The 57,671-nt window shown below is 66.4% G+C and carries 47 protein-coding genes (1 of these 47 running past the window's edge); 28 read left to right on the top strand and 19 right to left on the bottom strand.

All coding sequences use genetic code 11. From position 1 onward, the window contains the following. Together CR157_RS00240 and CR157_RS00235 are read left to right on the top strand one after the other, a co-directional pair. Positions 1–247 carry the 3' end of a hypothetical protein gene (locus CR157_RS00240; RefSeq protein ID WP_110281560.1) on the top strand. Its footprint begins 524 nt before the window's first position, so 247 of the gene's 771 nt are visible here — the last part of the coding sequence; the start codon falls outside the window, past its left edge; it ends in the stop codon at positions 245–247. Then, positions 247–1,170: a LysR family transcriptional regulator gene (locus CR157_RS00235; protein WP_110281559.1), complete on the top strand. Its 924-nt coding sequence runs from the start codon at positions 247–249 to the stop codon at positions 1,168–1,170. Before CR157_RS00240 ends, CR157_RS00235 begins: the two co-directional genes overlap by 1 nt. Before the next feature lies 1 nt (position 1,171). Here the strand turns inward: CR157_RS00235 and CR157_RS00230 are convergent, their stop codons facing one another. Next, positions 1,172–2,062 carry a hypothetical protein gene (locus tag CR157_RS00230; protein WP_110281558.1) on the bottom strand — a complete coding sequence of 297 codons (891 nt, stop codon included), beginning with the start codon at positions 2,060–2,062 and terminating at the stop codon, positions 1,172–1,174. Beyond that, positions 2,055–3,200, bottom strand: a complete 1,146-nt coding sequence (locus CR157_RS00225; RefSeq protein WP_110281557.1) for a phosphorylase family protein — start codon at positions 3,198–3,200, stop codon at positions 2,055–2,057. The genes CR157_RS00230 and CR157_RS00225 overlap by 8 nt, the downstream gene beginning before the upstream one ends. Before the next feature lie 293 nt (positions 3,201–3,493). On the opposite strand from CR157_RS00225, the gene CR157_RS00220 reads away from it, so the two are divergent. The 9 genes from CR157_RS00220 (at position 3,494) to CR157_RS00180 (ending at position 13,684) form a co-directional block, all read left to right on the top strand. Then, complete coding sequence (locus CR157_RS00220) at positions 3,494–4,756, top strand: hypothetical protein (protein WP_146218643.1); 1,263 nt, start codon at positions 3,494–3,496, stop codon at positions 4,754–4,756. 21 nt (positions 4,757–4,777) lie between these two features. Beyond that, a complete protein-coding gene (locus CR157_RS00215; protein WP_110281555.1) occupies positions 4,778–5,152 on the top strand; it encodes a hypothetical protein in 375 nt (124 codons plus the stop codon). A gap of 212 nt (positions 5,153–5,364) precedes the next feature. Beyond that, positions 5,365–5,922: a sugar O-acetyltransferase gene (locus CR157_RS00210; protein ID WP_306766756.1), complete on the top strand. Its 558-nt coding sequence runs from the start codon at positions 5,365–5,367 to the stop codon at positions 5,920–5,922. Positions 5,923–6,045: 123 nt separating this feature from the next. Beyond that, positions 6,046–7,107, top strand: coding sequence for a calcium/sodium antiporter (locus CR157_RS00205; RefSeq protein ID WP_110281554.1), 1,062 nt, complete (start codon positions 6,046–6,048; stop codon positions 7,105–7,107). 107 nt (positions 7,108–7,214) lie between these two features. Beyond that, positions 7,215–7,496: a DUF503 domain-containing protein gene (locus CR157_RS00200; protein ID WP_110281553.1), complete on the top strand. Its 282-nt coding sequence runs from the start codon at positions 7,215–7,217 to the stop codon at positions 7,494–7,496. A gap of 352 nt (positions 7,497–7,848) precedes the next feature. After that, the gene (locus tag CR157_RS00195) at positions 7,849–9,960 is read left to right on the top strand and encodes a putative bifunctional diguanylate cyclase/phosphodiesterase (protein ID WP_110281552.1); all 2,112 of its coding nucleotides are present in this window, start codon (positions 7,849–7,851) and stop codon (positions 9,958–9,960) included. Further along, positions 9,960–10,694 carry an NYN domain-containing protein gene (locus CR157_RS00190; protein ID WP_110281551.1) on the top strand — a complete coding sequence of 245 codons (735 nt, stop codon included), beginning with the start codon at positions 9,960–9,962 and terminating at the stop codon, positions 10,692–10,694. The genes CR157_RS00195 and CR157_RS00190 overlap by 1 nt, the downstream gene beginning before the upstream one ends. Positions 10,695–10,948: 254 nt before the next feature. Then, a complete protein-coding gene (locus tag CR157_RS00185) occupies positions 10,949–11,188 on the top strand; it encodes a CDGSH iron-sulfur domain-containing protein (protein WP_110281550.1) in 240 nt (79 codons plus the stop codon). A gap of 120 nt (positions 11,189–11,308) precedes the next feature. After that, the gene (locus tag CR157_RS00180) at positions 11,309–13,684 is read left to right on the top strand and encodes a DNA polymerase II (protein WP_110282766.1); all 2,376 of its coding nucleotides are present in this window, start codon (positions 11,309–11,311) and stop codon (positions 13,682–13,684) included. A gap of 12 nt (positions 13,685–13,696) precedes the next feature. On the opposite strand, the gene CR157_RS00175 is transcribed toward CR157_RS00180, so the two are convergent. Then, positions 13,697–14,326 (bottom strand): glutathione S-transferase family protein, encoded by a 630-nt coding sequence (locus CR157_RS00175; RefSeq protein WP_110281549.1) that lies wholly within the window; start codon positions 14,324–14,326, stop codon positions 13,697–13,699. A 308-nt stretch (positions 14,327–14,634) separates the two neighbouring features. Between CR157_RS00175 and CR157_RS00170 the strand changes: the two genes are divergently transcribed. Further along, positions 14,635–15,057 (top strand): hypothetical protein, encoded by a 423-nt coding sequence (locus tag CR157_RS00170; protein WP_110281548.1) that lies wholly within the window; start codon positions 14,635–14,637, stop codon positions 15,055–15,057. Between the two features lie 278 nt (positions 15,058–15,335). Here the strand turns inward: CR157_RS00170 and CR157_RS00165 are convergent, their stop codons facing one another. From CR157_RS00165 to CR157_RS00155, 3 genes are all read right to left on the bottom strand, one after another. Continuing rightward, complete coding sequence (locus CR157_RS00165) at positions 15,336–18,452, bottom strand: transglycosylase domain-containing protein (RefSeq protein WP_110281547.1); 3,117 nt, start codon at positions 18,450–18,452, stop codon at positions 15,336–15,338. A 154-nt stretch (positions 18,453–18,606) separates the two neighbouring features. Then, complete coding sequence (gene thiI, locus CR157_RS00160; RefSeq protein WP_110281546.1) at positions 18,607–20,079, bottom strand: tRNA uracil 4-sulfurtransferase ThiI; 1,473 nt, start codon at positions 20,077–20,079, stop codon at positions 18,607–18,609. 311 nt (positions 20,080–20,390) lie between these two features. Continuing rightward, positions 20,391–20,672 carry a hypothetical protein gene (locus tag CR157_RS00155; RefSeq protein ID WP_110281545.1) on the bottom strand — a complete coding sequence of 94 codons (282 nt, stop codon included), beginning with the start codon at positions 20,670–20,672 and terminating at the stop codon, positions 20,391–20,393. A 444-nt stretch (positions 20,673–21,116) separates the two neighbouring features. Here CR157_RS00155 and CR157_RS00150 point away from each other — a divergent pair, with 444 nt between their 5' ends. The 6 genes from CR157_RS00150 to CR157_RS00120 all read left to right on the top strand — a co-directional run bounded on the left by CR157_RS00150 (position 21,117) and on the right by CR157_RS00120 (position 31,117). Beyond that, positions 21,117–23,075 carry a TolC family outer membrane protein gene (locus CR157_RS00150; protein ID WP_258364026.1) on the top strand — a complete coding sequence of 653 codons (1,959 nt, stop codon included), beginning with the start codon at positions 21,117–21,119 and terminating at the stop codon, positions 23,073–23,075. Positions 23,076–23,189: 114 nt separating this feature from the next. Beyond that, positions 23,190–25,361 carry a type I secretion system permease/ATPase gene (locus CR157_RS00145; RefSeq protein WP_110281543.1) on the top strand — a complete coding sequence of 724 codons (2,172 nt, stop codon included), beginning with the start codon at positions 23,190–23,192 and terminating at the stop codon, positions 25,359–25,361. Next, positions 25,361–26,791: an HlyD family type I secretion periplasmic adaptor subunit gene (locus CR157_RS00140; protein ID WP_110281542.1), complete on the top strand. Its 1,431-nt coding sequence runs from the start codon at positions 25,361–25,363 to the stop codon at positions 26,789–26,791. Before CR157_RS00145 ends, CR157_RS00140 begins: the two co-directional genes overlap by 1 nt. Continuing rightward, positions 26,788–27,414, top strand: a complete 627-nt coding sequence (locus CR157_RS00135; RefSeq protein WP_258364025.1) for a response regulator transcription factor — start codon at positions 26,788–26,790, stop codon at positions 27,412–27,414. Before CR157_RS00140 ends, CR157_RS00135 begins: the two co-directional genes overlap by 4 nt. 224 nt (positions 27,415–27,638) lie before the next feature. Further along, on the top strand, positions 27,639–30,659 hold the full coding sequence (locus tag CR157_RS00125; protein WP_146218642.1) for a retention module-containing protein: 3,021 nt from the start codon (positions 27,639–27,641) through the stop codon (positions 30,657–30,659). Between the two features lie 122 nt (positions 30,660–30,781). Beyond that, positions 30,782–31,117: a tryptophan synthase subunit beta like protein gene (locus CR157_RS00120; protein ID WP_110281540.1), complete on the top strand. Its 336-nt coding sequence runs from the start codon at positions 30,782–30,784 to the stop codon at positions 31,115–31,117. A 6-nt stretch (positions 31,118–31,123) separates the two neighbouring features. On the opposite strand, the gene CR157_RS00115 is transcribed toward CR157_RS00120, so the two are convergent. From CR157_RS00115 to CR157_RS00095, 5 genes are all read right to left on the bottom strand, one after another. Continuing rightward, positions 31,124–33,040 carry an EAL domain-containing protein gene (locus CR157_RS00115; RefSeq protein ID WP_110281539.1) on the bottom strand — a complete coding sequence of 639 codons (1,917 nt, stop codon included), beginning with the start codon at positions 33,038–33,040 and terminating at the stop codon, positions 31,124–31,126. A 33-nt stretch (positions 33,041–33,073) separates the two neighbouring features. Beyond that, a complete protein-coding gene (locus tag CR157_RS00110) occupies positions 33,074–33,781 on the bottom strand; it encodes a transglutaminase-like cysteine peptidase (RefSeq protein ID WP_110281538.1) in 708 nt (235 codons plus the stop codon). A 90-nt stretch (positions 33,782–33,871) separates the two neighbouring features. Continuing rightward, a complete protein-coding gene (locus CR157_RS00105) occupies positions 33,872–35,059 on the bottom strand; it encodes a cation diffusion facilitator family transporter (RefSeq protein ID WP_110281537.1) in 1,188 nt (395 codons plus the stop codon). 9 nt (positions 35,060–35,068) lie between these two features. Continuing rightward, positions 35,069–36,247 (bottom strand): 1-acyl-sn-glycerol-3-phosphate acyltransferase, encoded by a 1,179-nt coding sequence (locus tag CR157_RS00100; protein ID WP_110282764.1) that lies wholly within the window; start codon positions 36,245–36,247, stop codon positions 35,069–35,071. A 68-nt stretch (positions 36,248–36,315) separates the two neighbouring features. Beyond that, on the bottom strand, positions 36,316–37,248 hold the full coding sequence (locus tag CR157_RS00095) for a recombination-associated protein RdgC (RefSeq protein WP_110281536.1): 933 nt from the start codon (positions 37,246–37,248) through the stop codon (positions 36,316–36,318). A 187-nt stretch (positions 37,249–37,435) separates the two neighbouring features. Here CR157_RS00095 and gyrA point away from each other — a divergent pair, with 187 nt between their 5' ends. From gyrA to CR157_RS00060, 7 genes are all read left to right on the top strand, one after another. After that, a complete protein-coding gene (gene gyrA, locus CR157_RS00090) occupies positions 37,436–40,090 on the top strand; it encodes a DNA gyrase subunit A (RefSeq protein WP_110281535.1) in 2,655 nt (884 codons plus the stop codon). 67 nt (positions 40,091–40,157) lie between these two features. Further along, positions 40,158–41,261, top strand: a complete 1,104-nt coding sequence (gene serC / locus CR157_RS00085) for a 3-phosphoserine/phosphohydroxythreonine transaminase (protein ID WP_110281534.1) — start codon at positions 40,158–40,160, stop codon at positions 41,259–41,261. A 218-nt stretch (positions 41,262–41,479) separates the two neighbouring features. After that, the gene (pheA, locus tag CR157_RS00080) at positions 41,480–42,571 is read left to right on the top strand and encodes a prephenate dehydratase (protein ID WP_110281533.1); all 1,092 of its coding nucleotides are present in this window, start codon (positions 41,480–41,482) and stop codon (positions 42,569–42,571) included. 20 nt (positions 42,572–42,591) lie between these two features. Continuing rightward, complete coding sequence (locus tag CR157_RS00075) at positions 42,592–44,910, top strand: bifunctional prephenate dehydrogenase/3-phosphoshikimate 1-carboxyvinyltransferase (RefSeq protein WP_110282763.1); 2,319 nt, start codon at positions 42,592–42,594, stop codon at positions 44,908–44,910. After that, positions 44,907–45,599, top strand: coding sequence for a (d)CMP kinase (gene cmk / locus CR157_RS00070; protein WP_110281532.1), 693 nt, complete (start codon positions 44,907–44,909; stop codon positions 45,597–45,599). Before CR157_RS00075 ends, cmk begins: the two co-directional genes overlap by 4 nt. A 182-nt stretch (positions 45,600–45,781) precedes the next feature. Continuing rightward, complete coding sequence (rpsA, locus tag CR157_RS00065) at positions 45,782–47,458, top strand: 30S ribosomal protein S1 (protein WP_110281531.1); 1,677 nt, start codon at positions 45,782–45,784, stop codon at positions 47,456–47,458. 293 nt (positions 47,459–47,751) lie between these two features. Beyond that, positions 47,752–48,126, top strand: a complete 375-nt coding sequence (locus tag CR157_RS00060) for a histone-like nucleoid-structuring protein, MvaT/MvaU family (RefSeq protein ID WP_110281530.1) — start codon at positions 47,752–47,754, stop codon at positions 48,124–48,126. Between the two features lie 72 nt (positions 48,127–48,198). Here CR157_RS00060 and CR157_RS00055 read toward each other — a convergent pair whose 3' ends face one another. Continuing rightward, positions 48,199–49,017 (bottom strand): helix-turn-helix domain-containing protein, encoded by an 819-nt coding sequence (locus CR157_RS00055; RefSeq protein ID WP_110281529.1) that lies wholly within the window; start codon positions 49,015–49,017, stop codon positions 48,199–48,201. A 425-nt stretch (positions 49,018–49,442) separates the two neighbouring features. On the opposite strand from CR157_RS00055, the gene CR157_RS00050 reads away from it, so the two are divergent. After that, positions 49,443–49,709 carry a hypothetical protein gene (locus CR157_RS00050; RefSeq protein WP_240568309.1) on the top strand — a complete coding sequence of 89 codons (267 nt, stop codon included), beginning with the start codon at positions 49,443–49,445 and terminating at the stop codon, positions 49,707–49,709. A gap of 96 nt (positions 49,710–49,805) precedes the next feature. Here the strand turns inward: CR157_RS00050 and CR157_RS00045 are convergent, their stop codons facing one another. The 7 genes from CR157_RS00045 to pilB form a co-directional block, all read right to left on the bottom strand. Then, the gene (locus CR157_RS00045) at positions 49,806–50,714 is read right to left on the bottom strand and encodes a DNA replication terminus site-binding protein (RefSeq protein WP_258364024.1); all 909 of its coding nucleotides are present in this window, start codon (positions 50,712–50,714) and stop codon (positions 49,806–49,808) included. Then, positions 50,711–50,944: a DNA gyrase inhibitor YacG gene (yacG, locus tag CR157_RS00040; protein WP_110281527.1), complete on the bottom strand. Its 234-nt coding sequence runs from the start codon at positions 50,942–50,944 to the stop codon at positions 50,711–50,713. The genes CR157_RS00045 and yacG overlap by 4 nt, the downstream gene beginning before the upstream one ends. Before the next feature lie 40 nt (positions 50,945–50,984). Continuing rightward, on the bottom strand, positions 50,985–51,599 hold the full coding sequence (coaE, locus tag CR157_RS00035) for a dephospho-CoA kinase (protein ID WP_110281526.1): 615 nt from the start codon (positions 51,597–51,599) through the stop codon (positions 50,985–50,987). A gap of 61 nt (positions 51,600–51,660) precedes the next feature. Then, on the bottom strand, positions 51,661–52,509 hold the full coding sequence (locus CR157_RS00030; protein WP_110281525.1) for a prepilin peptidase: 849 nt from the start codon (positions 52,507–52,509) through the stop codon (positions 51,661–51,663). Between the two features lie 43 nt (positions 52,510–52,552). Next, positions 52,553–52,972 (bottom strand): type VII toxin-antitoxin system MntA family adenylyltransferase antitoxin, encoded by a 420-nt coding sequence (mntA, locus tag CR157_RS00025; RefSeq protein WP_110281524.1) that lies wholly within the window; start codon positions 52,970–52,972, stop codon positions 52,553–52,555. 92 nt (positions 52,973–53,064) lie between these two features. Beyond that, positions 53,065–54,297: a type II secretion system F family protein gene (locus tag CR157_RS00020; RefSeq protein ID WP_110281523.1), complete on the bottom strand. Its 1,233-nt coding sequence runs from the start codon at positions 54,295–54,297 to the stop codon at positions 53,065–53,067. 132 nt (positions 54,298–54,429) lie between these two features. Continuing rightward, a complete protein-coding gene (gene pilB / locus CR157_RS00015; RefSeq protein WP_110282761.1) occupies positions 54,430–56,232 on the bottom strand; it encodes a type IV-A pilus assembly ATPase PilB in 1,803 nt (600 codons plus the stop codon). 422 nt (positions 56,233–56,654) lie between these two features. Between pilB and CR157_RS00010 the strand changes: the two genes are divergently transcribed. Both CR157_RS00010 and CR157_RS00005 read left to right on the top strand, forming a co-directional pair. After that, positions 56,655–57,077: a pilin gene (locus CR157_RS00010; protein ID WP_181421988.1), complete on the top strand. Its 423-nt coding sequence runs from the start codon at positions 56,655–56,657 to the stop codon at positions 57,075–57,077. A 285-nt stretch (positions 57,078–57,362) separates the two neighbouring features. After that, on the top strand, positions 57,363–57,671 hold a 309-nt coding region (locus CR157_RS00005; RefSeq protein WP_110281522.1), incomplete at its 3' end, for a phasin family protein.

Raw genomic sequence — 57,671 nt, 5'->3', positions numbered from 1 at the left:
GCAGGGGCTGCTGGGCGTTTATTTCTATCTGGATGACGACCTGTTGGTGGTCTGGTCCCACTGGCAACAGCAGGGCCAGGTGTTACAGGCTGACACCATTGGCGAATTGGTGTGGGCCGACGCCGCCGCAGCGGTGGCGGTGCCGTCGTCTCCCTTTGCCGACTATGCCGGCCTGCCGGTGGGGCCGGGGCAGGCCTTCAATCTGCAATTTTCGCTGTCACCGGCGGCCAGTGAGGGGGGACGCTGATGAGCTTTTCCAACCGGGATTTCATGCTGCTGGATCAGCGCCTGTTCAAGGCCTTCATGGCGGCGGCGCAGACCCAGAGTTTTACCCATGCGGCCACCCGTGCCCACATGACCCAGTCCGGGGTCAGCCAGCATATCGCCAAGCTGGAAGAGCAGATCGGTGTCACCCTGTTCAAGCGTATCGGCAAGAAGGTGGTGCTCACCGATGCCGGTAACGCCTTGATGCATTACGTGCGCCAGCAGATGCATAGCACCCAGCAGTTCATGGATCGGGTGCACGCCATGGAGACGCGGGTGGCGGGGCTGGTGTCCTATGCCATGCCGCCCAGTTGCCTGATGTCGCCGCACTTTCCCATGCTGCTGGAGCGACGCCGGGCACACCCGGATATCGAGCTGAACATCACCCTTACCTCCACCCAGGAGGTGGTGCGCATGCTGCTGGAGAATCAAGCGGATTTCGGCTTCGTCACGGAAAACAACAATCATCCGCTGCTGCGTTACCGGCTGTTCTGTCAGGAAGAGTATGTGCTGGTGTCCAGCGATCCGGCGTCGCTGCAGGACCTGACCGACAGCTCCATTCTGGAGCAGCGCTTCATCTGGTATCCCGGTTCCAGTTATTACTACGATCGCTGGCTAAAGCATGTATTTCCCGAGCGCTGCAATCTCAACACCTATTCGCTGACCTTTGCCGGGGAGATCAATTCCATCAACGGTGCCATCGACATGGTGGCCGGTGGGCTGGGGATGGCGGTGATTCCCTGTCATTGCGTAGCATCCCTGCTGGAGCAGGGGCGGCTGTACCGCCACCAGGCCAGTCAGCCGCTGCTCAATGATATCCATATCATTACCATCAAGGACCACGAGTACCCGCGCCGGGTGGAGCAGGTGATCGACTGGTTCTTCGATATGGTGGCCGATAAATGAATCAGCCGTACAGTGCCAGCAGTGATTTGCCGTCACCGCAGGGAAGGGCGAGCAGATGCGAATGCTCCCGCCCGGCCTGCACCTGGGCTTGCTGTTGCCAGCCCTGGCAATCAGTGTGGAAGCGGTTGATGGTCAGCTGGCCGTTGTCCGCCCGATACCCGGCAAAGCCGGGGCCTTCCTGCAAGGCGAGCGTTGCTGCCGCGCTGGTTTCCTGGGGCAGCGGCAGGCCGGTGCCTACCGGGTGGGAACCCTGGGCAGGGTCATCCATATAGTGGTCGATATTGACCGCCTTGTAGGTGGGGTTGTGCTTGAAGAAGAAATTCTCGCCGCCGAGTTGGAAAAAACAGAAATCCTGCCAGCCCTTTGCCCAGTCACTTTGCCATAGCTGGCTGATGCTCAGCGGGGCCTGGGGGGGCACTTGAATGCCATAGATCCGGCTGGCGCCGGTGTCGGCGTTGTAGCCCATGAACAGGCAGCGATCGCGGTAGCCGAAGGCATGCACGGTGGTGAAGCCCATGGTGGTGTCGCCATAGGTGCGTTGATAGCGGTACAGGTGCTGGAAATCAGTGGCGGTGACCCGGAAGAAATCGAGGATACCCTCGTCCCGGGTGTAGGCCAGCAGGTGTAGCTGCCCACCCAGCAAAAAGGGGCTGAGGGCCTGGTAGGCCAGGCTCGCGTTGATTTCCGCCCCCGGGGTAAAGCTCAGGGTATCCGGATTCAGCACCTGCGCGGCCAGCTGGCCCTGGGGACTGCTGACGAACAGCTCGCAGCCGTGGCTGGCCAGGGCGCTGGCCTGATCGAGAAAGCCGGCCCCGGAGGGGCTGACCGGGGCCAGCCGATACTCGTTGCGGAGTGGCTCGGGGCTGAGCTGGTACCAGCTGGGCTTAGTCATGGCGCGCCTCCTGGCGGTCCGCCTCGGCGGCCAGCAGGGCCCAGGTGGCCAGGGCGCCGTTGTAGCTGGTGTACAGCCCCTGCTCCTGATAGATGTAGCCGGCCCAGCTGTCCTGCAGGGAATCCGGTAGTTGGCCATTGATGACCGGGTCGGACACGTTGCGTACGAAACCGTAGGCCACCCGATGTTTATCGCAGGCCATGCCGACCACGGCGTCGTCCATCTCCACGATGCAGCCGTACTCTTGCAGGCGGTTGGTGGTGGTGCCGAACAGGAAGGTGTCGGTGGTGATGATGGGCTGGCCGGTGACCACCTTGATGCGACTGTTCGGCACATCCGGGCTGATGTGGGCGCCGGCGGGATACTGCGGGCTCACCGGCAGGATTTCCGGGCCAGGGACCTGGATCACGCCTTCCTGGGCCTGGGGCAGGTAATGCTCACCGGGTTGCCAGTGCGATTGCACGGTGCTGCGGTTGAAGGCGGCGTTGGCGAAATTTTTCAGGCAATGGAAGTAGGCCTGGTTGGTAATCAGCGCCGAGCCCAGGGTATCTTCCTCGCGCACGCCGCCGGCGGTGCCGATGGAGAGCACCAGCCGCGGCCGGGCTTCCCGGCAAAGCTGGTCGACCAGCTGGATCAGGGGCAGGTCGGTGCCGTCCTGGGCCAGGTGCATACCGGATTTCACCAGCAACACCTTCAGCTCGCCGATGGTCACCATCCGCACGCTGCCCCACGCCTGGTCATACAGCGAGGGGGCGCCGCCCTGGTAGGTCTTCGACACATCCACCATGTACTGATGAATCTGGCAGTAATCACGCTGGTATTTTTCCCAGCCCTGGCGCCAGTCGTGACCCTTGGCCTGCTCCGGGGTGAGCGGTTCGCGACGATTGGTGAGTACCTGGTTCATGGCCGCCCATTCGGCGCTGGTCCAGGTGATCACCGCCACATCCGCTTCGGGAAAGGGCGAATTGGCCTGCCAGTCGGTGAGGGGAATCACGGTGGGGATACGATTGGCCGCCACGCCCAGTGTCGGCCAGTCCACTGGCGGCAAGGCGTGCTCGCTGGTGGCGGGCAGGGCGGCCAGGCGTTGGGCGTTAAGCAGGGTGTCCGGCGCCGCTGCGGATAACTCCGGCGTGATCATGATGGCATCCTTTTTAATGATTATGGAGATACGACAGTTCCCTCAAGGCGAGGTGGCAATCTGGCTTAGGCCATCTTTCATACTAGTGGGTTTTTTCATGCGGAAAAGGGATTAACCATTATGGATGGTAATGGTGATCATCACAGTAGATGATTCATGTTTCATGATGGCAATCATCAGCAGTGATAATTTCACTGGATCATTTTCTTGCTCAACACTGATATCGCCGATTCACGGATCGGTGACCCACAAGGGCATAACAATGCCCCTTAACCTTTATCAGGAGCAAGACAATGAGCGACTTGACAAAAACGCTTTGGGGCCAGTTCATGACCGCCTTCAACGATCAGATGAAGATCGAAGGCGTTCCGCAAATGCTGACCGGGCCGCAGCCCTGGAATTGGGGCGGCAAGAACCCGCCGATCGGTTCCATTCCCTACCAACAGGTGCAGTTCCTCAATATCGTACCGGCCAGTCCGCTGGTGGATCCCAATACCTATGGCATGAAGCTGAATTTCGGACAGCAGTACAAGGCGTTCCTGAATTCCCTGATGGTGACAGACGGCGGAGATGAAGGACAGAAGCTGCAGCAGAATGTCATCAACGCGATGCAGAGTATGGGGAAGGTGCAGGCCAATGTGAATGTGGCCTACCAGAATTTTCAGGAACAGACCGGTAGCACCGAATCCTTCGCGGACTGGTTGGAAAATGAAGGCATCGCCGTGGCCGCGCAACTTCAACAGGCGAAAACGGCGTACAAGACAGCCCAGTCGACCTATGATGAGTATATGAAGAAGTTGAAGGGGCCCATCACCGATGCCGTGAAGCAATATAATGACAACCTGTCCTCGGTGGTTGGGCAGGCGGGCACCACCCTGAAGGATCAGCCGGTGTTCCAGATCAGCGAAACACCCTGGGACTACATCAAGCGTATCACCAATGACAGCTTCGGCAGCGATGCCAGCGCCGGGTCCGCCCGCACCTTCTCCTTCAGCTCGTCCACCAAGCAGTGGTCCGATAGCACCGTCTATGCCGAAGGCGAAATGGGTGGGTTGTTTGATTTCTTCGGCTTCGAGGCCGGCGGCAAGGTAGAGAAAGTGTCCACCGAGCACTTCTCCAGTGAATACGATATCACCTTCGCCTTCCAGGATGTGTCGGTGGTGAACGTGACCCCGGAAAACTGGTTTGATTCGTCCATGCCGAGCAACTACGTGAATGGGCCGTTCATGCCCAAACATTCCGGCTTCAAGGATGGCAATGATGTGTACTACTTCGGCAAGGGCGGCAACCTGGCGCGCATCGTTTCGCAGATGATCGTCGGCTACCGGCCTACCATCACCATCAATGCCGGCTCGGATTTCGCCGAGGAGGTGAAACAGAAAGCCAGTGGCGAGGGCGGCTTCTTCATCGGACCGTTCGAGTTCGGCGGTGCCGGAGGCTCCGACTCTGACAAGGGCACCATCAAGGTGGACGGGCAGACCATTACCTGCACCTCCAAAAGCAACTGGGGCACCATCGTCGGCCTGGGCACCAACTGGATCGTCAACCCGCGATAACCCCTCGCCGAGGAGAGAGCCATGTTACAGGTGCAACGGCAGGGGCCGATACGCAATGCCTACGGCAATATGAACCAGAGCCAGCACGGTGATGCGGTGGCCGACATCAACAGCCTGGCCGATACCGCGATCTGGCGTGGGGCTGGCACCATCATTAACCAGGGCACCGTACGTATCGACGTGCAGGGCTACACCGGCGCCGGCGATCTGAATCTGCAGGCTCAGATCAACGGGGTCAACGGCAACAGCACGGTGGCCGCCATTCTGGTGGCGCCCAGCGTGGGCCAGGCCAATACCCAGGCACAGCATGTCTATGCCACCCGCAAGCTGAAGAATGCTCTCTTCGAGAGCATGAACGACGGCTATATCTACCGGGTATCCGGCACGCCCGTGTGACCCAGTGCCAGCGGCCCCCGGGAGCCCTTGAATGTCACCTCGACCGCCGACCTTGTGCAGAGGCAAGGCCGGCGGTCGTCAGTGATTCCTGGCCGCCCCTCCTGGCCGACCCCTGTCGATTGTGCGTTTCAGCCCCTACCCGCACTCATGGCGCTCGGCCTCTACGCCATGATGGATGGTATAAATGACGAATCGCAACGCCGGAGAACCCCGTGACCGAACGCGAGAAGATGCTGGCGGGTGAGCTCTACGATGCCCGCGACCCGGAGCTGCAGGCCATGCGCCGCCGCGCCCGGCGGCTGATCCAGGCGCTCAATGCCTGCCGTGACGATGCCGAGGAGGAGCGCGCGGCCTTGCTGCGCGAGTTGCTGCCCGGGGCGGGGCAGGGGCTGTGGATCGAGCCGCCGTTCTATTGCGACTATGGTTGTCATCTCACCCTGGGCGACAACGTCTTCTTCAATTTCAACTGTGTGGTGCTGGACGTGGCACCGGTAACCATCGGCAGCAACGTGCTGTTCGGCCCGGCCGTGCAGCTCTACACCGCCACCCACCCCCTGGCGGCCGAAGCGCGCCGCAGCGGCCTGGAAGCCGGCAAGCCCATCACCATCGGCGATGATTGCTGGATCGGCGGCGGTGTGGTGGTCAACCCTGGCGTCAACATCGGGGCGCGCAGCGTGATCGGTGCCGGCAGCGTGGTGACGAGGGACATTCCCCCGGACGTATTCGCCGCCGGCACTCCGTGCCGGGTGATCCGCCGCCTGGAAACCTGATCGCCTCGCGCCTCGCGCCTCGCGATAGCTTTTCTTGGCTGGACAGCAGCCGCGGCCAGGCCCGACGCTTGCCCATGCCGCGGCCATGGTGGCCGCGGGGCGTCGCTTTCAGGAGTCTCAAGCATGACCATCGTCGCATTCGTGGCCGGACTGGTGCTGCTGATCGTGGGGGCCGAGGCCCTGGTGCGCGGGGCCTCGCGGCTGGCCGCCCGCATGGGCATCTCGCCGCTGATCATCGGGCTGACGGTGGTGGCCTTCGGCACCAGTTCGCCGGAGCTGGCCGTGAGCCTCAAGGCCGCCATCGACGACCAGGCCGGGATCGCCATGGGCAACGTGGTGGGCAGCAACATCTTCAACGTGCTGTTCATTCTGGGGGTCTCGGCGCTGATCGTGCCGCTGGTGGTGGCCCAGCAACTGGTGCGCTTCGACATTCCGCTGATGATCGGGCTCTCCGTGGTGGTGCTGTTGATGGCCCTGGATGGCGGCATCGGGCGCCTCGATGGCCTGCTGCTGGTCACCGGCCTGCTGGTCTACCTGGCGTTGCTGTTCGTCCAGAACCAGCGGTCGACGGTAGACACCCCATCCGACGCCGGCGCGGCCAGCGATCACCGGCACTGGGGGATCCACCTGGGCCTGGTGGCGGGGGGCCTGGTGCTGCTGGTGCTGGGCTCGCGCTGGTTCGTCGAGGGGGCCGTGGCCTTCGCCGCCTACCTGGGAGTGAGCGAGCAGGTCATCGGCCTGACCATCATTGCCGCCGGCACCTCGCTGCCCGAGGTGGTGACCTCGATCATCGCGGCCCTGCGCGGCGAACGCGACATCGCCGTCGGCAACGTGGTGGGCAGCAACGTCTTCAATATCCTGGGCGTGCTGGGCCTGACCGGCCTGCTGGCGCCCTCGGGGATCGCCGCGTCCCCGGCCATGGTCGGCTTCGACATCCCGGTGATGATCGCGGTGGCCGTGGCCTGCCTGCCGATCTGCTTTACCCGCGGGGCGATCAGCCGCTGGGAAGGCGGGGTCCTGCTCGGCTACTACCTGGCCTATACCCTCTACCTGATCCTGGCCGCCGCCCGGCACGACGCCCTGCCGGGCTTCGGCGCGACCATGCTCTACTTCGTGCTGCCGCTCACCGCGCTGACCCTGGTGGTGCTCGCCGTGCAGGAGAAGCGGCGACCGGGCAGGGCATGAGCCAGCCGGTTGGGGCCGCTACAGAGGGCCCGAAGGTCCCCGTGATGGCCCCCGGGGGGCGGCGGCGACATTGGCGAGCCCGAACGAATGCCGAGACGGAGGGGCCCATGCACATCGGCGTACTAACCGTGAGGATTTCCCTGCCGGGATGCCATTCCCTCAAGGAGAAGCGCCAGCGCATGGGCGGCCTGCACGAGCGCTTCGGTCGCAACCCGGCGATCGCGGTCTGCGAGAGCGCCAATCATGACCGGCTAGACACCAGCGAGTGGTCCTTCGTCGTGGCCGCGGCATCGCCCCAGAAGGTGGAGTCGATCTGCAGCCAGATCGAAGACAAGTTGCAGCGCACGGTCGATGGACGGGTGCTCGAGGTATCGCGGGAACTGCTGTGACCCGCGGCAACCTCCCCGTTGCTGGTGGCTCCCGCATCTGCGACCTTTTCCTCGAGTTCCTGCTGGTCATGCCGACACGTTCTTTAGTAGGCTCGATGCAATGGCGGTTGCCGTGGGGCCCGATACGGTCGCCACAGCCACCGCCCAGGCTTCATGACATGGCTGACAGGAGGGCAGGAGGAACACTCGGGTCGGGAATCCAGGACGGGTGCGGTCATCGCATGCTGCCTGGAGCGATGACGGCAGCGGATGGCGGGACAGTTTCGGCTTTCCGTGGGCAGAACCACGGCTGATCGCAAGGGCACAGGTTTGCTGCGCGATCGAAGGGCTCAGATGGCCGACAGGAGTCAAGATGGAATTCTGGCGTTTCGATACCTCCGACCCCTCGCTGGGCCCGTTGCTGGAAGGCGCCTACGATCCCTTGCTCGTCACCCTGTCCATTGCCATCGCCTGCTTTGCGGGGCTCACGGCATTGATGTTGGCTGACCGCATGGTTGCCTCGCCGACGGCCAGGAGCAAGACCTGGTGGCATATCGGCGGTGCGGTGGCCATGGGCTGCGGCATATGGGCGATGCACTTCAGTGCCATGCTTGCCTTCTCCGTGGCAGGGCACGAGCACAGTGAGTACAGCCTGAGCCTGACGGTGTTGTCGTTGGTGCCGGCGATGCTCGGCAGCGGCGCGGCCCTGCACTTCATGGCTCACCCGAACCTCAGGGGGCACCAGCTGCTCGTGGGGGCACTGCTGATGGCCGTCGGCATCGGCAGCATGCACTATACCGGCATGGAAGCCATGCGCATGGAGGGGCTGCGCTATCATTTCCCCTTCTTCGTCCTCTCCATCGTGGTGGCCTTTCTGCTGGCCCTGGCGGCCCTCTACCTCCACTTCCGCGTTCGCAGCCTGCCGGCGTTCTCGGAGAGCGGCATGACGCTGGTGGCAGGGGTCTTCATGGGCTTTGCGGTGGCCGGCATGCACTATACGGCGATGGGGGCGTCCCGCTTTTATGAGACCCCCGTTACCGCCGCGCATGACTCTTTGCTATCCCATGGCGGCATGGCTGCGACCATCGGCGGCTTCTCCGGTCTGGTCCTGGGCCTGAGCCTGTTGGTGACCTGGGTAGACCGCCAGAAGGCGATCCAACGGATGCTGGTGCACCTCGCCAATACCGATACACTGACCGGCCTGCCGAACCGGGTGCATTTCCGGCAACGCCTTGGGTTGGCGCTGTCCCACAGCCAGCGGCATGGTACGCGCCTGGCGGTGTTGTTCATGGACCTGAACGATTTCAAGACGATCAATGACAGTCTCGGCCATGCCACGGGAGACAGGGTGCTCAAGGAGTTCGCGCGGCGGCTCTCCGCTCCCGTTCGCGGAGAAGACACGGTGGCACGCTTCGGTGGCGACGAGTTCATCATTCTCGTCCAGGACCTGAACGTGCCGGAGGACGCGGTCCAGACCGCGGAGCGATTGCTGCGGGCCATGGATGCGCCGATCGAGTTCGATGACTGGAAACTGCATGCCCAGGCCAGCATCGGCATCAGTATCTATCCGGATGACAGTGAGCAGGCCGACGAGCTCATCCAGCAGGCCGATACCGCCATGTACCGGGCGAAGCGCCATGACTGCGGCTATCACTTCTTCGACAAGGCCATGACCGACCGGGCGATGCTGCGGGTACGACTGGGAAACGACCTGCGGGATGCCCTGAAGCAGGATCGGCTGTTCCTCCAGTACCAGCCCCAGGTCAACCTTAGAACCGGGAAGTGGACAGGGGTGGAAGCCCTGGCACGCTGGCAGCATCCCCGGGAAGGCAATATCCCGCCGACCACTTTCGTGCCCCTGGCGGAGCGCACCGGCCTGGCGTTGCCGCTCGGCGAATGGGCCCTGCGGCGGGCCTGCCAACAGGGGCGGGTCTGGCTGGCTGCCGGCCTGGAGTTCGGGCGCATCGCCGTCAATGTCACGGCCCCCCAGCTGGCGCGCCCGGGGTTCGTCATGCAGCTTCGCCGTATCCTGGAGTCAGCCGACTTTCCCGCCAGATACCTGGAGCTGGAGATCACGGAGTCATCCCTGATGCACTCGGACCAGGGAACCATCGAGAGGCTGCACGAGATCCGGCGCATGGGGGTAACGCTGGCGATCGATGATTTCGGGATAGGCTATTCCGCGCTGAGCTATCTCAAGAACCTGCCGATCGACAAGCTGAAGATCGATCGCAGCTTCGTTCATGGCGTCCTCAACGATCCCCGGGATCAGGCCATCATCCGCGCGGTGGCCGATATGGGGGCTAGCCTGGGGTTCACCGTTCTCGCCGAAGGGATCGAGACCGAGGAGCAGGGGGAGTTCGTGCTGCGGCTTGGCTGCCGCCAGGGGCAGGGATTCTTCTTTGCCCTGCCTGCGGATGCCGAGACGATTGCCGTGGTGCTGAATGGGTCCAGGCGGGAAGAAAGTGTCCTGGGGAGGAGATGATGGAGAAGAACAATAACCTGGCCGTGCTGATCGATGCGGACAATGCCCAGCCGGGCATCGTCGATGGCCTGTTGGCGGAAATTGCCAAGTATGGTGTCGCCAACGTGAAGCGAATCTATGGCGACTGGACCGGGCCGCAGCTGAAGGGGTGGAAGGAGACCCTGCTGCGGCACTCCATACAGCCGGTCCAGCAGTTCGGCTACACCACCGGCAAGAATGCCACCGACAGTGCCTTGATCATCGATGCCATGGACTTGCTGTATACGGGGAATTTCACCGGATTCTGCCTGGTGTCGAGCGACAGCGACTTCACGCGCCTGGCGTCCAGGCTCCGGGAGTCGGGGCTCACGGTCTTCGGTTTCGGCGAGAAGAAGACGCCTCTCCCCTTTGTCTCGGCATGCGACAAGTTCATCTATACCGAGGTGCTGCGCGAAGGTGAAGAGGAGGGGCCGGAGACGGTCCGACGCTCCACCAAGGAACTGAAATCGGATGCCAAGCTCGTCAACTCCCTTCGCAATGCGGTCGAGTCGTCTTCGGACGACAGCGGTTGGGCGCCGCTGGCCGCGGTCGGAAGCAATATCGTGAAGCAGTTTCCGGATTTCGATTCGCGGAATTACGGGTACCGGAAGCTCGGAGAGCTGGTGGCGGCAACCGAGCTTTTCGATATCGAGGAAAGGCCCTCGAGGGGGGAGAGCTCGAAGGTCATCTACGTTCATGACAAGCGAAAGAAGTAAGGGGCCAGGGCAATCGCCGTTACCCAAAGCGAGAGGCGCCGGGGACAGGTCGAAGAGGGGGTCCGATTCCAGGGATGGAATCGGTAGCGCCCAGGGAGGGGTTCACAGCGCCCCCTCGCCGACCTGTCGCCGGAACAGCCTCGAGCGTTACCACCATCTGCGATGGTCCTGAGTGGGGGCGCTTGGGGCGTGACGCCTCGCGGCCGCTGCAGTAGGCTGGAAGCAGGCTCATCACCCGACCGGGGGGGAACGCCATGACCGAGCCCCGCATCGCCCAGAAGGCGCCCTATGCCGTCGACGTGGTCGCCGGCAAGACCTATGTGTGGTGCGCCTGCGGGCGCAGCGCCACCCAGCCGTTCTGCGACGGTTCCCACAAGGCCACCGAGCTGCGGCCGGTGGTCTACAAGGCGGAACGGGACGAGACGCTCTACTTCTGCGGCTGCAAGCACACCGGCACGCCCCCGCTGTGTAACGGCACCCACAAGACGCTCTAGACGTACCACCAGGGCACATGGCCGCCGTCGCCTCGCCAGGCATGGATGGCTACCGGCTGGCGACTTTCCATCCGACACCGGGTAACATTTTCCCCAGGATCAGGCAGTCGAGAGGTGTCGGTGGAGCGACAGCAGGGGTTCGTGCTGACCCGGCACTGGCGGGAGTCGCCGGCCGGCACCGAGGTCACGTTCTGGCTGGCCACCGATGACGGCCCCCGGCGTGTCCGCCTGCCGGCCCAGCCCGCGGTGGCCTTCGTTCCCGCCGAACAGCGCGAGCAGGCCGAGGCGCTGCTGCGCGGCGAGCGCGACATCGAGCTGCGCCCGCTGGACCTTCGCGACTTTCACCAGCGCCCCGTGCTCGGCCTCTATTGCCGCCAGTATCGCCAGTTGGTGAACCTCGCCAAGCGGTTGCGCCAGGCGGGCGTCGAGGTCTACGAGGCGGATGTCCGCCCGCCGGAGCGCTACCTGATGGAGCGCTTCATCACCGCGCCGGTGCGGTTCACGGGCAGCGCGGACACCGGCGGCACGCTGGCCGATGCCCAGCTGAAGGCCGCGCCGGACTATCGCCCTCGGCTCAGGCTGGCCTCGCTGGATATCGAGACGAGCGCCCGCGGCGAGCTCTACTCCATCGCCCTGGAGGGCTGCGGCGAGCGCCAGGTCTATATGCTGGGGCAGGGCGGTGAGGCCGCTGTCGCCCTCGACTTCTCGCTCGACTATTGCGACAGCCGCCAGGCACTGCTGGAATGCCTCAACGGCTGGATCGCCCGGCATGACCCGGATGCGATCATCGGCTGGAACCTGGTGCAGTTCGACCTGCGTATCCTGCAGCGGCACGCCGAGCGTCTCGGCGTGCCGCTCTTGCTTGGGCGTGGCGGCGAGCCGATGGAGTGGCGCGCCCATGGCAGCAACCCGAATCATTTCTTCGCCGCGGCCGCCGGGCGCCTGATCATCGACGGCATCGAGTCGTTGCGCCAGGCGACCTGGAGCTTTCCGTCGTTCAGCCTCGAGAACGTCGCCCAGACGCTGCTCGGCGAAGGCAAGGCCATCGACAACCCCTACCAGCGCATGGAGGCCATCGACCGCATGTTCGCCGAGGACAAGCCGGCGCTTGCCCGCTACAACCTCAAGGACTGCGAGCTGGTCACGCGGATCTTCGCGAAGACCGAGCTGATCGACTTCCTGCTCGAGCGCGCCACCGTCACCGGGCTGCCCGCCGACCGCATGGGCGGCTCGGTGGCGGCCTTCTCCCATCTCTACCTGCCGCGCATGCACCGGCTCGGCTTCGTCGCCCCCAACCTGGTGCAACGCCAGGGCGAGCGGCCGGGGGAGGACAGCCCGGGCGGCTTCGTGATGGATTCGCGTCCCGGCCTCTACGACTCGGTGCTGGTGCTCGACTTCAAGAGCCTGTACCCGTCGATCATCCGCACCTTCCTGATCGACCCGGTGGGGCTGGTGGAGGGCCTGCGCCACCCCGACGACGCCGACTCGGTGCCCGGCTTCAAAGGGGCGCGCTTCTCACGGACGCGCCATGCGCTGCCCGAGATCGTGTCCCGGGTGTGGCAGGGCCGCGAGGCCGCCAAGCGCGAGCGGAATGCGCCGCTCGCCCAGGCGCTGAAGATCATCATGAACGCCTTCTACGGCGTGTTGGGCTCCCGGGGCTGTCGCTTCTTCGACCCGCGGCTCGCCTCGTCCATCACCCTGCGCGGCCACGAGATCATGCGCCGTACCCGCGAGCTGATCGAGGCCGAGGGTTATACCGTTATCTACGGTGATACCGACTCCACCTTCGTCTGGCTTGGCCGCGCCCACGGTGAAGCGCAGGCCCACGCCATCGGACGGCGCCTGGCGGCACGGGTCAACGCCTGGTGGACCGAGCACCTGCACGAGACCTTCGGCCTGGAAAGCGCCCTGGAGCTGCAGTTCGAGACCCACTACCGGCGCTTCCTGATGCCCACCATCCGCGGTGCGGAGGAGGGCAGCAAGAAGCGCTACGCCGGGTTGGTGCGCGACGCGAACGGCAGCGAGCGGATGGTCTTCAAGGGGCTGGAGACGGTGCGTGCCGACTGGTCGCCGCTGGCCAAGGTGTTCCAGCAGGAGCTCTACCGGCGCATCTTCACCGGCGAGCCGCACCGCGAGTATGTGCGCGACTATGTGCGCCGTACGCTCGCGGGCGAGTTCGACGACCGGCTGATCTACCGCAAGCGGCTGCGACGACGGCTCGACGACTACCGGCGCAACGTGCCGCCCCATGTGCGTGCGGCGCGCCTCGCCGACGACTACAACGCTCAACTGGGCCGGCCGCGGCAGTACCAGGGCGGCGGCTGGATCAGCTACGTGATCACGGTGGCGGGGCCGGAGCCGCTGGAAACGCGCCGCTCGGCCATCGACTACCATCACTACCTGACCCGCCAGTTGCAGCCGGTGGCCGACGCCATCCTGCCGTTCGTGGACGATGACTTCACGGCATTGATCGACCGCCAGCTGGGCCTGTTCTAGGGGGCGCCGACGTCAGGGCAGCGGAATCTCGTTGACCCGCTTCGGGCAGTGGTAGCCGCGCTGCACGGCGGGGCGGCTGGCGATCTCGAGGTACCAGCGCTTGACGTTGGGGTAGTCGTTCAGGTCGATGCGCTGCCACTCGTAGCGCGAGATCCAGGGCCAGGTGGCCATGTCGGCGATGGTGTAGTCGTCGACCAGGAAGGCGCGATCGGCCAGGCGGGTGTCGAGCACCCGGTAGAGGCGCTGGGCCTCGGCGTGGAAGCGCTGTTCGGCATAGGGCGCCTTGCCGGGGTGGAACTTCAGGAAGTGATGGGCCTGGCCGAGCATCGGGCCCACGCCGCCCATCTGCCACATCAGCCACTCCAGGGCGCGGTAGCGGTCCTCGGCGTCCTCGGGGAGGAAGCGGCCCGTCTTCTCGGCCAGGTAGAGCATGATCGCCCCGGACTCCATCAGCGCCAGGCCGGTGTCGTTGTCGCGAATCGCCGGGATCTTGTTGTTGGGGCTGATGGCGAGGAAGGCGTCGTCGAACTGCTCGCGGTTGGTGATATCCACGGCGTGGGTGCGGTAGGGCAGCCCGAGTTCCTCGAGCATGATGGAGACCTTGCGGCCGTTGGGGGTGGTCCAGGTCCAGAGATCGATCATGTCGGCGAGGTCCTCGTCGGGGAGTCGAGCGGATACCGGCAGGGTCTCACACTGCTGCCGGCGTTTTCATCCATGGCTGGCCGGCCAGTGGTACGGGAATCACCGGGTGGCATGACGGGATGTGGTCGAATACAGCGTAGCTGCTTCATCCTGTGTCGTGGCATGGGGCCTCCCCATCCCGGCCTGGGCGCCGGGAGCTCGGTCTACAGCAAGACAAGATAACGTCGTACCAAAATTGTCTGACCGGCCTGGACCGCTCCCACTACACTCAAGGGCGCACCAATACTACGTTCTTGAGAGGAGTCAATATGTCAACAGCTAAACAAGTGCCCACTGGGCAAGCGACTCCCGAAGTGACCCCCGAGGCGACCCTCGCTACCGTTGTCGCTTTCCCGGAGGGTGTCGCCGAGGCCACGAAGCCGGTGTTCGACTGGTGGCTGCATCACTGGATGGATGCGACCCACCCGGTGGTCAGGATACAGCTGGCCTGGATGGAGTCCATCCTCGAGGCCGTCCAGGTGGAGGCAGAGTTCATGGCCGCCTGCGCCGCCTCGAATCAGAAGGTATCGAAGTGCTTCTCCGACCCCGAAACGTTGCGGAGCCCCGCCTCGCTGAGCCACTGCTACCACGAGGCCGCCAAGGACATGGCCGATGCCCACATGGCTCGGCTCGGCAAGGTAGCCGAGCTTCCCAAGGATTTCCGGCAACGGCTCTGGGAAGAGATCTGCTGAACCCGCACTCATTCCCGCACCACCATGAACGGGAAAGGAGGGGTGGCCCCTGCTTTCCCGTTTTCGTGTGCGCTCGTGGTCTGGCTTTGTCCGAAAACTGCCTGCGCTCGCCCATACGGCGTTAAAAATCAGCTTAAAATGCTCATTCACACCCACGTAAACTCCGCTTTTGCGCTGATTTTTGCCTTGTGACCCACACGGATGTGGGAAATGCGTGGGCCCGTAGGGAACGGGCCTAGCCCTGGCCATCGCTCGCCGACTTTTCGGATAAAGCCTAGTTAGTGCCTGGCCATCAGCATCTCCTGTGTCGCCGGCGGCCGGCACTGGCTGCGGGCACCGGGCTCGAGGTGGGGTGAGAGGATCGGCTCCATGCCCTTGAGCACCTGCACCGGCAGTGCCGAGGTAAAACGGAAGTTGTCGGATTCGCCGCCGGGCACGTAGGCGGTGAGGGTGCCGAAGTGGTCATCGCCGAGATAGAAGACGAAGGTGGCGGTGCGATTGCGTGCCTGCGAATCGATGACGTGGCCCCCGCGGGTCACCGTCTCGATGCGGTTGTTGCCGGTGCCGGTCTTGCCGCCCAGCGTCAGGGCGGTGCCGTCCGCCAGGGTGAAGCTGCCCTGCAGGCGCCGGGCGGTGCCGCCCTCCACCACCTGCGAGAGGGTCTCGCGCAGCACCGCGGCGACCTCGGGGGCCATCACCCGCTGGGCGCGGGCCTCGGCCGGCACGAAGCGGGTCTCGTAGGGCGTGGCGGTGGCGAAGTGCAGGTCGTCGATGCGCAGCGTCGGCAGGCGCACGCCGTCGTTGAGGATGATGCCGACCAGCTCGGCCAGCGCCGCCGGGCGATCGCCCGAGGTGCCCACCGCGGTGGCGAGCGACGGCACCAGGTGCTCGAAGGGATAGCCCAGGCGTTGCCAGCGCTGGTGGATGTCGAGGAAGGCCTCGACCTCGAGCATGGTGCGGATACGCACGTCGCGGGCGCTGCGGTGGCGGGTCTTGAACAGCCAGCCATAGACCTCCTGGCGTTCCTGCTGGCTGGCCGCGGCGGCCTCGAAGAAGGAGGCCTCGGGATAGTCCAGCAGGTAGCCGAGCAGCCACAGCTCCAACGGATGCACCTTGGCGATGTAGCCCTGGTCCGACAGCGAATGGTTGCCGGGCGCATGGACATCATAGAGGTTGTCGATGCGGCGGTCGTCGAGCGGTTCGCCGGGTAGCCACTCGGCCAGGAAGGTGGCGAAGGTGTCGCGGTCGGCCTCGGGGAAGAGGTAGCGATGCACTGCGGCCAGGCGTGAGGCGGTGATGCGCAAGCCGCCGAGGAAGGCATCGAGGCGCTGGTCGCTGTCCAGGTCACGGTACTTGCGCCAGAAGCGCCGCAGGAAGACGCGCCCCTCGCGGTCGGCGAAGCGCTGCAGGTATTCCAGCCGGCGAGGGTCGCCGTCGTCCTCGAGCAGCTGGCTGCGGTGCTCGTTGCGGTGGGTGCTGTAGCGTACCAGGTCGCGCAGCAGGCGCACGAAGGGCAGGTTGAGCGATTCGCGGATGGCCTCGGAGAGGGTCGGGTTGCGGCCGTTGTCCTCACGGCTGAAGTTGCTGAAGGTATGGCGGCCGCCGCCGGTGAAGAAGGCCTCGTGGGGGCTGGCCGAATAGCGTCGCTCCATGGCGGCCGCGAGAATCGCGTCGAGCTCGGTGTCGGGGCGGGCGATCAGGGTGTCGAGCACCCAGCGACTGAGTACGTCCCGGCGATCCACCTCCACCTGACGCAGCGCCTCCACGGGCTGGCCGGCATGGCGCTGATGAAGTTCGGCGATCATCTCCAGGTAGGTCGCCAGGACCCGCAGCTTGGCGGTGGAGCCGAGCTCGAGCTTGCTGCCCTCGTTGATGTCGAAGGGCTGGCCGGTATTGTCGGTCTGCACGCGGACACGAAAACCGTCGTCGCCCCGCTCTAGCAGGGTGAAGCTGTAGCGGACCTCGCGGGTCTTCTCCGGCGACAGCAGCCGCTCGCCGAACAGCCCGATCTCGCTGGCGAAGTCCGGGTCGGCGAGGCGATACAGGTAGTCGGTGACCTGGCGTTGCAGGTCCCCGTGCAGGGTGGTGCGGGCCCTGAGATCGAGGCGGTCGAGGTCGTAGTATGAGAGGCCGACCAGGCCACCGAGACGGCTGCGGGCCACCTGCAGGCCCTTGTCCTGCTCGACCCGCAGGCGCACCGGGTCACGGGAAAAGTCGCGGAAAGGCAAGCGCTGGTCGAGGGCGGCATCGCGCAACTCGGGGCTGACCAGCGCCTCGTCGGCCAGCAGCCGCAGGTGGCTGTCGGTGAGCTGCTCCAGCGCCTGACGGCCGCTGGAGAGGTACCAGGAGGGGCGGCGCTGGGCGATCATCAGTGCCACCACCTGGCGCAGGGCCTGGCCCTGGCGCTCGAGGGTGGCGTTCGAGTTGAAGTCGGGGACCAGCAGGCGATTGATCTCGTCGAAATCGGCGCCGAACCAGACCCAGAGCCCGTCGCCGATCCCATGCACCTCGCCGTAGCCGGGCGCCGCCGACAGGGGCACCGAGTTGAGGTATTCCAGCGCCACCTCCTGGCGTGCAGCGAGCGTTTGCGGCCCTTGCTGGTAGCCGCGCACGCTGGCCGAGATCATCTGGCGCAGTTTCTCCATCGGCGACTCGGTCAACCCGTGCGGGGAGTGACGGTACTTCTCGACCTGGGTGGCCAGGGTGCTCCCCCCGGAGGCCTGGTCGGACATGTCCAGCGCACGGCCCACCTGGGATATGGCCGCCTTGGTAAAGCGTGGCCAGTCCACCGCCGGATTGGCATAGGGCGCACTCTCATCGAGCAACTGGCGGTTCTCGATGAACAACAGCACCTGCAGCATCAGCGGCGGGATGGCATCGAAGTGCGGATAGTGGCGCTGCGGATGGCGGAACTCGTACAGCGTCTCGCCACGGCACTCTTCCAGGGTCAGGCCGGCTCGGGTCTTCTCCGGGTAGGGCGGGAAGAAACCGCGCCGGGTGTACTCCAGCAGCGGCGGCGAGAAGCGTACCTGGCGTTCGATGTCGAAGCCGCGGCCGAGGAGGCGCTCCTCGATCTGCGGCAACTGGGCATAGCCCAGGCGCAGGTCGAAGGGGCCGTGGCTGGGAAAGCGGATGCGGTCGCTCTGGCCCGGGGCGAGGGTGTAGGTCAGGGTGCCGGCATAGCGCGACAGCTCCTGGGCCTGGAAGTGCGAGGTGCGGGCCTCGGCCACCAGCAGGGTGGCCAGGGTGACGGCGAGCAGGGCGATCAGCAGCAGCCCCCAGTTGCGCAGCCGGTGGCGCGGCTCCTCGCGCGGGTGAGCCGGCTCCAGCGACGGTTCCTGGAGGAGGAGCGGCGAGACGCCGGGATGTGCTGTGCCGTTTCCTGGCGATGACATGGAAGAAGAGGACTTCCGGTGTGACGACGACCCGCGTGCGCCCATACGCCACCCCTCGCAACCTACGATAACAAAATTGTTCCTTTTTGTAGCGTAGCTCGGCGAGGGGGAAAATGTAGCCAGCGACAGCAAAAAAAAACGCTGTTCGAGCGAGTCAGGTGGTGCGGTAGACGCCGAAGTGCGTCAGGCCCCGGTCGTGCAGGTGCAGGGCCTGCATCCGGCTCATCACCCCCTGGTCGCAATAGAGCAGGTAGCGGCGGTCGTCCGGCAGGTCCGCCGCCCGGCCCTGGAGCTCGTAGAAGGGGATCTCGAGGCGTGGCACGTCGGGGAGCCACAGCGGCGCGGCCTCGCGTTCGTGGGGGGCGCGGATGTCGATCACGCAGGTATCACCCAGCTGCTCGAGGGCCTGTGGCGAGTCCACGGTCGGCACCTCGCCGGGGGCATACCGGCGCTCCAGCAGGCGGTCGGAGCGGGTCGTCTCGGCGGCCTCGATGGCGGCCTCTAGCACGGCGAAGTCGAAACCGGCCTCCGCCTCCTCGACCTGGCTGGCGCGGGCATGGGTATGGGGGCGACGGGAGATCACCCCGCAGTATTCGGGCATCGTCTCGGCGAAGCGGGCGGTATCGAGGCGGCGTGCCTGGGTGATGATGTCCTGCTTGTCTTCGGTGAGCAGCGGGCGGAGGATCGGCAGCTCGCTTGCTTCGTCGATCAGCGCCAGGTTGGTCAGGGTCTGGCTCGAGACCTGGGCGATGGCATCGCCGGTGACCAGCGCCGGGATCCGGGCGCGCTGGCCGATGCGGCTGGCCGCCCGCACCATCATGCGCTTGAGCACTACCCCCATGACTCCATCGGGCACGCTGCGCAGGATCTCGGCGACCACCCCCTCGAAGGGCACCGCGATGAAGTTGACGCGATGGGAGCTGCCGTAGCGCTGCCAGAGGTGATGAGTCACCTCGCGTACCCCGGCTTCGTGGGCCGGCCCCCCCAGGTTGAAGAAGAGGAAGTGGGTCTTGATGCCGCGACGCATCATGCGCCAGGCCGCCACCGGCGAGTCGAAGCCGCCGGAGATCAGCGACAGGGCCTGTCCCTGGAGGCCGAGCGGATAGCCGCCGAGGCCGGGCCAGCGAGCCTCGATCAGCCTCAGTTGCTGGTGCACGACCTCGACGGAGACGTCCACCTCGGGGCGGGTCAGGTCGACCCTGGCGTCGGGGCAGGCCTCGAGCAGCCGGCGACCGACCAGGCGCTCGATGTCCTCGGAGCTGAAGGCATGCTCGCCGCGGCGCTTGGCGCTGACCCGGAAGCGGCGACCCGCGATGGCCTGCTGCCACGGCGGCACCACCCGGTCGGCGATGTCGGCCAGGTCGGAGAAGGGCACCTCGCGGATGGCCAGCACCTCGTGAATGCCGGGGATCCGTGTCAGGCGCTCGCCCATCTCCCGGGCCAGGGAATCGGGCAGCGCCTCCGGCAGGGTGACGTGGAGGGCATCCCAGGTGTCCTTGACTCTGACCCTCTCGTCGAGCCGACGCAGGATAATGCGCACATTGCCGGCCAGGCAGCGCGTCATGTGTCGACGCACGGAGCGCGACTTGATGGTGATCTCGGGGAACAGCTTGAGAAGATAGTGCATGCGTGAAAAACGATTCAAAAACAGTCTGTTGACATGATATCAGGGCCGGCGCGGCAGCGCACGGCCTCGACCGGCCGGCTCAGGGATATCGCTGGGTCGGGGCTACCCCGGGGGCAGGCCTCCGCGAAGGCGCTGTGAACCCTTCCCTGGGCGCTACATTCGCCATCCATGGCGAATGACCTTCGCTACGACCTGCCCCCGGCGCCCCTCGCCAACTGCGATTGCCCTGCCGGCGGATTCCCCGATGCAGAACGCCCGGCGAGTGCCGGGCGTTCCTGGAGCTCGGGGCGAGCGCTGCTCGAGGGCATGGCTCAATAGAGGGCCTGCTCCTCGTCGACCACCTCCTTCAGTACCTCCAGGAAGAGCCGGTCGGCCTCGGAATGCTCCGTCGGGTCCTCCGGGATATGCACGCTGGTGGTGTCCGAGATCTCGTTGGCGATACGCGCCATCGCCTCGTCCTTGCTGCCTTCCGAGAGTTGGCGGCGGGCGATCTCCAGCGACTGCTCGAGGATCCTGGGGTCCTGCAGCAGTTTCTTGATGAAGCTGCGCAGTTCGTTGATGACGCGCGTCTTCTGGATTTCCGATGAGGACATGGCGTTCTCCTTGTCGTGACGCTGCCGTGTCGGTGATGGCGTGACGATAGCACGTTTGGTGTCGGGCAGGAGAGAGCGTGGCGGTGACGGCGGCTTGGTAAGCCTTGTCTTACATAATTTGTAAGCTTTATCTTACACAAGGGGTCGGCGATTTCCTCGCCTTTCGCATCGATTTAGGGATTGGCTAAAGGCGCTGGTTTGGTTACGATACATTACAAAGGATAACCTTCATGAAAAAGTATTGTGGCCCTCACCTTGCCTCAGTCGAGTTGTCTGATGCGGCCCGATGGTGAGATGTCGCTATCGGGAATTAGGAAAGCGGGAAAGGAAGCGCCGTCCGGACTTGCCGGATGAGTCCCGTAATAACAAGAAAATAGACTCAACCTACTGACGGGTCCGACAGCGCCGTGAGCTGCGCGCCTGCCAAACATGAAAGGAACTCGAATGCATTTCGTAACCGCCTCTTCGCGCGTCCAGGGTGCCTGTCGACTCGCGCGGGCCGCCGTGATGGGGGCCTCGCTTTCCTTGTTGCCGCTCGCGGCCGCCGTGGCCCAGTCCTTGCCGTCCGGCCTGGCCGCCCCCGGTTCGACCGACCTCCAGCGGGTGGTGCAGCGTGCCATCGCCACCAACCCCGAGGTCCAGGCGGCCTGGAACGGCCTGCGTGCCGCCGACAACGACGTCGGCGTGGCGCGTGGCAACTACCTGCCGAGCATCGACGTGGCCGCCGGGATCGGCCGCGAGGATCATGAGAATGACAGCCACGGCAGCTACGATACCGATTTCGCCGAGCTGACCCTGACCCAGATGCTCTACGATGGCTTCGCCACGCGCAGCGAGGTGGAGAGCCTCGATCGTGCCAAGCTGGTGCGCTACTACGAGCTGCTCGGGGCGAGCGAGAACGTCGCCCTGGAGGCCGTGCGGGCCTATCTCGACGTCAGTCGCCGCCGTGAGCTGGTGCGCCTGGCCCAGAACAACTACGCCGATCATCTGCGGGTCTTCAACCAGATCGAGGAGCGGGCGCTCTCCGGCGCCGGCCGCGGTGTCGACCTGGAGCAGATCAGCGGCCGCCTGGCCCTGGCCGAGTCGAACCTGATGACCGAGGCCTCCAACCTGCACGACGTCACGGCGCGTTACCAGCGTATCGTCGGTGACCTGCCGGCGGAAAACCTCGCCCCGGCGCCGGGTCTCGACGACCGGCTGCCGCCCTCGGTGGCCGAGGCCGTGGACCTGGCCTTCGCCGGCAACCCGGAGTTCCATGCCGCCCTCGAGAACATCGAGGCGTCGCGGGCCGAACGCGAGGGGGCCCGCGCCGGCTTCCATCCACGCCTCGACCTGCGTGGCCGTACCGGCACCTACGAGAGCCACGACGGCAACTTCGATCCACTGGGGAGGCGGGATCGCCACCGCATCGAGCTGGTCGCCAGCATGAACCTCTACCGCGGCGGCAGCGACCTGGCCTCCTTCCGCGCCGCCACCGATCGGGTCGAGCAAGCGATCAACCAGCGCGAGAAGGCCTGTATCGATGTGCGCCAGACCACCCAGATCGCCTACAACGACACCCAGCGCCTGCGCGAGCAGCTCGACTACCTGAACCAGCACCGCCAGTCCATCGACCGGGTGCGCGGCGCCTACCAGCAGCAGTTCGATATCGGCCAGCGTACCCTGCTCGACGTGCTGGACAGCGAGAACGAGTTCTTCGAGGCCAGTCGTGCCTACGTCAATGCCCAGTATGACGTGGCCCTGGCCGACGCTCGCACCCTGGCGGCCATGGGCCGGCTGATGCAGGCCCTCGAGGTGCGTCGTGACGACATGCCGACCCTGGCCGAGCTGGGCGGCGACGGCATCGAGATCAATCCCGACGTGATCTGCCCGGCCCAGGGGCCGAGCGGTTTCACCCTGTCCGACTTCACCGGCGGCATCACGGCCCCGGCGCCGACCCGAGCGCCGGACGTCACCCTGTCCGCCGATGCCCTGTTCGCCGTGAACAGTGCCGAACTGGGCGCCGATGCCCGCAGCGAGCTTGCCGGGCTGGCCTCGCGGATCCGCGACCGTACCGACCTGGCGCGGGTCTTCATCGCCGGCCATGCCGACAGCACCGGCAACGACGCCATCAACGACCCGCTCTCCCAGGCGCGGGCCGACAGCGTGGCCGACTACCTGGTCAGCCAGGGGGTGGAGCCTGACCTGATCGAGACCCGCGGTTACGGTTCCCGCCGGCCGGTGACGAGCAACGATACCGTCGATGGCCGCCGCCGGAATCGGCGGGTCGAGGTGACCCTGGAGCGGGTCGGCGAGAATCTCGACATGAGCTTCCGCGCCACCGACGGGCCGGAAGCGAGACGTGAACTGCGGCGTCGCCTCGAGGGCCTGGGCGATGGCGACACCTATACCGTCAGCGGCTGACCCCGCCGGGGGGCGGGTCCGCCCGGCCCCGATCACGGGAGTCATCGATACTTGCCGCCATGCCACGGGCGCTTGCAGCTCCTGCGGCGTGGCGGGGCAACATCAGAGGTAGGCGTGACGCTCAGAGAAAACCTGGACCCGGCTTCGGGTCCATCGCGGCCCGTGGTTCGGGACGAGCTCCTCGAATGCCTCCAGTCCATCGCGCAGGTCCATGGGCATGCGGCGACGGCGGAATCCTTCACCGCCGGCCTGCCCCTCGAGGAGGGGCGGCTCACGCCGGCGGTCTTCCCGCGCGCCGCCTCCCGGGTGGGGCTCACCGCGCGCATCGTCAAGAGTCGTCTGGTGCAGCTCAACCCGGCCCTGTTGCCCGCCGTGCTGCTGCTGGAACCGGGGCGCGCCTGCGTGCTGGTGGCCCTGGACCTCAAGGCCCGCCGTGCCCGGGTGATCTTCCCCGAACTGGGTGACGCCGAGACCGAGGTCGGCCTCGACGGCCTGCAGTCGAGCTATGGTGGCCAGGCGATCTACGTGCGCCCGCGCTTCCATTTCGATGCCCGCGGGCCCGAGGTGAGCAAGCAGCGTACGCGACACTGGTTCTGGGGGGTGATACGCGAGAACCGCAAGCTCTATCGCGACTTCATCGCCGGCTCGCTGGTGATCAACCTGTTCGCCGTGGCGATGCCGCTGTTCGTGCTCAACGTCTACGACCGGGTGGTGCCCAACCACGCCACCGAGACGCTCTGGGTCCTGGCCGCCGGCATCTTCGTGGTGCTCTGTTTCGACCTGGCGCTGCGCCTGATGCGCAACGCCTTCGTCGACCTGGCGGCGAGCCGGGCCGACGTCAAGCTGTCGTCATCGATCATGGCACGGGTGCTGGGGCTGAAGATGGAGGCGCGGCCGGCCTCTACCGGATCGTTCGCGGCGACCCTGCAGTCCTTCGAGTCGGTCCGGGGCTTCATCGGCTCGGCCACGGTGGTGGCGCTGGTCGACCTGCCCTTCGTGCTGCTGTTCGCCGGCATCATCGCGCTGATCGGCCCGCCGCTGGTGATTCCGGTGCTGGCGGGCATCGTCTTCGTGCTGCTCTACGCCATGGCGGCCCAGGGCAAGCTCCACGCGCTCTCCGAGACCACCTGGCGGGTGGGTGCCCAGCGCAACGCCACCCTGGTCGAGTCGATCTCGCACCTGGAGACGGTCAAGGCGCTGCGCGCCGAGAGCCGCATCCAGGGCACCTGGGAGAAGGCCTCCGCCTACCTGTCACGCACCGCCGCCCAGCTGCGCCTGGTCAGCTCCTCGGTCTCCAGCGTGGCGCTCTGGGCCCAGCACAGCGTGGCGGTCGGGGTGATCCTCATCGGCGTCTACCAGATCATCGAGGGCAACCTCACCCAGGGCGGGTTGATCGCCGCCTACCTGCTCTCGTCGCGGGCCATGGCGCCGGTCAGCCAGGCCGCCGCGCTGCTCGCCCAGTACCACCAGGCCTCCACGGCACTGCAGTCCCTCGATGCGGTGATGGCACGCCCGGTGGAGCGTCCCGAGGGCAAGCAGTTCATCAACCGGCCGGTGGTGCGCGGGGAGATCCGCTTCGACAGGGTGACCATGCGCTACCCCGAGGAGGAGCGCGACGCCCTGCGCGACATCTCGCTCACCATCTCGCCTGGCGAGAAGGTCGCCCTGCTCGGCCGGGTGGGCTGCGGCAAGTCGACCCTCAACAAGCTGATGCTGGGGCTCTACGCGCCCAGCGCCGGGGCGGTGCTGGTCGATGGCGTCGACATCCGCCAGTTCGACCCCATCCAGCTGCGTCGTCACATCGGCTATGTGCCCCAGGACGTCAACCTGTTCTTCGGCTCGCTGCGTGACAACGTGGAGGCCGGTGGCGGTAGCGACGGGGTGGACGACGAGGCGCTGCTGCGGGCGATCGAGCTCGCCGGCCTGGAGAGCCTGGTCAATGCCCACCCCCACGGTGTCGACCTGCAGGTGGGCGAGCGTGGCCAGTCGCTCTCCGGCGGCCAGCGCCAGGCGGTGGGCATCGCCCGGGCGCTGGTCCACGACCCGCGGATCCTGCTGCTCGACGAACCGACCAGCGCCATGGACCACGCCAGCGAGGAGGCCTTCAAGGCCAGCCTCAAGGCCTACGCCCACGGCAAGACCATGATCGTCGTCACCCACCGTACCTCGCTGCTGTCGCTGGTCGACCGCATCGTGGTCATCGACGCCGGCAAGGTGGTGGCCGACGGCCCCCGCGACAAGGTGGTCGAGGCCCTGCGCAAGGGCCAGATCGGGAGGGCCGGCTGATGGCCAAGCACAAGGGCAAGACCGCCGAACAGCAGGGCTTCGAGGCGATCGGACGCTTCTCCGAGGTAGGCGGCAAGCCCTTCCGGCCCTTCATCGACCGGCTCTTCGCCAAGCGCGTCACCGCCGCGCATCTCAACCGTGACTGGGCCAGCGATGCCGACTGGGCACGGCTGCAACAGGATCCGCTCCGTGCCCGGGCCTTCCTCTACGTGGTGCTGCTGGCGGTGGCGGCGCTGATCGCCTGGTCGTATTTCGCCTCCATCGACGAGGTGACCCGCGGCAGCGGGCGGGTGATCCCCTCCAGCCAGCTGCAGCGCGTGCAGACCTTCGATGGCGGCGTGGTGCAGGAGATCCTGGTGCGCGAAGGGGAGAGGGTCGAGGCCGGCCAGGTGCTGATGCGCATCGACCCGACCCGTTTCGTCTCCAGCTTTCGCGAGAACCGGGCCCAGGCGCTGGCGCTGGAGGCGCGCGCCGAGCGGCTGCGGGCCCTGATCACCGACACCCCCTTCGCTCCCGCGGAGCCCCTGCGCGCCGAGGCGCCCGGCATCGTCGCCCAGGAGCGCGAGGTCTACGAGAGTCGCCGCGAGGAGCTGCGCGAGCAGGAGAGCATCCTCGCCGATCGTATCCGCCAGCGCGAGGAGGAGCTGCGCGAGGCCCGGGCCAGGCGCGACACCGCCCAGCGCGAGGCCAACATGGCCGGTCAGGAACTCGACCTGACGCGGCCGCTGCTGCAGTCCGGGGCCGTGTCCGAGGTCGAGGTGCTGCGCCTGCAGCGGGACGTCTCGCGGGCCACCGGCGAGCGTGACCAGGCGGCGGCGGCGGTATCGCGCCTCGAGGCCGCCGTGGAGGAGGCGCGCACCCAACTGAGCGAGGTCGGGACCGAGCGGCGCAGCGACTGGCAGAACGACCTGGCCCAGACGCTCGGCGACCTCAAGGCCCTGGACGAATCCAGCACCGGGCTGCAGGACCGGGTGCGCCTGGCCGAGGTGCGCTCGCCGGTGGACGGCGTGGTGCAGCGGCTGGCCATCAACACCATCGGCGGGGTCGCCCAGGCCGGCCAGGAGGTGGTGGAGATCGTGCCCAGCGACGACAAGCTGCTGGTCGAGGCGCGCATCGCCCCCCAGGACATCGCCTTCCTGCGCCCCGGCCAGCCGGCCACCATCAAGCTCACCGCCTACGACTTCGCCATCTATGGCGGGCTGTCGGCCGAGCTCGACCATATCAGCGCCGACACCATCACCGACGACAACGACAACACCTTCTACCTGGTGCGCGTGCGGACCCTGCCGAGCGAGAACATTGCCAGCGATCTCGCCGTGATTCCCGGCATGACCGCCCAGGTCGACATCATGACCGGCAAGCGTACCGTGATGCAGTACCTGCTCAAGCCCGTGCTGCGGGCCTGGAGTGACTCCATGGGGGAGCGATGATGGTACACCTCTTCGTCTGTCAGGGTCGCGACGAGATCCCGCGCTGGCGCGAGGCGTTCCCGCAGGCTCGCCTGGTGAGCCCGCAGCAGGCGAGGGCCTGGACCAGCCGCGGCGATAGGGTCTGGGTGATGAGCAACCTCGAGAACTGGCCCGCCCTGGTGTCCAGCCTCAGCGGGCGGGGTGCCATCCTCACCGTGCTCAGCTATGCACCGAACTCGCTCGAGGCCTTCCAGGCCCTGAATGCCGGCGCGCGCGGCTACGCCCATGCGCTCTCCCCGGTGGCGCTGCTGCGTCAGGTGGAGGTGGTGATCACCAACCAGGGGATCTGGGTGTGGCCCGAACTGCTTGCCCGGGTGGTGGGTGGCACCTTCAAGGCGCTGGGGGGCGAGTCACGGCTGCAGGAGGAGACCCTGGCACTGCTTACCGGGCGGGAGCGGGCAGTGGCCCTGGCCGTGGCCGAGGGCCACAGCAACAAGGAGGTCGCCCGCCGGCTCGATATCACCGAGCGCACCGTCAAGGCCCATCTCGGGGCGGTGTTCCGCAAGCTCGGCATCCGCGACCGCATGCAGTTGATCCTGCGACTCTCGCACCAGGACGCCAGCCTGTCCGAACCCGGCCGATGATCTCCCGCTCTGCCCGGAGGCGTGGCCCCGGCGTCAGGGGTGGCGCCACCCCGGACCACTGCGTGATGCCGGTCATGTTTTTCGCCTACCTGTCCATCGGTCCAATACTCAATCGATCCTTTGTTACCTAATGTGAAGGCATAAATTGCCCAAGTTGTCCGCCTTGAGACTGACGGGCGCCTGATGCGGCATCCGATTACGAACATCCCGCAGGGACTCATACCATGACCATCGCAACCGTGGTTTCCATCTCCGGCCTGGCCTGGGCACGAGACGCCGACGGCCACCTGCGCGAGCTGCGCGTCGGCGACACCCTCCAGGAGGGCGAAACCCTCGTCACTTCCGACAACGCCCGGGTCGAGCTCGACTTCGGCGACGGCCTCGACCCCACCCTGGTCGAGGGCGGCCAGGAAATCGCCATGACGCCGGAGCTCGACGCCGACCGGCCCGTGGCCGTGGAGGATGCCAGCGCCCTGGACGAGGATCTCGAGGCGCTGCTGTCGGCCCTGGACGAAGACGACGTTGACCTGCTCGATATCCTGGACGCCACGGCCGCTGGTGCCGGCTCGGGCGGCGGCGGTGGCGCGGGTCACAGCTTCGTGCGCCTGACGCGCATTGCCGAGGATAACCCCGACTCGCTGGCCTTCGACTTCAGCGTCGGCCAGTTAGGTGGGCCGACGGACGCCGAGGGTATCCTCCTGGAGGCTGTGGATGCACCTGAGGCGGAAGAGCCGGGGGTGGAAGCACTTGGAGAGGAAGGACCTGGGGAGGAAGGGCCTGGGGAGGAAGGGCCTGGGGAGGAAGGGCCTGGGGAGGAAGGGCCTGGGGAGGAAGGGCCTGGGGAGGAAGGGCCAGGAGAGGACGGACCAGGAGAGGAAGGGCCAGGAGAGGAAGGGCCAGGAGAGGAAGGGCCAGGAGAGGAAGGGCCAGGAGAGGAAGGGCCAGGAGAGGAAGGGCCAGGAGAGGAAGGGCCAGGAGAGGAAGGGCCAGGAGAGGAAGGGCCAGGAGAGGAAGGGCCAGGAGAGGAAGGGCCAGGAGAGGAAGGGCCAGGAGAGGAAGGGCCAGGAGAGGAAGGGCCAGGAGAGGAAGGGCCAGGGGAGGACGGACCAGGAGAGGACGGACCAGGAGAGGAAGGGCCAGGAGAGGAAGGGCCAGGAGAGGAAGGGCCAGGAGAGGAAGAGGACGAGCCGGAAGTTGAGCCTGAGCCCATTATTCCAGCAGTGAGTGTCGATCTTGACGTTGGCGCGTTCGAAAATACGGTTACGACATCCCTGACCGGGACCTCGACCGACGCCGTTTCGATCACGATCTCGATCGTCGGTGGGGGGCTCGAAGAGACCTTCACGGTTACCCCCGATGCCGATGGCAGCTGGGAAGTGGATGTCTCCGGTCTGTCCTTCGAGGAGGGCGTTACGTACGAAGCGACTGCCACGGCAACATCCAGCGATGGAAATACCGCGACGGCTACCGACACCTCCAGCTTTACTCTGGTGAAAATCGAGGGGCTTCTAGATGCCGGCGACGTTACCGTCAATGAGGGCTTCCTCGAGAGTGGCACACATGCCACTCAAGGTGAGCCCAAGGGTTCCGGTGCCTTCACGATCAGCGCTGCCGGTGGCTTTGCCTCCCTGACGGTTTACGGGAAGGAGGGCGCCGAAGAGTTCACCTTTGCAGCGCTCGAGGGGCTCTCGGACGACGGGGTGACGATTGCCATCGAAACCGAGCACGGCCTGTTGACCCTGGCCGGTTTCGAGGACCTGGGCGATGGCCGCTATGAGGTCACCTATGAGTACCTGTTGAGCGAGGCCTTCGAACACCCGGGGGGTGACGGCCAGAATGAAGCGGACAAGGATCCGATTGATATCAAGGTGACGGACAGCAATGGCAACACGGCTGCCGATCAAGTCAATGTCACGATCATCGACGATGTTCCCGTGCGGGAAGAAAGCCAGAATGCGATTCTCTCGACGCAAGCAGGTGCGGTGCTGACAGGGGATTCTGGACTGCGTATTGGGGCGGATATCGATGATGCGGTTGTATCGGATCTTCGAGTCGATACGAATGATGATGGGAAAATCATAGGCTATTATGGTGACGGTGAATCGTCGATCCTCTTGTCGAATGGCCAGGCGCTCACTTCGTCTTTCGATGTGGAAGCTGGAACCTTTACGGCTTATAACGGCGATGGCGATCCGGTTTTTTCTATAGCGCTAGATGTTGATAGTGGTGAGTATGCCATTGAGCTCCATGAGAATCTTGATGCCATTGCTGTCGAATTTGAGAATGAGAGCCTGTCGGTTGATGGCGGTGGTAACGATGATGACGTATTGATTTTCAATGGGGACAGCTTTGAAGCCAGCGAGCTTGGCATCAGGTTTACCAATCAGAACCCTGATGAGGGAGTTAATTATTCGGCTCAAGGTCTCGGTGGTGGAGGTAAGCAGGCGATCACGTCTGATGATGTGCTGATCGGGACTTTCTCACAGGTGATGACCGAACTGACCATCGGGGTTGGCGAGGGAAATAACCAACCTGACGATGTGCGTTGGCAGGCATACCTCGACGGTGAGCTCGTATCACCTGTGGATGATGATGGAAACTCGGTCTGGCAGTCAGGCAATGTCATTGAAATACCCTCTGGCTTTGACGAAATCTGGTTGACCGCCGAGGGGGATAGCAGTTATCGGGCTCGGGACTTTGACGGAACATTCGGCAGCAAGGAACTCGATTACTACATCAAGCTGGAGTTCGATGTCGAGGATGGCGATGGTGACTCCATTGATGGGTCTTTCGATCTGACCTTTAGTCCCGATAATGTTTTCGAGGGGGCGGAAGGGAACGATGTGATCGTCGGAACGAGTGAAAGCGATATCCTTGTCGGTGGTGCTGGCGGTGACATCCTGGCGGGTGGACTCGGCGACGACGTCTTCAAATGGAACTTCGGTGACCAGGGCGAGGAGGATGCTGCGGCCACCGACGTCGTCAAGGATTTCAGCGAAGGGCACAATGTCCTGGATATCGCCGACCTGCTGCAGGGCATGGATGAGGGGGCGGACATTGCTAGCTACCTTCATGCCAGCGAGGAGGGCGGTAACACCGTCCTGCACATCAGCTCGGAGGGCAACCTTGCCGTCGATGGCGCCGATATCTCCGGCGCCGATCAGGTGATCGTTCTGGAGGGTGTCGGGTACGGCTCGGATATCCTTCAGCAGCTCATGGACGGCGGTCAGCTTCAGGTCGACTGATGCCGACATGGTACGGCAACGAGCGCCCGGCAAGGCCGGGCGCTTTTCTTACTGCCAGCCTCATGCGCCCCACGGTGGTCTGCCCTATGATGGCAGGTAAGAGGCTTCTGCGGAGACACCCCATGTACATCAAGCGCGACGACGACGGCCACATCGAGCTGGTCAGCCGTGAGGCGACGCCGGACTGCAAGGAGTTCCTGGCGTCGGATTCACCGGATCTGCTGGCCTTCCTGATGGAAGGCGAGGCCCGGCAGGGCGAGGCGCATTTCCAGGCCTCGGACCTGGCCTTCGTCCGCGTGCTGGAGGACGTGATCGAGCTGCTGATGGACAAGGGGGTGATCAGTTTCACCGACCTGCCCGAGGCGGCCCAGCAAAAGGTGATGGAGCGCCAGTCGCTGCGCCGGCGCTTCCAGGGGCTGGATCTCGTGTCGGGGGCGGACGATGAGGGCGTGATCTAGCCCGCCTCAGGCGGGCTTGTCGTGCTGGCGCACGCCTGGGCCGGTGACGCCGTCGATCCCCAGGTCGAACAGCACCCTGGACTCCGCTAGCCTGTCGACGCCCTCGGCGATGGCCAGTATCCCCAGCGAATGGCAGAGCGTGGCCATGCCGCGCAGGATGGTCTGCTGCTCGGCGCTGGCCTCGACCCCCTTGACCAGGGAGTCGTCGATCTTGAGGTAGGCGAGCCCCAGGTCATGCAGGTCGGCGATACGGGTGAATTCGGCGCCCACGTGCTCCAGGCCGAGCCGGCAGCCGAGCGGCTGGAGTTCGCGACACAGGCTGCGGAAGCTGGCGAGGTCATGGATCGCCATCGACTCGGGCAGTTCCAGCCAGAGCTTCTCGGTGGCTTCGGCGTGGGAGCGGAGCAGGGCGCGCAGGTCCAGCACGAAACGCGAGTCGCGGATCGAGGCCGGCGACAGGTTGATGCCGACCGGCTTGCCGCGCTGGGCAATGTCCTTGAGCGCCGCGCGGGCCACCGCCAGGTCCAGTTCGGCGTCGAGCTCCAGCCGCGAGATCCAGGGCAGGAAGACCCCCGCCTGGCGCCACTCGCCCTTCAGCCGCAGCCGCGAGGGGCACTCGTAGTGCAGCAACCTGCCCTGGGCATCGAGCACCGGATAGTGGCCCAGGTAGACGCCCTGTGCCATGGCCTGGTGCAGGGCGGAGCGCCAGTCGGCATGGCTGGCGTAGAGGGTGTCGCGCGCGGCGCCCTGGGCGATCGTCTGGCCGCGGTCGCCCTTGGCCTCGGCACCGGCCAGGGCGCCATCCAGGCTCGCCAGCAGTTCGTTGCGGTGGTCCCCCTGGGCGTAGTCGATCAGCGCCGAGGGCAGGCCGAGGGGCATCGACGTCTCCTCCTCCTGCACGGTCAACAGTCGCTGCGAGAGCTCGTGACCGACCTCCTCGAGATCGCTGCTGCCCGGCAGCAGCAGGGCGAAGTCGCTGCCGTTCAGGCGCCCCACCAGGCCACCCCCGCGCACCTTGCCCAGCTGATCGAGGCTGTGGGCCAGGGTCTTGAGCAGGGCGTCGGTGCGCGGGCGCCCCAACTGCTGGTTCACCTCGGCGAGCCGCGCCAGGCGCACCATGGCCAGGCTGCCGCTGGCACGGTGGCCATCGCTCCCCAGGCTGGCCCGCAACTGGTTGAGGAAGGCGTCGCGGTCGAGCACACCGGTCACCGGGTCGTGCTGCAGGCGGCGGCGCAGCAGGTCGAGCTTCTCGCTCTCCTGGCCCAGCATCTCCCGCACCGTGCCGGAAAGCTGGTTCATGGCCTGCACCACCTCGCGAAGCTCCCGGGTGCGGGGCTCCCGGGAAGTGGTGAAGCGCCGCACGCCGATGTCGCGGGCCTGGGCGACCACCGAGTGCAGCGGGAGCCGGATGGTACGCACGATCCACCAGGCCATCAGCAGGCTGACCGCGCCGGCAACGGCGAACCAGCCCGCCAGGTTCCGGGCGCTCTGCCACAGCGAACGGTAGGCGAAGCTGTGATGGCTCTGCAGGGTCAGGGTGCCGAACTGGCGCCAGCCGTCCTGCACCACCGCCTGGCCGGGCGGCACCTCGAAGCGCACCAGGTCGACGAACCAGCCGGGCACATCATCGATGTGTTCGTTGCCTTCGCGGCGTTCGAGAAGCTCGCCGTCCGGGGCGCGCAACTCGACCCGCCGGTAGTGGCCGGTGTCGAACTGGGCCGCCAACAGCATCTCGGTGGTGACCGGATCCTTGTCGAGCTGGCTCATCGACAGCGCCAGGGCATTGGCGTTGTCGGCGTTCTTGATGCGCACTTCCTGCTCGATGTAGTGCCGACTGGTGCTCACGCCGATGAACAGGCTGCCGACGAAGGCCAGCAACAGCAGTACCACGATGGTCAGCCAGAGCTGCTTGATGAGCGACATCTCGGTGTTTCCCCCATGGGTTCAAGACCCGAATCAGATGAATCCCTGCCGATGCATGCGGTCGATCACGCGGCGCCAGCGCGACAGCCGGGCCAGCGGGTCGGCCCGTGACTCGGTGGAGGCACCGGCCCAGAGCCCGCTGCTGTTGAAGCTGAACAAGGGGTCGAGGTCGGTGCGCTGCGAGGCCGGGGTGATCGTTGGCACCAGGTTGTCGAGCAGCAGCGGTTCGGCACCGGGTGTGGCGTAGTAGCCCAGCACCATGTGGGCCTGGGTGATCCGGCTGCGGCCGATGCGTGCGCGGACATAGATCATGCGCAACCGTTCGCCGGGCACGCCCAGTTGCTTGAGTGTCACGTACTTGGCGATGGAGTAGTCCTCGCAGTCGCCCTTTCCTTGGCCCATGGTCTCCAGCGGCGTGGCCCAGTAGTCCCCGGGGCCCCAGTTCAGGTCGTCATCCACCCAGAGCACGCGACGATTGAAGAAGTCGTTGACCTCGCGCAGCTGGGTGCGGAGCTCCGCCCCGGCGAGCCGGTCGAGCAGCGAGAACCACTCCTCGAGCACGGCGAGGCCGCTCTGGCCGTAGAGGCGCTGCATGTTCTCGCGCAACCGTGGCGGATCCAGGCTGGCACCGACAGCGGAGGCCTGCAGCCCCAGGCCGGCGGCCAGCACCAGGCTGCCCAGGCCCGCCAGGAAGCGGCGGCGCCCGGGCGAGGCGAGGGTCCGGTGGCGAGGCTTGGGCATCATGACTCGAGACTGGATGAGCGATTGCTCAAGTCTAGGAGGATGAACTTGCTAATGCGAGCGATATGAGAAGCCTGGCATCAACGAAGCTCAGCCCTTGCCCGGGCCCTGCCAGATCCGCAGTCGGCCGATCCACTCGAGGCCGCGGGCGGCCTGGCGCAGGTCGTCGGCCGCCTCGTCGAGGCTCTGGCCGCTCGGCAGCTCGTGGACATAGATCGACACGTCCACCTGGTTGTCCAGGTAGTGCAGGTCGAGCGCCACCCGGGCGTTCCAGACCCGAATGTCGCTCCAGATATCGTCGAGCATCCCCTCGACATCGCCGCGCAGGGGCATGCCGGGGCGTCGGCTGTGTTCGGTCTCGCCGGAGTCGTCCTCCGGGTCGATGTGGAAGGTCACGTCGGTGAGGTTGGGGAAGGCCTCGCGCAGGCGGCGGCTGACCGCGTTGCCGATCTCGTGGGCCTCGGAGACCGTGACCCGCGGCGGCACCACGATATGCAGGTCGAGGAGCGCCTGGCTGCCCAGGGTGCGGGTGCGCAGGTCGTGCACGCCGTTGACCCCCGGGACCCGCTCGGCGACCTGCTGCATGCGGTCGCGCTCCTCCACGGGCAGGGCGGTGTCGATCAGCTCCTGGCTGGACTCCCACAGCAGGCGGCCGCCCACCTGGCCGACCATGATGCCGACCAGGGTCGCCGCCACGGCGTCCATCCAGCCGACACCGAACTGGGCCGCCACCAGGCCGATCAGCACCACCACGGTGGAGAGGGCATCCGAGCGGGAGTGCCAGGCATTGGCCTCGAGCAGGCGCGAGTTGACCCGCCTGGCGACGCGCAGGGTGTAGCGGAAGATCCACTCCTTGGCGGCCAGCGCGATCACCGCGATGGCGATGGCCCAGATGCCCGGCGCGGGAATCGGCTCGCCGCCGACCAGCCGGGACAGGCTGGCCCAGGCGATGCCGCCGGCGACGAAGATCAGCACGCTGCCGAGCCACAGGGTGGCCAGGGTCTCGATGCGCCCGTGACCGTAGGGATGGTTGCTGTCGGGCGCCTGGCGGCCGAAGTGGGTCGCCGCGATCACGAAGACGTCGGTGACGATGTCCGAGAAGGAGTGGATGCCGTCGGCCACCAGGGCGGCCGAGCCGACCATGAAGCCGGCGGCCATCTTCGCCACCCCGACCACGAAATCGATCAGCGCCCCGATCAGGGTGACCTTGTGGGCCTCGCGGGTCTGGGCGCCGCGATCCGGGGAGAGGGGGTGGTGAGGTGCGTGGGAGTGGCCCATGGTGGCAAGCTATCCCGCCCCGTCGATCCTGCCCGCCCGGTTGCGCACCGGGTTGGCGTACTGGGCCAGCCACCACTCGCGCAGCTCGGCGGGCACCTGCTGCAAGCGGGCCCGGAAGATCGCCCTGTCGGCGTCGGTGACCCCGGAGAGGTCGAGCAGTTCCGGGGCGTCGCCCAGCGTTTCCAGGGCCAGGTAGTGGCTGGGGAAGAGGCGATACCCCTCCAGTACCTGGCGATCGATCTCCGCGGCCACCTCGTCGGCGCTGTCGAAGTTCGCCGCCAGCGGCGTACCGAAGCGCAGGTGAACGCGGCCCTTGTGGCCGGTGATACCGGCCACGATCGACATGATGTCCTCGAACTCGGCCTTCTCGTAGTTGCCGTTGGAATGCACCGCATGCAGCTCGCGGGCCTTCTGCACGTCGCAGGGGTCGTACTCGTAGCTGATCGACACCGGCACCAGGCGCAGCTCGCGGATCGCCTCGCCGACCGCCAGGTCGCGGTCCAGCGAACGCCGCGACATGGTCATCATCTTGATGATCGCCGGGTCGGTGCGATCGATGCCGTCCTTGGCACGGCCCTCCCGCTGGGCCATCCAGATCGAGTGGTTGTCCTCGAGGATGGAGTGGCGAATATAGCTCGAGAGGTTGTGGTAGGCGGCCAGCATGGCGCGCTTGCCGCGGGCGCTGCGTGGCACGATGAAGCTCTTGTTCAGCCGCATCAGGTCGGTGACATAGGGCTTCTTGAGCAGGTTGTCGCCGATGGCGATGCGCACCGTGTCGCGCCCGGCCAGGTAGAGCGCGTAGTTGACGAAGGCCGGGTCGAGCGAGATGTCGCGGTGGTTGCCGATGAACAGGTAGGCGGTGTCATGGTCGAGCGCCTCCAGCCCGTCGACCCGGAAGTCATCGGTGGTGGTGCGGATCATGCGCTGCATGTAGCCGGCGATGCGCTGCTGGAAGTCGCGCACGCTGGCCACGTCGCGCACCTCGCGGCGGATCACGATGCTCGCCAGGGTGCGTGACAGCCGCGGCATGAAGCGCGACAGGCGGGGCAGCCGGAAGCGGGTCAGGGCGTCCAGCAGCTCGGGGTCGTGGGCCAGTCGCACCAGCACCTCGGCGACCTCGTCGTCGTGGTAGGGGCGAATGTCGGCCCACGGATCGGCCGGCTGGTCGTCGGTTCGGAGTTCGGTCATGCGCTTGTGATGGTTATTGTCGGAAACATGGTCGGGCGTGCCGTCGTTGGAAGCCTTGCCGGAAGCGGTCATGCGACGCTCTGGTCGCTCGCGGTGCCGGCCTCGCCGCCCAGCCAGTCGATCAGGCGGTCGAGGTTCTCGCCCAGTGCCCGGGACATCAGCAGGAAGTCGGTCTCCAGGCGCACCAGGGCGTCGTCGCCGTCGTCGCTGTTGTTGGCCTCGTCGATCAGGGCATCGCCGAAGCGCAGCGACTTGAGGGCGAGGTCGTCATGCAGCACGAAGCTTAACCGGCCCTCGATCTCCAGTGCCAGCTTGCTCGCCTGGCGGCCGCTCTCCAGCAGCCGCTGGATCTCGTCGCTGTCGAGGTCGACCTGGCGGGCGCGCAGCACGCCGTCGTCGCCCTTGGCCTTGAGCTCCACCTGGTCGCCCAGCACCAGGTCGGCCGGCCGCTCGCCCGGGTCGACCAGCCAGCCGGTCATCGCCCGCATCGGCAGGGTCTGGCTGGCCAGCGGGGTGACCTTGAGGCTGCCCAGGGTCTCGCGCAGCAGGTCGAGCACCTCCTCGGCCCGCTTGCGTGAACTCGAGTTCACGCCGATCAGGCCGCGGCGGACGTCCCACCACAGGTCGACCTTTTGGGTGCGCACGAAGGCGCGCGGCAGCAGCTCCTCATAGACCTGCTCCTTGATGCCGAGCTTCTCCTGGCGGCGCAGCTTGCGCCCCTCGCGGGCCTCGAGCTCGGCGGCGCGTTCATCGACCTCCTCGCGCACCACCGAGGCGGGCAGCAGGCGCTCCTGGCGCAGGGCGGTGATCAGGCGCTGGCCCTGCAGCTCGTGGAGCAGCTGGGTGCCGGCACGGCCGGCCGGGGCACACCAGCCCAGGCGGCGCGGCTCGCTGCCGCCCAGGGGGCGAAAGGCCTGCTCGGACAGGGCGGTTTCCAGGGCGGCGGCGTCGAGCGCCGGCGCACCGTGCAGGCGGTATAGGTGCAAGTGCTTGAACCACATGACGCATTCTCGAGCGAAAAGGAGGCACATTATGGACAAAGGGAGGCGGGGGTGCCAGTGAAAGCCCGAGTTACCCGAGCTGCCTTTGCGCGGCCCACGGTGGTATGATGTGACGCTGTTTATGGTGCCTCCCCGCCGCGGCGGGGGAGAGCGCCAACCCGTTGCAGTGCAAAGGATTCGACGACCCATGGGTGACATCGCCAGAGAGATTCTGCCAGTCAACATCGAGGACGAGCTCAAGCAGTCGTACCTCGATTACGCGATGAGCGTGATCATCGGCCGTGCGCTGCCCGACGTGCGCGATGGCCTCAAGCCGGTCCACCGGCGCGTGCTGTTCGCCATGCACGAGCTCGGCAACGATTGGAACAAGGCCTACAAGAAGTCGGCCCGTGTGGTGGGCGATGTCATCGGTAAGTATCACCCCCATGGTGACAGCGCCGTCTACGACACCATCGTGCGCATGGCCCAGGACTTCTCCATGCGCCACGTGCTGGTCGACGGCCAGGGCAACTTCGGCTCCATCGACGGCGACAACGCCGCCGCCATGCGTTACACCGAGGTACGCATGGCCCGGCTCGCCCACGAACTGCTCGCCGACCTCGAGAAGGACACCGTCGACTGGGTCGACAACTACGACGGCACCGAACGCATTCCCGACGTGCTGCCCACCAAGGTGCCCAACCTGCTGATCAACGGCTCCTCTGGCATCGCCGTGGGCATGGCGACCAACATCCCGCCGCACAACATGGTCGAGGTGATCAACGGCTGCCTGGCGCTGATCGACGACTACACCCTGTCCGTCGACGACCTGATGGCGTACATCACCGGGCCCGACTTCCCCACCGGCGGCATCATCAACGGCCGTGCCGGCATCCTCGAGGCCTACCGCACCGGCCGGGGGCGGGTCTATGTGCGTGCCTGCCACACCATCGAGCACGACGACAAGACCGGCCGCGACCACATCATCGTCAGCGAGCTGCCCTACCAGGTGAACAAGGCGCGGCTGATCGAGAAGATCGCCGAGCTGGTCAAGGACAAGAAGATCGAGGGCATCGCCGAGCTGCGCGACGAGTCCGACAAGGATGGCCTGCGCGTGGTCATCGAGGTCAAGCGCGGCGAGAGCGGCGAGGTGGTGGTCAACAACCTCTTCGCCCAGACCCAGCTGCAGAACGTCTTCGGCATCAACATGGTCGCCATCGAGGACGGCCAGCCGAAGATCCTCAACCTCAAGGAGGTGCTCGAGGCCTTCATCCGGCACCGCCGCGAGGTGGTCACCCGCCGCACCCTGTTCGAGCTGAAGAAGGCCCGCGAACGCGGCCATATCCTCGAAGGCCTGGCCGTGGCGATCTCCAACATCGACGAGGTGATCGAGCTGATCAAGGCCTCGCCGAACGCCAGCGAGGCCAAGGAGAAGCTGCTCGCCCAGACCTGGCAACCGGGGCAGGTCACCGCCATGCTCGAGCGCGCCGGCGCCACCTCCTGCAAGCCCGAGGATCTCGAGGAGGGCTTCGGCCTCAACCAGGCCGGCAGCCAGTACCGCCTCTCTCCGGCCCAGGCCCAGGCCATCCTCGAGCTGCGCCTGCACCGCCTGACCGGGCTCGAGACCGAGAAGCTGCTCGACGAGTACCTGAAGATCCTCGAGCAGATCGCCGAGCTCACCGCCATCCTGGCCTCCGCCGACCGCCTGCTCGAGGTGATCCGCGGGGAGCTGATCGCCGTGCGCGACCAGTACGGCGATGCGCGCCGCACCGAGATCCAGGCCAGCCACCTCGACCTGCGCCTCGAGGACCTGATCGCCGAGGAGGACATGGTGGTCACGGTGTCGCGCTCGGGCTATGCCAAGACCCAGCCGCTCTCCGACTACCAGGCCCAGCGCCGCGGCGGCCGCGGCAAGTCCGCCACGGCGATGAAGGACGAGGACGTCATCGAGCACCTGCTGGTGGCCTCGACCCACGACACCGTGCTGCTGTTCTCCAACAAGGGCAAGGTCTACTGGCTCAAGGTCTACGAGATGCCCAACGCCAGCCGCGGCTCCCGCGGCAAGCCGCTGGTCAACCTGCTGCCGCTCGACGAGGGCGAGGCGATCAACGCCATCCTGCCGGTGCGCGACTACGACTCCGAGAGCTACATCTTCTTCGCCACCGCCAAGGGCACCGTCAAGCGCACCAGCCTCGAGCAGTTCTCGCGGCCGCGCAGCGTCGGCCTGATCGCCATCGATATCGAAGAAGACGACCGACTGGTGGGCGCCGCCATCACCTCGGGCAACGACCATGTGATGCTGCTGTCGTCCAACGGCAAGGCGATCCGCTTCGAGGAGGGCAACGTGCGTGCCATGGGGCGTACCGCCCGCGGCGTGCGCGGCATGCGCCTGCTCGGTGGCGCCGAGGTGATCAGCCTGATCATTCCCCAGAGCCAGCAGATCGACGCCGAGGCCGATGTCGAGGCCGAGGACGAGGAGGGCACTGCCCTCCCGGCCGGCAACGGCAATGGCAACGGCGGGCAGATCTATATCCTCACCGCCAGCGAGAACGGCTACGGCAAGCGCACCCGGCTCGAGGAGTTCCCGCTGCGCGGCCGTGGCGGCCAGGGCGTCATCGCCATGCAGACCAGCGAGCGCAACGGCTCGCTCGTCGCCGCCATGCAGGTCTACTCCAGCGACGAGATGATGCTGATCACCGACCGCGGCACCCTGGTGCGCACCCGGGTCGACGAGGTCTCGATCACCTCGCGCAACACCCAGGGCGTGATGCTGATCCGCCTGGGCAACGACGAAAAGCTGGTCAAGACGGTGCGCGTCGACGAGCCGGAGGACATCGAGGAAGCGGTGGATGCCGAAGAATGACGCGGGGTCAGACCCCACAGAATACTTTGGGGTCTGACCCCACAGGATGCTTAGGAACACGACGCTGATGACACGCCACTACAACTTCTGCGCCGGCCCGGCCGCGCTGCCCACCCCGGTGCTGGAGCGGGCCCGCGAGGAGCTGCTCGACTACCGGGGGCACGGGCTCTCGGTGATGGAGATGAGCCACCGGGCCACGGAGTACGTCGCCATTGCCGAGCAGGCCGAGGCCGACCTGCGCGAGCTGCTGGCCATCCCCGACAACTACCGGGTGCTGTTCACCCAGGGTGGGGCCACCCTGCAGTTCGCCGCGGTGCCCTACAACCTGCTCGGTGCCGGCGGCAGTGCCAACTTCCTCTACACCGGTATCTGGGGCAAGAAGGCCATGGCCGAGGCGCACCACCTGTTCGGCACCGCCCATGTCGCCGCCAGCAGCGAGGAGAACGGCCACAGCGCCGTGCCGCGGCCGTCGGACATCGCCCTCTCGGCGGATGCCGCCTACCTGCACTACACCGCCAACGAGACCATCGGCGGGCTGGAGTTCGACTACATCCCCGAGGCCGTGCGGCCCGATGGCAGCGAGGTGCCGCTGGTCTGCGATCTGTCCTCGTCGATCCTCTCGGGCCCGCTGGACGTATCGAGGTTCGGCGTCATCTACGCCGGTGCCCAGAAGAACATCGGCCCCGCCGGCCTGGTGGTGGTGATCGTGCGCGAGGACCTGCTCGAGCGCGCCCGGCCCGACATGCCTTCGCTGTTCGGCTACAAGGCCCTGGCCGAGGCCGGCTCCATGATCAACACCCCGGCCACCTACAGCTGGTACCTGGCCGGCCTGGTGTTCCGGTGGCTGAAGGAGGACATCGGGGGCCTGGCCGCCATGGACGCCATCAACGCCCGCAAGGCCGAGAAGCTCTATGCGGCCATCGACGGCAGCGGCCTCTACGCCAACCCGATCGTGCTGCGCAACCGCTCGCGGATGAACGTGCCCTTCGTGCTCGCCGACGAGCGCCTCGACAAGCCGTTCCTGGCCGAGGCCGAGGCGGCCGGCCTGCTCAACCTCAAGGGCCACCGCAGCGTCGGCGGCATGCGCGCCAGCCTCTACAACGCCGTGCCCGAGGAGGCCGTGGACGCCCTGATCGAGTTCATGGCAGATTTCGAGCAGCGGCGGGGGTAGAAGCGCCGAGCGCCCAGCCAGCGCTGGCGGTCCCTATGGGGTCAGACCCCGGCGGAGGTTGGTTCGGCTGGTTAAGGTGCACCATGACAGGCAGGGCGAGTTGGCTGGGGTCTGACCCCATAGGGGCCATGTCGCCGACACAGACGAAGGGGTGGCTTGTCACTTGGGCCCTGGTTCGGCCGCTGAAACATGAGACACCGAGAAGAAGGGAACCACGCATGACCGACACCCCCAAGGATCTCGATGAGCTGAGACAGCGCATCGACGAGCTGGACGGCGACATCCTGCGGCTGATCAGCGAGCGCGCGGCCTGCGCCCAGCGGGTGGCCGAGATCAAGACCGTCGAGGACCCCCAGGCGGTCTTCTATCGCCCCGAACGCGAGGCCCAGGTGCTGCGCCGGATCATGGCGCTCAACCAGGGCCCCCTCGACAGCGAGGAGATGGCGCGGCTGTTTCGCGAGATCATGTCCGCCTGCCTGGCGCTGGAGCAGCCGATCAAGGTGGCCTATCTCGGCCCCGAGGGCACCTTCACCCAGCAGGCCGCCCTCAAGCACTTCGGCGAGAGCGCGCTGAGCATGCCCATGGCCGCCATCGACGAGGTGTTCCGCGAGGTCGAGGCCGGGGCGGTCAACTACGGCGTGGTGCCGGTGGAGAACTCCACCGAGGGGGTGGTCAACCACACCCTCGACTCCTTCATGGACTCCTCGATGCGCATCTGCGGCGAGGTGGTGCTGCGCATCCACCACCACCTGCTGGTGGCCGAGACCACCCGCCGGGACAAGGTCTCGCGGATCTACTCGCACCCGCAGTCCTTCGCCCAGTGCCGCAAGTGGCTCGATGCCCACTTCCCCCATGCCGAGCGGGTGCCGGTCTCCTCCAATGCCGAGGCCGCGCGCCTGGTCAAGACCGAGTGGCACAGTGCGGCCATCGCCGGCGACATGGCCGCCAAGCTCTACGGCCTGACCCGGCTCGCCGAGAAGATCGAGGACAGCCCGGACAACTCCACCCGCTTCTTGATCATCGGCAACCAGGACGTGCCCATGTCCGGCGAGGACAAGACCTCCATCGTCGTCGCCATGCGCAACCAGCCCGGTGCCCTGCACGACCTGCTCGAACCCTTCCACCGCCACCAGATCGACCTGACGCGCCTGGAGACCCGGCCGTCGCGCAGCGGCGTGTGGAACTACGTCTTCTTCATCGACTTCAAGGGCCACTGCGAGGAGCCCCGGGTCGCCGCGGTGCTGGAGGAGGTGCAGCTGCGTGCCGCCGAGCTCAAGGTGCTCGGCTCCTACCCGGTGGGCGTTCTCTAGGCATGCGGCAGACGTCAGGCATGAAGCTCAATGAATCGCGGATCCTGATCGTCGGCCTGGGGCTGATCGGCGGCTCGCTGGCCGCGGCCCTGCGCCAGGCAGGCTTCGGTCGTCGCGATAGCGACGATGCCGGCGGGGGCGGGCCGGTGAAGAGAGCCGAGATCGTCGCCTGCGACCCGGACGCCGACGAGATCGCCCTGGGCATCGAGAGGGGCCTGATCGACCGCGGCGACACCCGGCTCGCGCCGCTGGTCGAGGGTGCCTCGCTGATCGTGCTGGCGGTGCCGGTGCTGGCCATGGCGCCGGTGATGCGCGAACTGGCCGGGTGCCTCGAGCACGCGGCGCCGGACGTGGCGCTCACCGACGTGGGCAGCACCAAGGCCGCCATCCGCGACTGCGCGGTCGACGCCTTCGGCCGGGTGCCCGCCAACCTGGTGCTCGGCCACCCCATCGCCGGTTCCGAGAAGAGCGGCGTGGCCGCCGCCGATCCGCGCCTCTACGCCAACCACAAGGTGATCCTCACCCCCGAGCCGGACACCGACCCCGCGGCCCTGGCCCGGGTGCGCGCGCTGTGGGCGGCCTGCGGCGCCGAGGTGCTGGAGATGGACGTGGCGCGCCACGACCAGGTGCTGGCCCGCACCAGCCACCTGCCGCACCTGCTGGCCTTCTCGCTGGTGGATACCCTGGCGCGCCAGGACGATCGCCTCGAGATCTTCCGCTACGCCGCCGGCGGCTTTCGCGACTTCACCCGCATCGCCGGCAGCGACCCGGTGATGTGGCGCGACATCTTCGTCGCCAACCGCGACGCCGTGCTCGCCTCGCTGGACGACTTCGAGGCCGGCGTGGCCCGGCTGCGTCACGCGGTCGAGGCCGGCGATACCGATACCATGCTGGCGATCTTCGACCGCGCCAGCCATGCTCGACACTATTTCGAATCCCTGCTCAACCAGACCAGTTACCAGGCGGAATACCAGATGCAAGCACAAGGCAAGCTGCGCTACCGGGTCGCCCCCGGTGGCGGCGTCACCGGAAGAATTCGCGTCCCCGGCGACAAGTCGATCTCCCACCGCTCGATCATGCTCGGCGCGCTCGCCGAGGGCGTCACCGAGGTCAAGGGCTTCCTCGAGGGCGAGGACAGCCTGGCCACCCTGCAGGCCTTCCGCGAGATGGGCGTGGCCATCGAGGGGCCCCACCAGGGCCGCGTGACCATCCACGGCGTCGGCATGCACGGCCTCCAGGCCCCCGCCGGGCCCCTCTACGTGGGTAACGCCGGCACCGCCATGCGGCTGTTCGCCGGCCTGCTGGCCGGCCAGGCCTTCGACACCGAGCTCACCGGCGACGCCTCCCTGACCAAGCGCCCCATGGGCCGGGTGGCCGATCCCTTGCGAGCGATGGGGGCCGAGATCGATACCGCCGAGGGTGGCCGCCCGCCGCTGAAGATCAAGGGTGGCCGCCAGCTGAAGGGCATTTCCTACGACATGCCCATGGCCAGCGCCCAGGTGAAGTCCTGCCTGCTGCTCGCCGGCCTCTACGCCGAGGGCGAGACCCGGGTGCGCGAGCCGGCGCCGACCCGCGACCATACCGAGCGGATGCTCGCCGGCTTCGGCTATCGGGTCCAGCGCGAGGGCGACACCTGCTGGCTCAGCGGTGGCGGCAAGCTCACCGCGGCCCCCATCGACGTGCCCTCCGACATCTCGTCGGCCGCCTTCTTCCTGGTCGCCGCGGCGATCACCCCCGGCTCCGACCTGGTGCTCGAGCATGTCGGCATCAACCCGACCCGCATCGGCGTGATCAACATCCTCAAGCTGATGGGCGCCGACCTGCGCTTCGAGAACGAGCGCAAGGTGGGCGGCGAGCCGGTGGCCGACCTGCACATCCGCTATGCGCCGCTCGCGGGCATCGAGATCCCCGTCGACCAGGTGCCGCTGGCCATCGACGAGTTCCCGGCGCTGTTCGTCGCCGCCGCCAACGCCACCGGCACCACGCGGCTGCGCGGGGCCGAGGAGCTGCGGGTCAAGGAGTCCGACCGGCTGCAGGCCATGGCCGACGGCCTCACCGTGCTGGGCGTGGAGAACACCCTGTACCCGGACGGCATCGATATCGTCGGCAGTGGAAAAAATAGCGGCAAGGCCAAGGGGGCGAGCTATGGCGGAGGTCGCATCGACAGCCTGGGCGATCACCGCATCGCCATGGCCTTCACCGTGGCCGGGCTGCGCGCCGGCGGCGAGATCGTCATCGACGACTGCGCCAACGTCGCCACCTCCTTCCCCGGCTTCCTGGAGCTGGCCCGCAAGGTAGGCCTGTTCCTGGTCGAGGAAGTGGGCGAGGAGGTGCCATGAGCGACGCAGTGGTGCCGGTGCTGACCGTGGACGGCCCCGGCGGCGCCGGCAAGGGCACCATCAGCCGGCTGGTCGCCGAGCGGCTCGGCTGGCACCTGCTCGATTCCGGCGCCCTCTACCGGCTCACGGCCCTGGCCGCCGCGAAGCACGAAGTGCCCCTGGACGACGAGGCCGGCCTGGCCGAGGTGGCCCGCGAGCTCGACGTGGTGTTCCGCGCCGAGGGTGACGCCACCACCGTGCTGCTGGAGGGGCGTGACGCCACCACCACCATCCGCACCGAGCAGATCGGCGACGCGGCCTCCCAGGTCGCCGCGCTGCCCGCGGTGCGCCAGGCGCTGCTCAAGCGCCAGCGCGACTTCCGCCAGGCGCCCGGGCTGGTGGCCGACGGCCGCGACATGGGCACGGTGGTGTTCACCGATGCGCCGCTGAAGATCTTCCTCACCGCCAGTGCCGAGGAACGCGCCCGGCGGCGCCACCTCCAGTTGCAGGAGGCGGGGGTGGATGCTAATCTATCGAGTCTTTTAAAGGAGATTCAGGCACGCGATGCGCGCGACATGCAGCGCAGCGTGGCACCGCTCAAGCCGGCCGATGACGCCATCACGCTTGACACCACGCGCCTGACGATACCGGAAGTGGTGGATCGGCTGACGGAACTGCTGACCGAACGGGGTCTGGCAACCGCCACCTGACACTCCCTTGCGGCGCCTCCGGCAGGATGTGATGACGTGGTCCGGCACTTCGATTTTCCGTGAGCCTGGCCAGGTCGAACCAGCGTTAACATCTCCGGAGGCATGGTGAATAAGGCCCGCACTCGCTGGTGGTGCGGAGAAGGCGGCAACGCCGTACTCAACGTTGATCACGTAGGAACATCATGAGCGAAAGCTTTGCTGAACTGTTTGAACAGTCTCTCCAGGACATCAACATGGAGCCGGGCGCCATCGTCGCGGCTACCGTCGTCGACATCGATGGTGACTGGGTCACCGTCAATGCCGGCCTGAAGTCTGAAGGTCAGATTCCCGCGGCGCAGTTCCGCGACGAGAACGGCGAACTGAACATCGCCGTCGGCGACGAGGTTCACGTCGCCCTGGAAGCCGTCGAGGACGGTTTCGGCGAGACCCGCCTCTCCCGCGAGAAGGCCAAGCGTGCCGAAGCGTGGAAGATTCTGGAAGCGGCCTTCGAAAAGGACGAGATCGTCAAGGGCGTGATCAACGGCAAGGTCAAGGGCGGCTTCACCGTCGACGTCGACTCCATCCGCGCCTTCCTCCCCGGCTCCCTGGTCGACGTGCGTCCGGTGCGCGACACCACGCACCTCGAGAACAAGGAACTCGACTTCAAGGTCATCAAGCTCGACCCGAAGCGCAACAACGTCGTCGTGTCCCGTCGTGCCGTGCTCGAGGCCGAGAACAGCGCCGAGCGTGAGGCCCTGCTCGCCACCCTGCAGGAAGGCCAGCAGATCACCGGTATCGTCAAGAACCTCACCGACTACGGTGCCTTCGTCGACCTCGGTGGCGTCGACGGCCTGCTGCACATCACCGACATGGCCTGGAAGCGCATCAAGCATCCGAGCGAGATCGTCGCCGTGGGCGACGAGATCAACGTCAAGGTGCTGAAGTTCGACCGCGAGCGCAACCGCGTCTCCCTGGGCCTGAAGCAGCTGGGCGAGGATCCCTGGGTCAACATCAAGGATCGTTACCCGGAAGGCACCAAGGTGCACGCCACCGTCACCAACCTCACCGACTACGGCTGCTTCGCCGAGCTGGAAGAGGGTGTCGAGGGCCTGGTCCACGTCTCCGAGATGGACTGGACCAACAAGAACATCCACCCGTCCAAGGTCGTGCAGGTCGGCGACGATGTCGATGTCATGATCCTCGACATCGACGAGGAGCGTCGTCGTATCTCCCTGGGCATCAAGCAGTGCACCGCCAACCCGTGGGAGACCTTCAACGCCGAGTACAAGAAGGGCGACCGCGTCTCCGGCACCATCAAGTCGATCACCGACTTCGGTATCTTCATCGGCCTGGAAGGCGGCATCGACGGCCTGGTGCACCTCTCCGACATCTCCTGGACCGAGACCGGCGAAGAAGCCGTGCGCGGCTTCAAGAAGGGCGATGAGGCCGAGGCCGTGATCCTCTCCATCGACCCGGAGCGCGAGCGCATCTCGCTGGGTATCAAGCAGCTCGATACCGACCCGGTCGCCGAGTTCCTGGCCGTCAACGACAAGGGCACCATCGTCACCGGCCGCGTGGTCGAGGTCGACGCCAAGGAAGCCCACGTCGAGCTGGCCACCGATGTGGTCGCCGTGCTCAAGGCCTCCGAGATCAGCGCCGACCGTGTCGAGGACGCCCGCAACGTGCTGAACGTCGGCGACAGCGTCGAGGCTCGCATCATCGGTGTCGATCGCAAGAACCGCCAGATCGCCCTGTCCATCAAGGCCAAGGACCAGGACGACACCCGCCAGAACCTCAAGAAGCTGCGTGAAGAGAGCCCCGAGAGCGGTGGTCCGACCACCATCGGCGACCTCATCAAGCAGCAGATGGGCCAGGACTGAGCAGGCGAAGCGGAAGCGAGGCATCGGCCTGCCTCCGACGAACTTGCCAGCCATGAAGGACGCCGCCCCTCGGGGCGGCGTCTTTTTTTCGACAAGTCGGCTGAGTTCAAGGATACCGCGACTGTTGCTCCCCGAGTGGTAATCCGGGCGTTGCTCTTCTACAAATAACTGTGCCGCGATACTTCCAACTCGACTCTTGATATTAAACGAGTCGCTATCCACACTATTGTCATGAACCCTTTAAGCGTTCATAATTACCCACGCATCCCGACACCCGAAGAAGGAATACCTAAATGTCCCTGCTCAGCGAATACATGCAAATGGAACAGCAGCTCAAGCAGCTCCAGGAGAACATGGAGAAGCTGCAGAACGACAAGCGCCTGAAGACCGAACTCGAGTTCAAGGAAAAACTCGAGGCGTTGATGCGCGAGTTCGACAAGAGCGCTGCCGAAGTCATTGCGCTGCTCGACCCCAAATCCACTGCGGCTTCCGCCCCGAAGGCAGTGGCGGCCGGTGGCCGTCGCAAGCGCAAGCTGAAGATCTACAAGAACCCCAACACCGGTGAAGTCGTCGAGACTCGCGGTGGTAATCAGAAGACCCTCAAGGCGTGGAAGGACGAGTACGGTAACGACACCGTCGAATCCTGGTTGGTGCGCGTCGAGGAGTGATCCTCCGCCCCGCCCGTTATATGTCAAGCGCCGCCCTCGAGGCGGCGCTGTCGTGTCCGTAACCGCGATAAGCTACGACGCCGACGCGGGCTCCAGCAGTGGCAGTTGAAGCTCCAGACCCGCCGTCGTATGCAGCAGTCGCGGCGCCTCGCCGTTGAAGTGCACGCCCTTCTCGGGCAGCGAGCGAGCGACCAGGAAGCGTACGGCCGTGGGGAGTTGCGCCATCTCGCCGAACGTCAGGCAGGCGCAGCGCCTGGCCGGCAGTTCGATCAGGCGGAAGGGCAGGGGCAGGGCCACGTCGGTGGTCGCACCATGGGCCACCTGCACGCCGAGATCGGTGCGCGGCATGTCGCTGGCCAGGGGCTGGTCATGCAGCAGGGCGATGGGCGTGGCCTCGCTCAGGCGGTCGGGCAGCGCATCGTCGACCTCCAGGTGCTGCTGCCATGCCGCCGGGGTGTCGATCGCCATGCTCGGCGCGTAGAGGCGGGTCACGATCGCCTCCTGCGCAGGTGTCAGGCGGAGTTCGACGGCAAACTCCCTGCCCGTGGCCGGATCGCTCCGGCGCAGTTGCAGGCGCTGGGCCCGCCGGAAGTCGCGTGGCGAACGCTCGTAGCGGCGCTGGAAGGCGCGACTGAACGCCGAATGGTTGCGATAACCGCATAGTTCGGCAATCTGCCTGACGCCATGGGGGGTGTGCACCAGCAGCCGGGCTGCCTTCTCCAGGCGCAGCAAGTCGCGGTAGGCGCCGGGTCCTATGCCGAAACGCTGGCGGAAGCGGCGCCGGACCTGGGAGGAGGAATAGCCGAGCCGCTTGGCCAGGTCCTCGATACCCAACTGACTCTCCAGGGTCTCCTGCAGCCAGATCTCCGCTCGCATCATGTCGTTGCCCATGGCCTGGCCTCATCCCTTGAGATCACATACTCGAGCCGACCAGATGCCGTGCTCGCCGACAGGGATCTCCCGCCTGTCGCCGTTCGCAAGCGCGCCGGGCAGCGGTTCGCCGGGAGCCGAGCCCGGGCCGTTGCCTTCTTCCCTTTCATTAGTTCTTTATGCTTGTCTAAGCGGATAAAAGGCAAGTTCGAGACTTCGGAATGATCGATTGAGCACATTATGCGAGGGATCGAAGCGACGGCGATGACCGCCGGAGTCCGGTGGCGAGCCGCAGCGAGTGGCGAATGCCCCTTCGCCACGGGCGCCAATGACGGTATACTCAAGATAGGACATCATGCGTGAGCGTCGACCCCGATTCCTTTCCCGCCCCGTCGACCTCCTGACACCACTGGTAGCGAATGAAACAGCAGACTTCTCGAAAACCCATGGACGAGCGCGAGAAATTGCGCAAGTTTCGCGAACTCGACGACGCCTTCGCCGAAGCATTGCGCGAACTCGAAAGCCCCGGCAGCACGTTCGACATTCCCACCGGGCCGCCCGTGCGCTCCCTGGAAGCCCAGGAGCAGGACGACGAGGCTCGCCAGCAGGCCTTCGAGCAACGCCTCAAGGCGCTGATGAACGAATACGCCCAGCCCGCCGAAAGCGTCAGCAGCCTGTTGCAGACGCTGAAGTCCCTCGGGCGCATCGCCTGATACCCGTCAAATGCCCCACTGCCCTGTAGGAGCGCAGATTTTCTGTGCGATTGGCGCCGTAGGCGCCTCGGCGGCAATCGCCGTCGCCCCGAACGATCACCGATAGCGGAATACCCGCAGGCTCGGCAGGAAGGGGGCGTCTTCCAGGCGTTCGTCGCTGCGCCGCGCCCGGGTGCGGCTCTCGGGTGGCGTCGGCGGGGGCTGGTTGTGGTCGGGCAGGCGGCCGTCGGGCGAGGGCACGAACAGTGGCAGCGCCACGTTCAGCGCCCGGCGCGTGCGGCCATCCTCCAGCGGTTCGCGAAAGAACAGGTTGGCCCGCATCAGCGGCGCCTGGCGCTGCACCTGGGCCAGGGGTTCGCCGTCCGGTAGGCCCGCCAGCTTGCGCAGCTGGATCCGCACATGGGGCGCCTCCGCGTCGAGCTTGAGCAGCTTCTGCTCGGCCTCGCGCACGCTCAGCCGCTTGATGGAGCGCCCGCTCGAATACCAGGCCAGCCGTACCCGCGCCACCGGGGCCTCGGCCACCGGAATCGCCCGCCAGCACTGCTTGAGGTGCAGCCGCGCCAGCCCGCGGCCGCGCAGGTGATCGTGCAGCGCCGGGTGGCGGAAGGGCAGCACCGTCTTGATCTCGGGGATCAGCGCCGGCACCTGGTCGCGAATCTGCGCGAGCAGCGCGGCGAAGGCCGCCTTGGCCGCATTCACCTCGGCGACCCGGGCCAGCAGCGCCTCGCCGGCCGCCACCAGCCCGACATGGGCGCGCGTCGCCCGGCCGTCCTGGCCATCGTGATACCAGAAATCCAGCAGTGCCTGGCGCAACCATGGCACGCTCGCCGGCTCCGCGCCGAAGGCCCAACTGGCCCCCGGCGCCTGGTGGTAGGCGCCGAGCAGCACCTCGGTACGCTGGATCAGCGTATCGAAGGCCGCCTCCAGCTCGGCCAGCAGGCGATATTCGGGCTTCTGCAGCCCCGGGGGATGCGCCAGGCCAAGGGGCCGCCTCCCGGCGGTCACTGCAGGCCACCGTCCCGGTCGGCCTGGGCGAGCAGGGCGTCGAGATCCATCTCGTCCATGGCCGGCTCGCCGGTGATGCGGTGCGACTCGTCGGCCCAGGCGCCCAGGTCCAGCAGCCGGCAGCGCTTGCTGCAGAAGGGGCGGTAGGGGTTGTCCTCGTTCCACAGCACCTTCTTGCGGCACTGCGGGCAGGCGACTTCCAGCGGGCGATTCGTTCGTTGCGACGTCATGACTCTCGGTCTCGGTTCGGGGTTCGAGGGTGGGGCTCGGTCATCGTGGTGGATGAGAGCCTGCCAGGTGCCGGTAGCGCCGGTCCAGTTCGGCGACCTGCGCGGCCAGCGCCTGCTCGTCACCCCCATTGTCGATCACGTCGTCGGCCAGGGCCAGGCGTTCGGCGCGCGGCATCTGGGCGGCCAGGATGGCGCGGGCCTGGGTCTCGTCGACCTCGTCGCGGGCGGCGGTGCGTGCGATCTGCAGCGCCTCGGGCACGTCGATCACCAGGCTGCGGTCGACCAGGCGGTGCTGGCCCGACTCGAACAGCAGCGGCGAGACCAGCAGCACATAGGGCGCGCCCCGGGCCTGCAGGCGCTCCAGGTGGGCCAGCAGCCGCTCGCGGATGCGCGGGTGAGTCACCGACTCCAGCCAGCGCCGCTCGGCGGGATCGGCGAAGACGATCTCGCGCAGCGCCCGGCGGTCCAGGCGCCCGTCGGCCAGCAGGACCCGCCGGCCATGGCGCGCGGCGATCTCCGCCAGCGCCGGCTCGCCGGGCTCGACCACCTCGCGGGCCACCTCGTCGGCATCCACCCAGGGTATGCCCAGCGCCGCGAAGGCCCTGGCCACCGTCGACTTGCCCGAGGCGATCCCGCCGGTCACACCGATGATCAAGCTAAGTCCCCCTTGGGGTCAGACCCCAAAATTCGCTTAGGGGTCTGACCCCAAGGCGCGGTTAATAGAGCAGGCCGAGGTAGGCGGCCATCAGCGGCTCGCCGGCGAGCAGGGCGATCCAGCCGGCCACCACCAGGTAGGGGCCGAAGGGCATCGGCGCGCCGCGCAGCCGCGGGATCGCCAGCTGCATCAGCACGCCGACCACGGCGCCGGCGCCGGCCGAGAGGATCAGCACCAGCGGCAGGCTCTGCCAGCCCAGCCAGGCGCCCAGCGCGGCGAGCAGCTTGAAGTCACCGTAGCCCATGCCCTCCTTGCCGGTCACCAGCTTGAACAGCCAGTAGAAGCTCCACAGCGCCAGGTAGCCGGCCATGGCGCCGATCACCGCCGAGGAGAGCAGCAGCGGCTGGAACAGCAGCTGGTAGAGCAGCCCGGCCCACAGCAGCGGCAGGGTGAGCAGGTCCGGCAGCAGTTGGGTACGCAGGTCGATCACCGCCATCGCCAGCAGCGCCAGGCAGGCGCCGAGGATGAACAGCCCCTGCCAGCTCGCCCCGAAGATCGCCACCACCGCCAGCGTCAGCGCGCCACCGGCCAGCTCCACCAGCGGGTATTGCGGGCTGATGCGCGCCTGGCAGCTGGCGCAGCGCCCGCGGCGCTTGAACCAGCCCAGCAGCGGGATGTTGTCGTGCCAGGCGATCGGCGCCTCGCAGGCGGGGCAGATCGAGGGCGGCGTCACCAGGTTGAAGCGCGGCGTCTCCTCGGTGGGCAGCTCCAGCGCCTCGCGGGCCTCGGCCCGCCAGCCCTGCATCAGCATCACCGGCAGCCGCGCGATCACCACGTTGAGGAAGCTGCCCAGGCAGAGGCCGACGACGGCCGCCAGCGGCCAGAGCAGGGGAGAGGGAAGATCAAGCAAGTAGGGTTCCTTCAGTCGATGAGTCCTGACAATGACAAGGCAGCTAGGTGCGAGTTGTTTGAGGAAGCTTGCTGGGACGCGATTGACAATAATCCAGTTCCCAGCGGGACATGATGCGTGACTCCTGTGTCATACGCAGTTGCGGATGGCGGTCGAGCAGCAGCTGGCCCTCGCTCAGAATGCTCCAACCCAGGGGGATGGGACAAATGGCCAAGTCCACCACGCTGATCTTGCCCTCGCGCAGACCGAGTTCCCGTTGCCAGTCCAGGGCGAGCAGCTCGGGGCGAAGGCGTCGCTCAAGCGGGTTGGTGATCCAGTCGGTAAACGCCACTGCCAGGTCGTAATCGCTGTCCACGCCGTCATCTCCCCTGGCGCGGGAACCATAGAGCCACAGAGCGGCGATATCGTCACACGACCCGGCCAGCGCCACCAGCTCGGCCAGCACGACATTCTGGTTGGGCATTCTGATCTTTCCTCCCGCGCGGTCGGTTGGCTCCCAGCCTACCATCATCCTGCGGCGCTCGGCGCTCGGCGCTCGGCGCTCGGCGCTCGGCGCTAGATCACGCTCCCCAGCTCGAAGATCGGCAGGTACATCGAGATCACCAGGCCGCCGACCAGCACCCCGAGCACCACGATGATGAAGGGCTCGAGCAGCGAGGTGAGGGTGTCGACCTTGTTGTCGACCTCCTCCTCGTAGTAGTCCGCCACCCGGTTGAGCATGGCGTCCAGCGAGCCGGCCTCCTCGCCAATGCCGACCATCTGCACGGCCAGCGGCGGGAACCGTTCGGTCAGGCGCATGGCGAAGTGCAGCTGCTGGCCGGAGGAGACGTCCTCGCGGATCTGCTCGATGGCGCGCTCGTAGACCTTGTTGCCCGAGGCGCCGGCGGCGGTGGTCAGCGCCTCGACCAGGGGCACCCCGGCGCCGAAGGTGGTGGCCAGGGTGCGCGAGTAGCGCGCCACCGAGGACTTGTCGAGGATGTCGCCGAGCACCGGGATCTTCAGCGACAGGGCGTGCATGCGGTAGGCGAAGGCCTCGGAGCGCTTCATGCCGGCGCGGATGAAGAAGATGAAGGCCGCCACGCCGAACACCATCCACCACCAGTACTGCTGGGCGAACTCCGACATGGCGATGGTCATGCGGGTCGGTGCCGGCAACTCGGCGCCGAAGCCGTGGAACAGGCTCTCGAACTGGGGCACCACCTTGATCAGCAGCAGGGCGGTGACGCCGAAGCCCACCGCGATCACCGCCGCCGGGTACCACAGCGCCTTCTTCACCCGGCCCTTGAGCGACTCGATCTTCTCCTTGTAGGCCGCCACCCGCTCGAGCATGCGGTCCAGCGAGCCCGACTGCTCGCCGGCCTCCACCAGGTTGGCGAACAGGCGGTCGAAGTACTGGGGATGGCGCCTGAGCGCCTCGGAGAAGCTCGAGCCCGCCGCCACGTCGTTCATCAGCTCCTGGACCAGGGCGCTCATCGCCGGCTTCTTGAGGCTCTCGGCCACCACCTGGAAGGCCTGCAGCATCGGCACCCCGGCGCGGATCATGGTCGCCATCTGGCGGGAGAAGAGCATGATGTCGCGGGGCTTGATCTTGCCCATGCCGCCGCCCAACCCGCCCTTGCGGCGGATCGTCTTGACCATGATGTTCTGGCCCGAGAGCTCCTTCTCCACCTCGGCCTTCTTGGCGGCGATGATCTCGCCGCTCACCTTGCGACCGTTGGGTCCCTTGCCGTTCCAGCGCCAACGATAGAGCTTGAGCTTGTTCGGCGTGCGCATCGTGCGTGTGGCCATGAGTGTTCCCTGCGTTGCTGCTGGTCGTATGTTCTGTTATAGGCCCGGGGGGCTCGATGGTGCTGTTACCGTTCAGGGCGTTCGTGTTGTCGCGCGTCACGCCTGGCCGCCGGGCACCCGGCGGCGCCTCCGTCAGTCCTTGGTCACCCGGTTGACCTCGGCCAGGCTGGTCAGCCCCTGCATCACCTTGAGCAGGCCGCTGCGGCGCAGGTCCGGGTGGCCCTCTTCCCGGGCCAGGGTGTCGAAGTCCATGGAGTTGCCCTGGCGCATGATCAGCTGGCTCATGGCATCGCTGATCGGCACCACCTCGTAGATCCCCACCCGGCCCTTGAAGCCCTGGGTGCAGTGCTTGCAGCCCACCGGCGCATAGAAGGTGGCGCCGTCGACCTCCTCGGCGCTGTAGCCCTGCTGCAGCAGCACCTCCCGGGGGATGTCGGCCGGCTGCTTGCAGCGGCTGCACAGCTTGCGCGCCAGGCGCTGAGCGATGATCAGGCTCACCGAGCTGGCGATATTGAACGGCGCCACCCCCATGTTGGCCAGGCGGGAGAGGGTCTCCGCCGCCGAGTTGGTGTGCACCGTGGAGAGCACCAGGTGGCCGGTCTGCGAGGCCTTCACCGCGATCTCGGCGGTCTCCAGGTCGCGGATCTCGCCGACCATCACCACGTCCGGGTCCTGGCGCAGGAAGGCGCGCAGGGCGCTGGCGAAGTCCAGGCCGATCTTCGGCAGCACGTTGACCTGGTTGACCCCCGGCACCTTGATCTCCACCGGGTCCTCGGCGGTGCAGATGTTGCGCTCCACCGCGTTGAGCAGGTTGATGCCGGTGTAGAGGGTCACCGTCTTGCCGCTGCCGGTGGGGCCGGTGACCAGGATCATGCCCTGGGGCTGGTCGAGCACCGCCTCGTACATGGCGCGCTGCTCGGGGGTGAAGCCGAGCTGCTCGATGCCCATCTGGGCCGAGGCGGGGTCGAGGATCCGCAGCACCACCTTCTCGCCGTAGACGGTGGGCAGCGAGTTGACCCGGAAGTCGATCGAACGGCTCTTGGAGAGCTTGAGCTTGATGGCGCCGTCCTGGGGCAGGCGCCGCTCGGAGATGTCGAGCCGCGACATCACCTTGAGCCGCGCGGCGATCCGCGTGCGCATGGCGAAGGGCGGGTGGGCCACGTCGTGGAGGATGCCGTCGATGCGAAAGCGCACCCGGTAGCTGGTCTCGTAGGGCTCGAAGTGGATGTCCGAGGCGCCGCGGCGGATGGCGTCGAGCAGGATCTTGTTGACGAACTTGATGATCGGCGCATCGTCGCCGGCCGCGGCGCTCACCGCCTGGGCATCGATGGCCTCGCTCTCGCCCTCGTCGTAGGCCAGCTCGCCGATGGCGTCGTCGACCCCCTTGAGCTCGTCGAGCATGCTGTGCTCGCCCTGGCTCAGGTAGTTCTCCAGCGCCGGGCCGAGCTGGTCGACCGGGGCCAGCACCCCCTCGGGGGTGAGGCCGGTGGCGAACTGCAGCTCGTCGAGCTGGGCCAGCGTCGAGGGGTAGGGCACCGCCACCGTCAGGCGGTGGCCGTGGCGCACCAGCGGCAGCACCTTGAGCCGGCGCAGGATCTTCTCGGGGAACTCGCTGGCCGGCGGCAGGCCGTCGGCGCGCAGGGCGTCGAGGTCGATGATCGGCAGGCCGTACTCCCAGGCCGCGGTCAGGGTGGCCTGGCGGGCCGGCACCAGGCCGGACTCGATCACGTGCTCGAGCAGCGACATCTCGGCTTCCCGCGCCTCCTGCTCGGCGCGCACCGCGGCGGGCTCGGAGAGCAGGCCATCCTTCACCAGCCGGCGCGACAGCCCGCGCAGGCCGGCGGCGCCGCGCTGCCCCGCCCCGGCCAGCGGCGATTCGGTGGGCTCGGCGGCCGGGGGTGGCCTCTCGGCGGCAGGGGTGCGGTAGTCGTTCATGGCGCCTCGCGGGTGCAGCAACAGTGGCATCATCCACGATTCTAGCCTCAGGCGGCTACCCCCGCCCAGCGCTTCGCCTCGTCGATTCAGTCTTTTCCTTGATTCAGGATGATGAGCCGCCTGCACGGGCGGGATGAGAAGGCTCAGATTGTCCTTGCAAGGTTGCCATCTGTAATTTAATGTAAGCTGTAGAGTCGAGCCGTCGGGCAGGGCGAGCCGGCTGGCAAGTGACGGTGGCACGCCGTGGGCACCGAGGTCCTGTGGGAGCGCAGCGCTGCTGCGCGATGGCGCAGGCCTCGGCACGACCCCGGCACGCCGCCCAACGCAAACCCGCACGGGCTGCAGAAGTAAGGCAACGGCAGACGGGCCACGGCGGACCGATAGCAAGAGGCAGGGCCATGAAGAGACAAGGCAGGCAACAGATGAAGCATATCAAGACCGGCCAGGGCGGTTTTACCCTGATCGAGCTGATGATCGTGGTGGCGATTATCGGCATTCTGGCGGCAATTGCGATTCCTAGATACATAGACTATACACAACGAGCCCATGTTTCCGAGGGCTTGAATTTAGCGGGTGGTGTGAAGGCTTCTATCGCAGAATCATATTTTTCACAAAACGCATGGCCTGCAGATCTAGCTGCAGCAGGCGTAACTACAGCGCCTACTGGAAACGCAGTGACTGGCATGACTTGGGACGGCGCTACGCAAACGCTAACAATTACTTACGCCGCTCCTGGACCGGCTGGCACACTTCTTCTGGTAGCTGCAGATCCGGGCGGAAGTGTAACTTGGGATTGCCAGTTGGGTACATTGACCGCGGATGTTGTTCCTGCTGACTGCAGGTGATGAATGAAGATTAATCGGGGACAGCCCTTATTTCCCCACCCAGCCTGAATTAACCAGCGGCCGGCTTAATGCCGGCCGTTGGTGTTTGTGCTGCCAGAAACGATATGCCCTGAGCCTGAGATAGAACCGCGGCAGGCGCCAGGTGCGGCGCGGGAAGCGTGGCGGACCTAGGCGGCGCCCCTGTCACGATCGATGTTGCACTGCACAAAAATCCCTGCTACTATGCCCTTCAGCAGAACGGGAATCTCCCGTTCCATCACATTCAGAACCCCGGAGGTTCCCATCATGACCAACGCATTCGCATTCGACGCCAAGCAGTTTGACACCGCCCAGCTCGAGTCCGTGTTCTTCGGCCCGGCGCGTGCCTTCGCCGCCCTGTCCATCGACGTCACCGAGAAGCTGGTCAATACCCAGCTCGAGGCCACCAAGGCCTATGCCGACACCAACCTGGCGCAGCTGCGCAGCCTGGTGGAGGTCAAGGACGCCGAGGGCCTGAAGGGCTACCTGGAAGGCCAGCAGGAGGTCGCCAAGGAGCTGACCGAGCGCCTGAAGGGCGATGCCGAGAAGGTGGTGGCCCTGCAGCAGGAGTTCATC

It is taken from the genome of Halomonas sp. LBP4 (assembly GCF_003202205.1).
Classification (GTDB): Bacteria; Pseudomonadota; Gammaproteobacteria; order Pseudomonadales; family Halomonadaceae; genus Halomonas; species Halomonas flagellata.
Note: the sequence above shows the minus strand (reverse complement) of the source record. Positions and strands in the feature narration are given on the sequence as shown.

Bases quoted from the DNA above. Each gene is read 5' to 3' on its own strand.
- CR157_RS00235 (WP_110281559.1), top strand. From the start codon at position 247: ATGAGCTTTTCCAACCGGGATTTCATGCTGCTGGATCAGCGCCTGTTC.
- CR157_RS00230 (WP_110281558.1), bottom strand. From the start codon at position 2,062: ATGACTAAGCCCAGCTGGTACCAGCTCAGCCCCGAGCCACTCCGCAAC.
- CR157_RS00225 (WP_110281557.1), bottom strand. From the start codon at position 3,200: ATGATCACGCCGGAGTTATCCGCAGCGGCGCCGGACACCCTGCTTAAC.
- CR157_RS00220 (WP_146218643.1), top strand. From the start codon at position 3,494: ATGAGCGACTTGACAAAAACGCTTTGGGGCCAGTTCATGACCGCCTTC.
- CR157_RS00215 (WP_110281555.1), top strand. From the start codon at position 4,778: ATGTTACAGGTGCAACGGCAGGGGCCGATACGCAATGCCTACGGCAAT.
- CR157_RS00205 (WP_110281554.1), top strand. From the start codon at position 6,046: ATGACCATCGTCGCATTCGTGGCCGGACTGGTGCTGCTGATCGTGGGG.
- CR157_RS00200 (WP_110281553.1), top strand. From the start codon at position 7,215: ATGCACATCGGCGTACTAACCGTGAGGATTTCCCTGCCGGGATGCCAT.
- CR157_RS00195 (WP_110281552.1), top strand. From the start codon at position 7,849: ATGGAATTCTGGCGTTTCGATACCTCCGACCCCTCGCTGGGCCCGTTG.
- CR157_RS00190 (WP_110281551.1), top strand. From the start codon at position 9,960: ATGGAGAAGAACAATAACCTGGCCGTGCTGATCGATGCGGACAATGCC.
- CR157_RS00185 (WP_110281550.1), top strand. From the start codon at position 10,949: ATGACCGAGCCCCGCATCGCCCAGAAGGCGCCCTATGCCGTCGACGTG.
- CR157_RS00175 (WP_110281549.1), bottom strand. From the start codon at position 14,326: ATGATCGATCTCTGGACCTGGACCACCCCCAACGGCCGCAAGGTCTCC.
- CR157_RS00170 (WP_110281548.1), top strand. From the start codon at position 14,635: ATGTCAACAGCTAAACAAGTGCCCACTGGGCAAGCGACTCCCGAAGTG.
- CR157_RS00165 (WP_110281547.1), bottom strand. From the start codon at position 18,452: ATGTCATCGCCAGGAAACGGCACAGCACATCCCGGCGTCTCGCCGCTC.
- thiI (WP_110281546.1), bottom strand. From the start codon at position 20,079: ATGCACTATCTTCTCAAGCTGTTCCCCGAGATCACCATCAAGTCGCGC.
- CR157_RS00155 (WP_110281545.1), bottom strand. From the start codon at position 20,672: ATGTCCTCATCGGAAATCCAGAAGACGCGCGTCATCAACGAACTGCGC.
- CR157_RS00150 (WP_258364026.1), top strand. From the start codon at position 21,117: ATGCATTTCGTAACCGCCTCTTCGCGCGTCCAGGGTGCCTGTCGACTC.
- CR157_RS00140 (WP_110281542.1), top strand. From the start codon at position 25,361: ATGGCCAAGCACAAGGGCAAGACCGCCGAACAGCAGGGCTTCGAGGCG.
- CR157_RS00135 (WP_258364025.1), top strand. From the start codon at position 26,788: ATGATGGTACACCTCTTCGTCTGTCAGGGTCGCGACGAGATCCCGCGC.
- CR157_RS00125 (WP_146218642.1), top strand. From the start codon at position 27,639: ATGACCATCGCAACCGTGGTTTCCATCTCCGGCCTGGCCTGGGCACGA.
- CR157_RS00120 (WP_110281540.1), top strand. From the start codon at position 30,782: ATGTACATCAAGCGCGACGACGACGGCCACATCGAGCTGGTCAGCCGT.
- CR157_RS00115 (WP_110281539.1), bottom strand. From the start codon at position 33,040: ATGTCGCTCATCAAGCAGCTCTGGCTGACCATCGTGGTACTGCTGTTG.
- CR157_RS00110 (WP_110281538.1), bottom strand. From the start codon at position 33,781: ATGCCCAAGCCTCGCCACCGGACCCTCGCCTCGCCCGGGCGCCGCCGC.
- CR157_RS00105 (WP_110281537.1), bottom strand. From the start codon at position 35,059: ATGGGCCACTCCCACGCACCTCACCACCCCCTCTCCCCGGATCGCGGC.
- CR157_RS00100 (WP_110282764.1), bottom strand. From the start codon at position 36,247: ATGACCGAACTCCGAACCGACGACCAGCCGGCCGATCCGTGGGCCGAC.
- CR157_RS00095 (WP_110281536.1), bottom strand. From the start codon at position 37,248: ATGTGGTTCAAGCACTTGCACCTATACCGCCTGCACGGTGCGCCGGCG.
- gyrA (WP_110281535.1), top strand. From the start codon at position 37,436: ATGGGTGACATCGCCAGAGAGATTCTGCCAGTCAACATCGAGGACGAG.
- serC (WP_110281534.1), top strand. From the start codon at position 40,158: ATGACACGCCACTACAACTTCTGCGCCGGCCCGGCCGCGCTGCCCACC.
- pheA (WP_110281533.1), top strand. From the start codon at position 41,480: ATGACCGACACCCCCAAGGATCTCGATGAGCTGAGACAGCGCATCGAC.
- CR157_RS00075 (WP_110282763.1), top strand. From the start codon at position 42,592: ATGAAGCTCAATGAATCGCGGATCCTGATCGTCGGCCTGGGGCTGATC.
- cmk (WP_110281532.1), top strand. From the start codon at position 44,907: ATGAGCGACGCAGTGGTGCCGGTGCTGACCGTGGACGGCCCCGGCGGC.
- rpsA (WP_110281531.1), top strand. From the start codon at position 45,782: ATGAGCGAAAGCTTTGCTGAACTGTTTGAACAGTCTCTCCAGGACATC.
- CR157_RS00060 (WP_110281530.1), top strand. From the start codon at position 47,752: ATGTCCCTGCTCAGCGAATACATGCAAATGGAACAGCAGCTCAAGCAG.
- CR157_RS00055 (WP_110281529.1), bottom strand. From the start codon at position 49,017: ATGGGCAACGACATGATGCGAGCGGAGATCTGGCTGCAGGAGACCCTG.
- CR157_RS00050 (WP_240568309.1), top strand. From the start codon at position 49,443: ATGGACGAGCGCGAGAAATTGCGCAAGTTTCGCGAACTCGACGACGCC.
- yacG (WP_110281527.1), bottom strand. From the start codon at position 50,944: ATGACGTCGCAACGAACGAATCGCCCGCTGGAAGTCGCCTGCCCGCAG.
- mntA (WP_110281524.1), bottom strand. From the start codon at position 52,972: ATGCCCAACCAGAATGTCGTGCTGGCCGAGCTGGTGGCGCTGGCCGGG.
- CR157_RS00020 (WP_110281523.1), bottom strand. From the start codon at position 54,297: ATGGCCACACGCACGATGCGCACGCCGAACAAGCTCAAGCTCTATCGT.
- pilB (WP_110282761.1), bottom strand. From the start codon at position 56,232: ATGAACGACTACCGCACCCCTGCCGCCGAGAGGCCACCCCCGGCCGCC.
- CR157_RS00010 (WP_181421988.1), top strand. From the start codon at position 56,655: ATGAAGCATATCAAGACCGGCCAGGGCGGTTTTACCCTGATCGAGCTG.